Origin of the sequence: Paenibacillus sp. MER 99-2 (assembly GCF_023714095.1) — a bacterium.
In the GTDB taxonomy this organism is placed as follows: domain Bacteria; phylum Bacillota; class Bacilli; order Paenibacillales; family Paenibacillaceae; genus Paenibacillus.
Genome location: NZ_JAMAUZ010000006.1, coordinates 173,015 through 230,685, shown reverse-complemented (window position 1 = coordinate 230,685; position 57,671 = coordinate 173,015). Strand labels below are relative to the sequence as shown.

Here is a 57,671-nt window from a genome sequence, read left to right as displayed (position 1 = left end):
CCCTCGGAGGTAAACAGATCATGAAGCAACTGTTCCCGCTTTTCTTGTGGGAGTTGGTTCATGAGATGTGCGGACGATCCTGTCATGGCTGCCCCGAACCCATCCATCGTTTGATAGGTCTTCTCAGGATTAATGCTTATAGTGTCTTCCCATGAGGATGAGCTAGTTCTTTCACTTTGAAGTAAAGGAATGGGCTGCTGCGGGGCGAGCAAGTGTTGCTGATCCCCTGTAGTCAACCACGCCTCCACCTCGGCTTGCGTCTGATCTACAGAGGGTGGAACGGGTTCTTCTCTGAGGTTACGTAATACAAGCCATACCAGCAATAATATAATGCATATGGCGAATATGATAATAAGTTTTATCCCACCTCCCAGCTTGTTCCGCGGAAGCACTCTTCTCATCTTTTTCACACTCCTTATCCTGTCTACTCGGAATTCTCCAATCATATTGCAGTCAGGATTGTCAGATCTTATTGTAGAAAAAGCCGCGGCCCTAAGGCCACGACTGATATTTCTGTTACCTGTTATTTACCTGAAGGACTTCCGATATTCACACTGCCTGTCAGACGGACATCATCCGAAGCGCTACCGACATAGATAGATACTTTACCCTTAGGCATAATCCATTCATTCGACTTCTCATCCCAATAAGACAAGGCACTGCGATCCAGCTTAATGTTTACACGTTGCTGTTTACCTGCTTTGAGATCTACCTTAGCCCAACCAGCAAGCTGTTTGTCTGGTGTCTCTACTTTTGTTGGCAGATTGCCTACATATACTTGAACCACTTCGGCACCCGAACGTTTGCCTGTATTGCGCAGGTTGAGAGACACTTCTACCTTTGCGTTATCTCCCTTGCCATTGCTCTTCACATGCAGATTGCGGTAATCAAAGCTTGTATATGACAGACCATGACCAAACGCAAATGCGGGTGTCAGTCCCTGCTTTTCATATCCTTTGTACCCTACAAAGATTCCCTCCGAATAGTTTCCTACTCCATTTACACCAGGGAACTGCGCTGCAGTTGATACTGGCGTTTGTTGGTCATCTGCTGGGAACGTTACAGGTAGCTTACCTGAAGGATTCACATCCCCGAACAATACCCTAGCAACAGCATTTCCTTGTTCCTGACCAGCATACCAAGCTTGTACAATGGATGGCACTTCTTTTTGCCAAGAATCCATCTCGACAGCTCGCCCACTCATCTGTACTACAATTGTCTTCGGATTGGCTGCCGCAACCTTGCGGATCAACTGCTCCTGGTTGTTAGGCAGTTCTAGATCGGAACGGTCTACATAACCTTCACTGTCATACGTACGTGTTACAACAACCGCCACGTCTGACTTTTTAGCCAGTTCAACAGCTTTTTGCATCTTGGCATCCACTGCATCATCTGGTGCTTCCCAGCCAAAACGAACCTGCGCTCCCATATCATGATTCGACTGTACCGGGAAATCCGTGCGATATTCAATGCGAATATTATGGGACTCTCCTTCTTGCAAAGTGATGCCTTTCTTCGTTGTGCTTAGAGTAGCACCCTGGTTATCCACAAGAAGCTGATCATCCACATACAATTTTGCAGAGCCTAAGCTCGTTAGAGATAGCTGATATTCACCCGTCTTCGGTGCTGTAATTGCACCTGTCCAACGCGCAGACATTTTGCTGTTAAACTTGGTCGGTGTCACTGGAAGTTTAGAAGACTGTGCATTGAAGCCTTCATAGTTGTAAAACCCAAGATTCATGTTGACCTGATTGTCTGTGCGAACAAGTTCAGGGTCACCTTCCATGTCTTTATTCGTCCAGTATTCTGCATGCAGGCCGAATTCTGCTTGATCTGTCCCGTAGTTCTGCTCACTCTTCTGAGCATTAGCTGGAGACAAAATGGTAGACGGTACCGCAGATGGACCATTAAATGCATCCCCTGCCGAAACAGGGTCTGTTCCCGCTGCATACTTCACATCAACGCCTTTTCCGGCACGTTTACGAATGCCTTCCAATGGACTCACGGTATACGTTGGGTTAACCAAACTACTTCCGCCTCCAGCTGCAGATGCTGTATCTGCATCCGGACCGATTACAGCAATGGAGTTCAGCTTGTTATCGGAGAGTGGCAGCATATCATCATTATTTTGCAGCAGAACCATACTCTCTTCTGCAAACTGACGAGCTTTTGCCCCATCTGCCTTCGCATTGATTCTTGTATTCGTTACAGGCTTATCGAACAGCCCTTTATCGAACATTTGAAGCAGAATACGTCTAACCTTTTCATCAATGGTTTGTTCGCTGACCTCGCCTTTGTTCACGGCTTCCAGCAGCTTACTTCCCCATTTACCGTACGGCTCACCTGGTGTTTCCAGATCGAGTCCGGCATTAGCAGATTCAACCGTACTGAAGTTGGCACCATAATCACTCATCACGAAGCCTTTGAAGCCAATCTGATCCTTCAGTATGTTCGTCAGCAGCTCTTGGTTCTCACAAGCATATGTACCATTCACCTGGTTAAATGAACACATGGCTGATCCTAGATCGGCTTGTTCTACCACAGCCTTGAACGGTCGTGCATACACCTCTTGTATCGCACGCTCGCTTGCTGTTGCATTGGTGGTAAATCGCTCTGTCTCCTGATTGTTCAGAAGGTAATGTTTCGCTGTCGCGATCACAGGATTGCTCTGAATTCCGTTCACATACGCTGCTCCCATACCAGAAGCGAGCAACGGATCCTCACCCAGTGATTCAAAGTTACGGGATCCCCACGGTGTACGTGCAATATCCAGTCCAGGGCCAAGCACTACATTATGTGTAGTATCATGAGCTTCTTGTCCGATCAGATCACCGTATTTCTTGGCTAGATCCGTATCCCAGGATGCTGCCAGAGCAATTGGCGCAGGCAATGCCGTGGACTTTTTGTCCTGAACATCCGGGTTTGCCACCCGCACACCTGCTGGCCCATCAGCCATCTGTAGTGCAGGAATACCCAGACGCTCCAGACCATCATTATAGAAACCATAATAGTTATTCACTTTACCTGTCACAAAACCAACCTTCTCTTCCAGCGTCATCGCTTGAAGTAGCAGTTCGGTACGTTCTTCCGCAGTCAAGGATGGGTTCATCCATGGGCGATCTGCCCCAGATTTTGCGGCGAAGGCGTGCAACGGCATAGCCGCAACCGCCACGATGATTAACACCATAAACCATCGTTTGAGGAAAATTAGATTGAGTCTTCTGTTCATGTTGCGCTCTCCTTCTCTCTTGATCATTTGTCTTGTCTACACGCTTGAATACATGTATACAAGGGAATGCAAACTGGGGTGTGCCCAGCTCTTCAAGCATTCAGGTAAGCCTTGCATCTTACGTTGAGCAACCATCGCTTACAAGCCAGCGAGCGATTTCGCTTTCTTACGATAGCTGACCCACGACGAGATTGCATCCCCTTAAATATGGAAATCGGCTGGATAAACGACTACTAGTTCTTATGAATCACATGATTTAAAATGCATTTAACAGCATAAGAAAACGAATTAATTACATTTCCGTAACAATTTTTGTACAAAATATTCACTTTTAAAAACAGTCTTATAGGCCCACTTGCATTCTCCTAGTTTATACAATTAATTATCAATATCAGGAAGGAGTTGTGGTGACCCTGGGTCCAAAGTCATTTTGAAACCGGATACACCACATAGACTTCATAAATAAGAACATAGAGAAGTAGCCGAAGTCCCCTTTAACAGGTACTCCGGCTATGGATTTTTATACTACGTCAGCCTATATAGATTGAACTAAACCTTTTACACGGGAACGGAGAGGACGGTAACACTCTTCGTTTTATCTATATATCATTCTAATTCTGCAATTGGGCAAGGATCTGAGGATCCTTAATTTTCTTATCTTCGGCCAGCAGCATAATCTTGGATAGAATTTCCGCAGTTCTTGGATCTTCATCCAAGAAAGGCAAGAAGATACGTCCACGGTGCTGACTATGCACCGGTATAATGTGAAGCGCTCCTGTCGCTTGTTTGAACACATTACCGCTACCTAGGTGAACAGCATACTCTCCCAGCTCACCATCAATACGCGCATAATTCCCGTCCAAACGAACATTGTCTATTTTCAGCAAACGCAGAGATTCATTGACGATTACATGACGCATCTCAATTGTTGTCAAGCTTGCTTCTGGATCTACTCCGCCCACGTGTGCAACACTCACAACCAGATCAATATCACGCATAACCTCAGAGAAGAAGATCGGTGGAACATCTTGTAATGCTACAGGCTTATACGTCTTGCGATCATAGAATTGAACCGTCTCCAGCGTAGGTGACTCCGTATCAGCCGGGGAGAACCAGTCTGCCATCGCATACAGATTGGCAATCAGGTTATGCTCATAACTCACCTTCTGTAGACCTTCTTCATAGCTTACTGTCCACTGGCGTCCTTTGAGCAGAGCCACAGTCTTTTGGGTTTGAATCTGATATCCAGCATAGCGCCGGGATACAGTACCATTCGCCAGTTCATCCTCATTAGGCAGATACAACTCTCGGAATACCTGCTTGAATGGCTGCCGCTCCTGACGGGTGAATAGATCACGTTGGAACGTACTCCATTGACCACTGTTGTACAGATGTAACGCATGTGCAATCAACAGCTCATCTTGATCTGTCAGCGGGTGGATAGAGCCTTCCTGATCCACGCTAATCAGGCCACCTGTCAATGAATCGAATCGACCTACATATTCACCATTCTTGAATATAAGGTTGCTCACTAAAGGTCGAAGAATTGGATTTTGGAACAGACTCGTAATCTCTTCACGGGTAAAAGCAGTCTCTGATGTCATGGAGCGCTCAAGCTCCTGTCTAGCTCTGCGATACTGCTGCACCAGGTCTGATTTTAACTCCTTCAATTCAGTGATATATCCATCCTTCTTAAACCTTGCAGGTACAGACTTGAGTGTTTTCCCTTTACTGATCAAGACGAGATCAGGCTGTCCTTCCTCATCAATAACCAATTGCGCTGTCGTTGTCTCATCCAGTTCATGGGGCTCAAAATAAGACTTCATCTCATCCAGCTTGCGTGCTTCCATATCCCAGATCAGACGTGTGATATCGGCGTAGCCTGCATTTCGAGCTAGATTACCCAACGCAATCTGGGATGCAGCTCCCTCGCTAGCCCGTCGCTGTGCTCCAAATTGTTTACTCTGCATTAGAAACTTCTGAATGAAGTCATACCGTTCCCGTAGGTCTTGCTCCCGTTCCTCAGCAAGTGGAATCAGACTGTATGTCAACAAATGATCCTTGTTACGCTTCTCTTCAACAGACTTCCGCATATCCTCAAGGCGTAATCTCCCTAGAGCAGCATCTGCGAACAATTGTGATCTGCGATGATTGGCTCCACCTGATATATACTTGGCACAATCATATAACAGGTTGAAACGTTCCTCACCCACTGCCGCGTACGCTTCCTCAAACCAAGCAATATCGAATGCACCATCATTGAACTCTTGTGGTGAGATTGGAGAATAATGCGCCACAATCGTTTCTTTTTCTGCCGTAAAGCTCTCGTTAATGTGGGCATGGAAGTACCATGCTGCGCTACGCAGCCCTTCCCAGCCTAGATATTTCGCCACAATTTCCATCCACTGCGGTGCGTACATCGCTGCCTCAAGTAATTTCTTCTCCTTAATTGGATACCGTTCAAGCAGCTCACGCAGAAGTTCCTCATTCTCACCAGCTCTTGGATGACATTTCTGAATCAGATAGCTGAATGTTTCTTTACGTGTTGTGTTATTCCCGTAACCATAAATATAACCACGAACGAAGGTGTCCTGATCCATTGCGGAGACAAGATGCACCCAGTGCTCCATGCCTTCAATTCGATCAAGCTTCATCGCAAGGGTGCTAACTTCTGTAGATAGCTCACCCCGCGTTAATTCAATCTCTACAATACGGTTAACAACGGTATCCCGTATATGAACCAGTGTTGGATCATCCGCAACACCCTCGGTACGGCTATACGTTAAATCTCGGATAAAGCCATGGCGATCTGCACCCGTCAACAACTGTTGATAAATCTCCTGATCGTCAATTAACTCAAGTTTGTAAGCACGTAAGAAGTCTTCCAGAGATAACAAGTTTAACGGATGTGTATCTTTGACCAGGTGCTTCAATTGATAGGCTGTCTGGAAATAACGCTTGAAGCTATTGTCATCATGGATTCTACCACGTACGAGATAATTCCATGGACCAGTTAAGATATGGAGCATACCCGTTTCCTTCTCCAGCTGTTCCTCCGGCATACTCGCTATAATAAATGCCCACGCCTTCTCAGCTATCTCGAACGTATCCGCCTTGTTGCTATCCTCAAAAGCAGCTGTAACAATCGCTTCCACTTGCTCGGAATACGTCAATTTCTTAAACAGTTCCTTCAATTCTTTTAAATAAGCTAAAGGGTAGATCTGCTCTGCAAACTCCTTGCGCCAACCCTCCAGCAACGGAATCTTCCGCAGCTCATCATATTCATATGCCTGACTGTAATAGCTGTAATGGTCGTCCAAATTTTTATTCAAATCGTGGAACCGCATGCTGAAAACGAGTTGTAGCAATTCCTGGTGATCTAGTCCGTTATGCTGAATGAAATTCCCCCACACCTCATGTAACGGGAATTGCTCCATTAAAGGCATTTCATTACGTTGCGTATAAGGAACCGTCGCGCGCAGGTTAGCACCAACCAGAAGTGTTTCTTTGTAGCCTGCGTAATACTCCACTTCATATTCCACATCTCTATGTTCATGCACCAACGCATCAAGCGCACCAAGGAATTGTTCCGCCTTTTCCAAGGAAAGGCGGAACATCTCCTTCACATTAAAGCTCCCAAAATCACGCTGCTCCTCAAGCAAAGGCTGCTCCCGTGAAGGGTCGAACAAACCAAATCCATTCGCAGCGGTATACTGACTATTCTGCTCGTTCAGCTTATCCAGCAATTTCTGCTCCTTGGCTGACGGCGCTGTAATTAGCTCTGCTAATGGCTGCAATTGGTTTTGTTGTGATGTTCGCTCCGGATCGGATGCAATCTCTGTCAACAACTCAAGCGCACCTAGTCGCTGCAATTCACCTTTGGCAGTCAGAAGCCGTTTCAATGCACTCTCAAGCTCATCAACAGGTTGAAGCAGCAGCACCTGTATAACCTTCTGGCGTAGTGAACCAGTCTTCAGTTTGAGCAAAGCCTCAAGTTGCTTCATTTCGTCTGTCGTCAAGGTAAGCTTCTTCAGCTTCACTAGCGCACTTTCACGGTTCGTCATACTTTTATCTGATAAACTATCTAGAATAAACTGGCGTTGAACCTCCTGATTCGGATCTTGTAAAAATAAAGTTAGAAGCTCCCCTCTCAGATCGGGGCTGAGCTTGTCTTTTAACGCAACCACTTCGCTAATCCATTCCGAATCCATATCGTAGGCTGCTAAATAGAGCATCTTCTTCACAACATCATCCACATCAATGCGATACTGAACAAATTCAAGAACACCTGACGGCCCTCCGGCTCCTGCCTGAGGAATGAATTCTAACATCTGCTTGAATATGTCAAAATCCCGTCGCCGTACAGCTTTATCTGAAAATACAGGAAGTGGCCAGACATGCACCCTACGCTGTTGGTCTCCATCGTCAAAACGACCCCAATCATAGGTGTACATCGCATCGTAATTTTGAACAATCCAGTGCATGAGTTCCGTGTCATGTCCGCCAAGATACTGACGCGCCAGAATCAATCGAAGCTCTCGGTTCTGGCTGTTCGCAAGCACATATTGAGCCACAATTTGTTGATATAATTGGCCTTGATCCATGATCTGGATCACCTTGGCTCCCAGTTCATTCTCTTCAATTACTGCGGTAGCCCAGAGACTAATAAACAGCTTATTTGCGTTATCTTCCAGTTGCCATGCTGCGCGTACTTCAGAATCAACAAGAGCCTCGTAAGCCTGTGTTATGAGTTGGGTCGCAACGCGCTGATTCGCCGCCTCTATACCAATACCTGTCCAGACAGCAAGTGCACGCACCACCGAGCTGAACCGGATCAGATTGTTGTCGATGATAATTTTTAATATGTATATATAAGCCTCAATCGTACCTTCATCCATACGCTCAACGATACTCTGCCGCAGTCCCTCCTGCAGTCTTGCAGCAACCAGTAGTTCACCCACCATCTGATACGCTTCGGCCTGGTTACTCAGTACAATGCCTTTGATCATCTCGCCGCTTAACAGTACGTTCTGGTTGTCTCCATAGATGATGTCATGTAATGCCTGCTTCATCTCGCCGTGATCATGATCCAGCTCATAAGCAATACAATCGGGGAGCACCCATCGGATTTCGTATTGATAATCGAACTTGTACTCACGAAGCGACACATATTCGGTCAGAGAGAATGCGCGAAGCTCCATACGGAACAGCCCGACTAGCTTGCGTAATACTTGACCCATATGCAGTACAGGATCAGCTGTACGGAACGGTCTGCGTTCATAGTTACTGCTGTATGGATACTTCGGCGCTTGCTCCGCAATATAACGGAACCGTGCACATAGTTGCTCACTTGCCACATGCTCCAGTATGTCTAGAATAGGCTGGAACAATGGACGACCAGTGTCTGCCGCCAGTTGTAGTAATGTATGTCGCATATTTAAATAGAGCTTTTCGTCTTCACGCAAATAACCCAACCCAGCCAGTTCTACAACATAAGTTGCTAGCTCATGCTGTTCTTCTGGCAAAGATGCTGCCTTTTCCCGTAACCCATTCAGATATACCTGTTCCTGCTCTTGCTGATTCATGCAATTCTCCTCCTTTAGATACGTCCTACCACAAACGACCTACTAACATGGTAAAGCGGATAAAGACCAGTTCATCACCCTCACGCAGCGTTAACGGTTCATCCAACTGATGTACTTCTTCTTCATTAACAAACACTTTATATAAACCATCTTCATGTGCTAACACGGCCGTTTCGATCGCCTGCTGCAGCTCAGGAACCCCTTCATGATTAACCGCTCCAAAGCCCACTTTCCCCGCGGCTCCCTGGGATTCAATCTCTTCAGGCATGAGGTATGCGAGCCATTCTACTTGGCTTTTCTTATCCTCAAGCGCCTGTATTTGCAGCGTAACCATATTGCTAATAAGTTGTCTCAGCGTGCCCGTTGTTTCCGGAAGTTCGGTAGCTTGTTTGGCGAGAGCAGGCTTTCGTTTGCCCAGACTCTTGACCGTGACCCATACATTCACTCCGTCTCCCCCTTCCTATAAATGAACTATAAATATTTACACTGACCACTCCGATGACAGAATAACCCTTCGATCGCTGTTATCCCCAGATTTTTCTGATTCCCTTTCCAATGGGGAAAATCCGGGGATAAAGGCGAACGCTACGCTTCTTCACGTTATTTCTGTCCTCTCCGTTCTTGTGTAAATTGCTAGTTCAATTTATCTATTAAATATATCCATTATCTCATTGATCGGCCCTTGAGTGCCAATTACAGAGCTAGATTACGAGACTCCCTTATCAAAATCAAAAAAATACGTACATATGTGCCCCTATTTAGTATGATAACCAAATCTTTCTTCACATACATGAGTCATTTCTCATGTTTTATATGAAACCTATGAACTAGCTCACAAGCATAGCAAAAATAAAGAAGGTCCCCTCTTTACGAGGAAACCTCCACTTCATTTACACAAAAGTGTATATCATACCAAACGCAAAGGACGAATCGTAACCGCTGCCGTCTTGAAGCCAGGCATCCGACAATACGGATCCAGCTCAGGTCTTGTAGCTCTGTTCACATTCTGAATACCGCCCCAGTGCATCGGTACAAACAACGTATCTTCACGGATATGCTCCTTCACCCTGCTTCGTACCGAGAAACTGCCATACACGGATTGAACCTCCACCCATTCACCATCCCGAATACGATGACGGGCAGCCGTAACCGGATGAAGCTCAACAAAGTTCTCCAGCTCGCGAGCTTCAAGCGTCGGGCTTCGATGCGTCTGTACGCCGGTAAGATAATGCGGAAGCACACGTCCATTCGTAAGAATTAGTGGGAATTCTCGGGATACTTCATCCCAACCCGGACTCGCTTCAGCGGTAAAGGAAGCTCTGCCGTCGGCGTGAGCAAAGCGTTCAGCAAATACTAATCCTTCGCCTGTGGTCTCCAGTGACGGACAAGGCCAGTAGATTCCTTTTTCGTGACGTAGACGTTCATACGTGATTCCATAATAATCAGCAATTCCTCCCCGGCTGGCTTCTCGCAGTTCATTGAAGATCTCCTCGGCAGACTGGAATTGAAAATACGAAGCCTTGCCCATCTCCGCAGCGATGCGACATAAGATGTCCCAATCATGAAGCGCCTCACCTGGTGCCGGTACCCCCTGCTCACGAAGCAGAACACGGCCTTCCAGATTCGTTAAAGTCCCCTCGTTCTCCAGATACGCTGTAACGGGTAGCACCACATCAGCCATCCGTGCTGTATCGGAGAGAAACATATCTGCCACGACTAGAAAATCCAGCTTACGCAGACCTTCTTCCACCAAGCGTACATTCGGATTGGATACAACTGGATTCGACCCCATGACGAATAGACCACGAATTTTCTGATCATGAACCAGTTCCATCATTTCATAAGCAGAGACCCCTTTTCCCGGCAAACTCGCTGGGTCCACACCCCACACGGATGCAACATAGGTACGATCTTGTTCATTTTCAATCGAACGATAACCTGGCAACTGATCGGCTTTCTGACCATGCTCCCGACCACCTTGACCGTTACCCTGACCAGTGATTGCGCCATAACCACAGCCAGGTTTACCAATATTGCCTGTCGCCAGCACCAGATTCAGAAAATGGCGAACCGCCATATGTCCATCGGTCTGTTGTTCAACCCCACGGGCAGTCATAACCATTGCGGTATCCGCCTGACCATAAGCAAGTGCAGCCTGACGAATCTGTTCAAGCTCAATGCCGCACTTGGCGGCGGCCTGCTCCAGATCCATCTCCGCCAGTTCCTGCTGTAACTGTTCAAACCCGTGAGTTCGATCCCCTATAAAATGATGATCTACATCGCCTGCATCTATAATTAGTTTCATCATGATATCTGCCAACAACGCATCCATTCCCGGTTTAACTTGTAAATGGAGGTCGGCGATCCCTGCAGTTGTAGTCTTGCGTGGATCAATCACGATAATAAATGCCCCATTCTCTTTTGCCTCATTAAAGTAAGGAAGGAGTGTGGGCTGACATTCGGCAATATTCGTACCGGCCAGCACAATACAACGTGCGAGCGGAATGTCCGATAAACGAAACGTTAGTCCCCGATCCATGCCAAACACCTTACTGCCAGCCGAAGCCGCTGCCGACATACAGAACCGTCCGTTATAGTCGATGTACTTCGTTCCTAAACCAATCCTCGCGAATTTGCCGAGTAAATAAGCCGTCTCATTGGTAAGAGAGCCCCCACCATACACACCAAGTGTGTCTGCTCCATAACTCTCTTGCAGATGGCTGAACCGTTCCGAAATGAACTCTATTACCTCGCTCCATGAACTGATTACAAGTTCACCATCCCGACGGATTAGTGGATGCAACAAACGTTCTTTGCTGAGCGCGTGTTGATGTGCATTCATGCCTTTGACGCACAGCCGTCCTTGTGAAGCCTTATTCGGAACCCCTTCGACGATGTATTCCGCTCGACGTTCACCTGTAACCGACCTAGCCACTTCACGCACTGTCATCTTACATTGCACACTGCAATAGGGACACTGCGTTTCCTGTACCTGGAGCATTGAAGCTGTCTTCTCCGCATTCATAGATGGTGTCATCCTCATCCCGCCATTCCACTAAAATGATAGTTCACATCATTTCTGACCTTGCACAGCCGTCCTTCCATCTGATAAAACTACGTCCCGAGCATATGAGGCACTCGCCATCTCGGCGTTCTTTCTGTTCACCAGCTCGCCCTGCAACTGATAATCCAGCAGCGTCTCTCGGATCGACATGAATCCTAGCCGCTCCGACCACGCCCACATCGGTTCGTCAAACTGTGCTGTCTGACGATACCACTGGAGACACGCCGAGCCCAGTCTCACCGCATCCTCCACCGATTCCGCAAGCCCCAACAACCCACCTTGCTTCACCGGATGCTCTGCATGCCCGCCAACATATACCTCCCAACCAGCCGGAGAAGCTTGCAGACCTAGATCTTGAACAACAGGACTAAGAGGTGACCCCATCCTTGCAGCTACTGCAATCCTAACTGGAGCAGGCATCGCCATACCTCTCCATGCCAGGCGAAGTCGATCCGTCAAGAGTCCACTCGCATCAGACCCCGAAAGAGCATCATACATAATGTCATCACTGTACACCGTAGTTCCATGAGCTTGCTCTGCCCCGTAAACACCCCATTCAGGTTTAAAGTCCATGCCCGTAACTCCGCGTGTTAGTACTTGTGCATAATAACGAAGTACTGGTTCGCAAACCTCACATCCCGATGCTGTTTCCCAGCTCAGTTTTTGCAGCAACCCATTCTTCTCTGACTCCCAATCGATTGCACGTTGAGTATCCAATATCAACCCAACTGAAGAAAATTGATCACGGAATATCTCTTCCATCGCGCTCTTGAGTCCATCATGTCCCAGTGTTGTACAACCACATACCGCTAGCTCCGCCTGAGCCTCTTGGGTATCCACAGCAGTACTCGCACCTTTACCGTTCTTCTGGAGATTATGTGTGTGCTTCACCAGAGCTACGACCATCGGACGACATCCACCACATGAGCCTGATGCTTTCGTTCGCTCCTTAACCTGATCGGCATTCTGTAACCCATGCTCTTGAATTGCCTGCATAATCGCCGATTTGCTAACATTGTTGCAAGCACATACCGTGTCTTGTGCAGGTAATGCTGCAGCCGCTTTTTCCGCCGGATCAGGTTCTCCATCACGTGGTCGCAACTCAGCTACGTCAGCCCCCCGTTGAACAAGACTGAGTAATCCCGTTCCTTCCGTCGTATCCCCGAACAAAATAGCGCCTCGAACCTTGCCTGCTTGCATAAGCACCTTCTTATAGGTTCCCTGAACACCATCCAGCATCTGCACGGCTGTCTGCATGCCTTCACCGCTAATGTCACCTGCGGAGAAGACATCCACACCGGATACTTTCAGTTGTGAATACGGGATTGAGCCTGCATACGCTCCTGTTTCCTGCTGGCATAACGTACGAGCTAGAACCTTCCCTTGTTCAAATAATGGAGCCACAAGTCCATAACTGATCCCCCGATGCTCCGCACATTCACCCACCGCGTATACATCTTGAACACTGGTACGCATAAAGTCATCAACAACAATGGCACGATTGGTATATATTCCACTCCGTCTAGCTAATTCAACATTAGGGCGAATACCTACAGCCACGATCACCACATCCGCGTCTAGCCTCGAACCATCCGTAAAAGCCAGACCTTGAGCCTGCGATCTGCCCACAATTTTCTGCGTATTCTTCGATAGAAGGAACTTCATTCCTTGACTCTCCAGTTCCCGCTGTAACATATCCGCGGCTTGAGCATCCAATTGACGGTTCATAATATACGGTGCGTTATGAACAACAACCGCATCCATGCCAAGGTGCAGAAGCCCTCGAGCAGCCTCTAGTCCAAGCAAGCCACCACCAATAACAGCGGCCTTGCCGTATTGTTTCGAGTATTGAGCCATGCGCGTACAGTCATCCACTGTTCGAAATGACATCACTCTCTCTTTATCTACACCTGGAATCGGTGGGATGAATGGAGATGAACCTGTTGCTAGGATCAGGATGTCATAAGATTCCGTCATTCCAGATGCCGTCTCTACATCTTTCGTCTGCGTGTTGATTCTAGTAACCGTCTCGCCTGTATGAAGCCGGATCCCATGCTGTTCATACCAACTCCAATCGTTAAGTATGATATCCTGCACCGTATGCTCACCTTGCAGAACTTTGGACAGCATAATCCGGTTATAGTTAGGCCTTGGCTCATTACCATAAATCACAATGTCATACGTATCCGGAGCAATGGCGATGATCTCCTCGATACACTTCACGCCAGCCATACCATTTCCGATGACCACCAGCTTCTTTTTATCCATGAGCTACCCCCTACTCGTTCACACGCTGATAAAAAAACAGAAAAATCCCTTCTCCATCATTCGGAAAAGGGCACCGTTGCCTCCGGAATTTCACACGCCATTGTGTGAATTCATATTAGATTCAGATTAAGTTAAAATTTAAATGATGTCAACATAATTAACATAAAAAGAAGATAAAGCATTGAAAATTAGGTTATTTTAAATCTCATGTAATTTTTGTTGACATACTCAAAATACTTTTTTATAATTTGAATCAAAATCACAGTGCTGTGATCCTATCGGGTGCGGAAACACAATGACGTGTTACGCCAGTCGGCAAAGAGGCCGCAAATCGTTCAATGATCTGGACGATTTGTGGCCTTTTTCTATTGGATTACACACCACGTGTAAGAAATATTTTCAAATGGATGAGGAGCGATGATGGATGATGGAGAGCAAAAGTTTTTGGAAAAGCGGGCATAAACCTACCCTCTTTGGTGCATTTTTGTATTTTGATATCAGCTTTATGATCTGGGGTATGCTTGGCCCACTGGCCGTTGTCATTGCCTTGGATTATCCGATGACTCCCCTAGAGAAGGCTAATCTCGTGGCACTCCCTATTCTGGGCGGCTCAATTCTTCGACTTGTACTCGGATTTATGTCCGATTATATTGGCCCGAAACGAACGGCTCAGATTGGTATGATTGTCACTATTATTCCCTTATTATTAGGCTGGTTATGGGTAGAATCACTAAGCCAGTTATATGTAGTCGCACTTCTGCTCGGTGTTGCAGGTGCTTCATTCGCAGCAGCCTTGCCACTTGCAGGACAGTGGTATCCGAAGGAACATCAAGGACTTGCCATGGGGATCGCAGGAGCAGGGAATAGCGGAACCGTTCTCGCTACATTGTTCGCTAACCGGTTAGCTACGCACTTTGGCAGTTGGGAAGTCGTATTTGGTCTAGCGATTATCCCCATCGTGATTGTATTTATCCTCTTTTCCATCTTCGCCCGTAACAGTCCGAACCGTCCTGAACCGAAGAAATTATCTCAATACGGAAGCTTGTTGAAGCAAAGAGATGCCTGGGTGTTCTGCGCATTCTACTGTGTAACCTTTGGTGGTTTCGTTGGATTATGCAACTACCTGACTATCTTTTTCAATACTCAATACGGACTGTCACCTGTTCGTGCAGCAGATATCACTACCTTTTGCGTTATTGCAGGCAGCTTCTTCCGACCTGTCGGCGGTTATCTGGCAGATAAACTCGGCGGGACACGCATGTTAACCTTCCTCTATACAGGAGCGTGTATCATGCTGGTAGGTGTCTCCTTTATCCCTCCACTTCCTGTGGTTGTCGTAATGTTATTCCTAGGTATGATGTGTCTTGGTGCCGGAAATGGTTCGGTGTTCCAACTGGTTCCTCAACGGTTTGGCAATGAAATTGGACTCATGACCGGAATTGTTGGTGCAGCCGGTGGACTTGGCGGATATGCGCTGCCTCTCATTCTTGGCCAACTGTATAGCTCGTACCAATCGTATACGCCAGGCTTTGTCATCCTCAGTTTGATCGCTGCGGCATCCATGCTGTTAGTGCTGGTTATGCAATCCAAATGGCGTGCTCACTGGTTGAAAGGTTCCGTTACGAAACAAGCAGATGCTCCCTCCATGTCCTCCTGATGACACCCGAAAATGGATTGCGGTATGGCATGGGTTGAAAATTTTGCATACAAAAAAACAGCGACTGCCTTGTGTGGCAACGCTGTTTTTTTCATTTAATTACTTGAATGTTACTTCTAATTGCCCGAATGTTACTTCGTCTCGTAGTTTCGTTATCTCGTCAGTTGGTTGAAGAAATTCAACAACTCAAGCCTCAACCTTTTGAAACACTAATACCGCGTTATGTCCACCAAAACCAAACGAATTGGACATCCCGATCTTCACATCGGCCTCTCTGGCCTCATTAGGAACATAATCCAAGTCACATTCAGGGTCTGGCTCTACCTGGTTAATCGTTGGTGGAATAACCCCATGTCTCAACGTCTGAATGAGAGAGATCGCTTCCGCACCACCAGCCGCACCGAGCATATGTCCAGTCATCGATTTATTCGCAGTCACTGGGATCCGATAAGCTGCTTCGCCAAACAGCTTCTTGATCGCCCGGGTCTCGGAAAGATCACCTGCTTCTGTGCTGGTCGCATGTGCATTAATGACATCCACATCCTCAGGTTCGAGATGAGCGTCCTTTAATGCAGCCCTCATTGCCAAAAACGCTCCTCTTCCTTCCGGATGGGTGGCAACCATGTGGTATGCGTCTGAACTCGCGCCATAACCAACAATTTCAGCCAGAATATGAGCACCTCTAGCAAGCGCATGAGACAACGATTCTACCACGACAATGCCAGCACCCTCAGCCATCACGAAGCCATCTCGACCTGCATCAAACGGACGACTCGCTGCCTTCACCTCTTCATTACGCGTAGATAATGCCGTTGCGTTAGCAAAACTCGCCAATGCAACTTCAGTCACAGCAGCCTCTGTACCTCCTGCAAAAATGACGTCAGCTCCGCCATGTCGAATTAACCGAAAAGCTTCTCCAATCGCTGTATTACCGATAGAGCAAGCGGTCACTGGCGAGAGCGTTGGCCCCCAACATCCAAATCTCATGCTGATCATCGATGCCGCCATGTTCGAGATCATCATCGGTACGAGGGTAGGACTGACTCTTCCCGGACCTCGCTCCGTGAGCAGGTTGCTTTGTTCAACCAAGGTCTGGATTCCTCCAATGCCGGAACCAACATATACACCTACTCGCTCTCGTTCTAGCTTCTCCAGATCCAGACCCGATTGCGTTAAGGCCTGTTCTGCTGCTGCAACGGCAAATTGGGTGAAGCGATCCATACGGCGAGCCTCTTTACGTCCGAATAGCTGCTCCCCATTAAAGTCTCGAACCACACCTGCCATTTTAGATTTATATTGTGTCATGTCATACGTATCAATAAGTGAAATTCCTGATTTGCCCTCAACAAGGCTATTCCAAAATGGTTCCACTTCATTCCCCAAAGGAGAGATAATTCCCATTCCTGTAATTACAACACGCTCCATCTTCTTTCCCTCCAGCATGTATACAAAATTAAGTTCGATTTAATATTGTCATGGGTGTTATCCTATTACAAGTTGTTGTTTATCCTAGTATAATGACCACTAGGATAATGGATTAGATGGAGGGTGAACTCGTGAATCATGACGCTAGGCTTCAAGCTCTATCTTCATTTATGAAAACCCAGCGTGCCAAAATATCGCCAGAATCCGTCGGTCTGCCTATGGGCACTCGGCGAAGAACACCTGGTTTACGGCGGGAAGAAGTAGCTCAACTAGCCGGAGTAAGCACCACTTGGTACACCTGGCTGGAACAGGGACGGGATATTCAGGTATCTCATTCCGTGTTGGATAATATCTCGACGGCTCTCAGGTTAACACCAGATGAACGCAAATATTTGTTTTCGCTAGCATTGGAGCATCAGGCAGCAGCACATATTGCAGAGGAAGAACCACTGCAGATCAGTCCACCATTGCAACGGATTCTCCGTGATCTGGAGCATTGCCCAAGCATCATCTCTGATCGGCGATGTTACATTGTTGGATGGAACGATGCAGCGAGACATGTATTTATTGATTTTGACCTCATTCCACTTGAACAACGCAATATGATTCGACTGTTATTTGAACGTAAGGAGTTCCGTAGACTTGCTGTGAACTGGGAGCATTTTGTTAGCGGGTTTCTGGCGATTTTCCGCGCCTATTATGGTCAGTATGTAGAGGATGAATGGTATAATTTGTTTTTGGACGAGATGATGGATCAATATCCAGACTTCCGGACACTGTGGACACAGAGTAGTGTCAGCAGTGCCCCTGACGTTCTCATTGAGTTTAGACATTCTAAGGCAGGCAAGATGTTATTTGACCTTACCTCCTTACAAATTCATGGCAGTTCTGATCTACGCTGTAGCATCTATACACCTGCAGCGGATACAGCTACTGAACAGAAGCTCATGCATCTCATGGAGCGTGATCCGAGAATCCTCGGAGACTCATTATAACCAGACTTGATGCTACTCTCACACCAGCGTGGCTCTAATTAATATTAAAATCAACTAGAATGAAAACTACATTTCGGATAGCGTCCATCCCATCCTTGACATCATCCCCTCGTAAGTATAGATTATCAGGTAGATTAAGGTGCATTTAGGACAGTTAGCCCACTTCCACATCGTGGATTTTAGAAAGGAACATCATGACCAAAGTGCTTATAATAGAAGACGACAATATGTTAGGTGACACATTATCCCTGTATCTCCAAGGGGAAGGATATGACGTAATTCGTGTCGATAACGCAAGAGATGGTCTTCTACAGCTTCAAGCGCTGCCTGATATCATTCTTCTTGATTTAATGCTCCCCGACTTGGGAGGTAAGAACCCTTGTCTGCTCATTCGAGAGCATACAACTACACCTATGATTGTCATCTCATCGTTAACCGATATCTCTGAACGAATTCGTTCCTTATCCGATGGAGCCGATGACTATGTATGTAAACCCTTTAGTATGCAAGAGCTCAAGGCACGCATAGAAGCTGTGCTACGACGAACGGCTATACATCACAACTCCATCATGTCTAAGGAGCAGACGGGAATCTCTCTTGATTTGGAACGCAGAACGATTCTGCTCAATCATCGGAAGATTGAAACTACGTTCTCTGAATTTGAAATTATGAAGCTCTTTGTCCTTAATCCAGGCAGAGTATACAGTCGCTATGCCTTAATTGAAGCCATCCGTGGTTTGGATGCTTATATTAATGATCGTACCATCGATGTTCACATTGCCAAATTACGCAAAAAAATCGAAATCAACCCAAAAAACCCCCAATATATTCACACGATCTGGGGGGTGGGATATAAGTTCACACCATAATATTAACTATTCGCTATAGCTGCTTCACCATGGTAAAGACGCAATGATCATATCAATCTCTTGTTGCACCCGCTCTAGCTGTGCAGCCACATCGGCTCTAGGTGACAGATTAACTAAACATGTCTCCAGTTCAAGAACATGGTTCAATAACTTTTCGGCATGCAGGTTCGCAGCAACGCCTTTGAGTGAATGAACATTGCGAATCGCATCATCCAGCCGATGGTATTGAAGCTGCATCTCCACCTTTTTCTGAAATAAACTATACTCCGCCTTGAACTTCGTAAGCGCATATTGTAAGATATGCGGCTTCTCGCCCATCTGGTTAATGGCCTGCTCTACATGCATACCTCTAATCTCTTTCAACCCTTTCAGATTGATCCATATTGTTAATTTTTCTGTGATTTGTTGCTCATTAATGGGTTTAAGTAAGATGCTATTCATTCCCACTTCAAGACATTTCTCATAATCGCTTTTTAACCCATTTGCCGTTAGCGCAAGGATCGGCGTATGATCATACTGCCTAATCTGACGAATTTTCCGTGCCGTATCGAACCCATTCATTTCAGGCATATACAGATCCAGCATAATGAGTTTCCATTTCTGTTCATCCAGCCTCTTCATGACTTCTTGTCCATCGGCTGCCAAAGTGACTTCAAACCCCATATGTTCAAGTGTTGCGCGTATGGCAAGTTGGTTAATTTCATGATCTTCTGCAACTAAAATATGTCCTTTATGATGTATAGGCGAATCACCTAGATCATTGTCCATTCGTTCTTGCTCCGACGCCCCATTTCCTTGAAGCGTAAGCAATGCTTCAAATAAGCCTAAACGTGTGAGTGGTTTGAAAAGCATGATATCTAGACGGCTTAAATCGCCCTCTTCCCACATATCATGCTCGCTGAACGGATGGGTATATCCGAGCACCTTGACTTTTGTCCGATCAATGTTTGCAATAAAGCGGTTCCAATCCCTCTCGTTGCCCCTCTCTATGATGTCCATATCAATCATGAATAGCGCATATGTTCCATCCTGATTAGAAGTAAACTCACGACTTGCTGCTATTTCAGGTAGTTCAGGATATGACACGGCATGAACACCAAAGGAATGCATCATCTGAATCAAGCTTTCACCTAGTCGTTGATTATCTTCAATGATCGCCGCACCCATCATAGGCTGCAGTTGAGGATACATGCGAAGGAAGAAATTCTCTTCCGTATCCGCCAAATCCAGTACCAACTCGAAGGAAAAACGACTATATTCTCCCTGTACACTGTCTACTTGCAAAGTTCCTCCCAATGAGCTCACGAGATGATAACAGATGGTTAACCCTAGACCCGAACCTCCATATTTTCGGTACGTTGATGGATCTCCCTGTGTGAAGGGTACAAATAACCGCTCCATGTGCTCCGGTGCTATACCGATGCCCGTATCCTCTACAACAAACCGAACAAGCGCTTGCTCTGTATCCAGCGATATGAGCTCAGCCTGGACAAGAACATGACCATGCTCTGTGAATTTGATTGCATTGCTGAGTAAATTCAACAGAATCTGTTCGAGCCGCACCGGATCACCCAACACACGCAATGGCAGATCTGGATCTGTATTGAAGATGACATCTATATTTTTGTACCCCACTGCCGCACCGGCTTGATCAGCAATGCCTTTGAAGAAGGTTTCCAGAAAAAAGGGAACCCTCTCAATGGTCAGCATGCCTGCTTCAATTTTGGAAAAATCCAGAATATCATTCACCAGGGTAAGCAGGGATTGGGAAGACGAATTAATTTTATTCAGATACTCCATCTGCATGGTGTTAAGACCTGTACGTTGAAGCAATAATGTAAAACTGATGATGCCGTTAAGCGGAGTACGAATCTCGTGGCTCATTAATGCGAGAAAATTGCTTTTTGCCTGACTGGCCTCGTCAGCCTTCAAGCGTTGAACCTGATCTGTGATATCATGAAACACACCCTTGATCCGCTCTGTAGAGTTCACCATCTGAACGGGATGTAAGTGCACCCGGTAATGTTGTAGCTGCCCTTCTCCGAGCCTCAGGCTAAGCTCCATCTCTTGAGAAGACTGATTATACAAGGATTGTTGCAAAAGTAACGACCAGTTCTCCAACTCTTCAATCGTAATCAAGTTCTCAAGTCGCTGTGCGAAGACCTGTTCCTTGCTGGTCTGAAGCGCATCGAGAAAACGTTGATTCACTGACACAATGCGTTTCTCCGCATCAAATCCGACAAACCAATCCTGTGAGACACGCTCCAACGTTCGATAACGCTCTTCACTCTCTTGAACTCTTCGTTTCACGGCATGATGTTCCGTAATATCAAGCCCGTGACCAATTATATATTTCACTTCGCCGTCTTCCAGTAGAGGCTGTATCTTCACAATCGCATAATGACCCCTATATTCAAACTCATAGAATAAGGACTCTCCTTGCCAAGCCCGCTCATATTGTGCAATCAGAAAATCCATTTTTTCCTTAGGTAGAAGGCTCGCTCCTCCACGTTTGTTCTTTTCCATTACACTTTTCATATCCAAGCCCATGCGGGAGAGCATCTCCCCTTCTAATACAACATATTCAAAATTAGCGTTTCGCTTCTGTATTTTAAAGGCAAAGCCAGTCTGCATACGCAGCATCTCTAGCATTTCCCGATCATTCTGAATAACAAGTAGGCGATAATTATGGTTCTGATTAAGATAATGCAAAAATAACGAAACTAATAAAATACACGCACTCTGAAATGACAAATGAATGCTCAAAATGGGCAGAGACAGTGACTGTATTTCACCTACAGTGAAGATATACACCGAGTTCAGCAGCACTGCTCCACATATCCATTTCAGCACAAAATGCCTAACATACTTGAAGATCAGACATATAACGATGACAAAGAGGATCTCAATAATTAAAAATTCCAAATTACCGAATTGAGGGGTAACACCAATAGCTAATCTGAGGCTTAACATTAACGCAAAAGTGACAAACGCAGAAAGACTTCCTCCAAAATAAGCGGCTAAAAAATAAACACTTGCTCTAAAGTTTAATAATGAACTATCACTGATCTGAATCGTAAAATAATACAAAGCCGTACCAAGAACACTATAAAGAACACCAACAACCATTCGATTAACAATGAAAGAAACACGCTTCGTACTCGTCTGGTTCGTATAATAATGTGTGAGAAAAACGAAGATCAGAATCAACGTAATATTCAGTACAAGATCGCGTAGCAATAGGTCACCGTCCATATCGCGGATTCTGGTATTTGCAAACGTGAACTTGACTGGATTCACGTTTGCAGCTTCCAATTAAACAAATCATATTATGCCAATCTCTCTTAATCAATTAAACTATTTTTAATCTTAACCTCTATATAACCACTTACTTACACAAGTCATTGAAAATAGTAATATAAAAGATAGAATCGTCTAAATAAACAGAGGTTATTGTGACTTCTGCTTCCCAAATCTCCTGGTTGGTTCTTGCAATTTGAGCAACACCAGACCATGTTTGATTCCCTCTCCAATGTGTATCAATTTCCAAGCGAGCAGGCTGCCCAACCATGTGCTCCCTGGTACAACCCGTTTTGGCTTCATAGATGGAGTTCACCTCCAGAATTACACCATGTTCATCAGTAATCATGACAGCATCCTCTAACAATAAAAAAGTTTTAAGTTCTAGTTGCATCGCAACTACCTCCCTTGATGTAACATGATGTAAATGAACTTATCCTGCGGAGAACACGCCAATATCCTATATGGATTTAATACTTAAATTTTTGAATGAGACCTTGTAAGTGCTCAGCCATAGACGTTAAGCTGCGTGCTGATGATGAAATCTCCTCCATCGCTGCTAGTTGCTCCTGTGACGAGGCCGCAACTTCTTCGGACGTTGCCGCATTAGCTGACGCAATGCCTGCCAACTCTCTAGAGATCGCTGCTACTTCCTGCACACCGGCTGTAATCTCCTGTGACGTTGCGGCAATTTCTTCAATCTGTGGTGTCGTATCTCTCATGCTACTCAAAATGTATTCAAACTTCTGAATGGCTTCTGTTGAGATGGTCATGCCATCACCCACCTCTGTTGTTACCTTTGCCATCATCCGAACTGAGGCAGCCATATCCTCCTGAACCGCATTGGTGAGGGCGGTGATCTCACTCACGGATTGTTGGGATTGTTCAGCCAACACGCGTACTTCACCCGCTACAACGGCAAAACCGTTACCATGCTCGCCTGCACGAGCAGCTTCAATTGATGCATTAAGAGCAAGCAGATTTGTCTGCTTCGCTATATTACCGATCAGTTCTGTAATCGCAGAAATCTGGTTAGAACGTTCATGTAATGCCTGAACCAGTTGATTCGTCTCTTCTACGGTGTTCTGAATGGAATGCATCTGGCTAACGGTCTGTTTGACCGCTTCTCCGCCTTCTTCCGCTTGAATCGTTGTATTCTTCGCTAAATCGGCGACTCGCATAGAGCTTTCTGAGATACGAGTAATGCCTACCGTCATTTCGTTCATCGCTCCATGATTATGTTCGATGCCACTGGTCTGTCTCTCTGCACCGCCCGCAATTTCCTGAATGGCTCGTGCAACCTGCTCACTGGCTGCACTGGTCGATTCTGCACTCTGTGTCATTTCCTCTGAGGAAGCAACAACCTCGCTTGCGCTTTTCTCGACATTTTGAATCAACAATCGTAGATTGCTCTGCATTTTTCCAAACGCATCGCTCAGCTCGCCGATCTCATCATGACTTGTACTAACAATCGTCTGGGTAAGGTCCCCCTCACTCACTTGGATCGCTTGGTCTTTCAGACGGCGAATCGGTCGAACGATAGAACGCATCACCAGCAAGATAATGACACAGCCCACGATAAGACAAGCTGAAATAATAATCATCATACGCTGCAAAATAGGGGCAGCCGCAGTATCGATTTCAGAGGAGTACATCGTTCCAGCCACTTTCCACTCTGTTGATGCATTGGTATCGAAATACATAATTTTCTCATCTTGACCAAAAGTATAGTTGAATTGCCCCGACTTATTCTCATACACTTGTGTCCACATATCTTCTGTGGCATCTGCTCCAGCAGACAGAGTTGGATGATAAATATACTTTTTACTGCTATCCAGCAAAATCATATATCCCTGTTCTCCCACCTTAATCCCGCTAACTAAACTACTAATGTCAGTCAAATCCAGATCCAACTCAACCACACCAGATCTGTCACGAAGCGCCTTTGCAATGGTGATGGTAACCTCATTTGTTTCAGCAGAAGTATACGGATCACTTACAATGACTTCATCCGGGTTTCCCATCGCTTCGATATACCATGGTCTTGTTCTTGGATCGTAGCCCTCTGGCATGTTCAGATCAGATGACTTTAGGAAGGCACCTTCCTCTGTCCCCAAGCCGATCATAATAATATCTTTATTCTGACCCGCATAGTCTTTCAATTCGTCAACCATCGATGTCTCAGCATCTTCTTGACCCTTCATTCCGGTAAGCTTATCTGCATAGAATTCAATGTGATTACGCTTCGCATTTATTACAATATCAATGGTCGAATTCGCCAAATTAACGTTCTCTGTAGCACTATGTAAAATTTGTTTTTCTATTTCGGCTCTTGCATTGTTATATGCTAATATTCCAACCAGAAACGAAGGTACGACCAAAAATGCAATTAATGATAACGCCAGCTTGGCCTTAAAGTTTTTATGAATTTTATGAAATGAAATCAACTTCCTCTTTATTTTCACCAAGTTTCTCTACCTCTTCCGACATTTATTTATTTTAAATCGTTTCATCCATTCGGATGTACCTTCTACTCCTTTCTTCTGGACATGACAGCACCCGTTCTACTAGACGTACTACATCCATAGAAAAAATAGGTCTAACAACTGCAAAACGACACTTTTCTCATCGAAAAATCTCTTGTTTTTCGCTTTTCCTAATGCTTAAGAACTATTTTTCCAAGCTAATTATAAGAAAAAGTTATTAAATAAAGTAAATTCGTGATATGACTAAAATGTTAAGTTTTTAAACACTTATTAACAAAAGTGTCTATCTTCTCAATGATCAAAAAAAGACCTGAGCATCAGCGCTCAGATCTTTAAGTCTGTTGTATTAAATTTATGTGTTCGGAGTCAACCCTTATTCAAATGCCGGAATTGCGATATCAGCATAGTTCTCTTCGAAGAACGCTTTTACCTCAGGGCCAGCCATACGTTTCGCCAATTTCTGAATGGCTTCAGAGTCTTTATTATCTTCACGAGCAACCAATGTGATGGCAAAATGAGAATCATCCTTCTCCGTGAAAAGTGCATCCTTCTTCGGCGTAAGCCCCAGTGGACTTGCATAAGCAGGTGTCATCGCAACCAGATCTGCATCATCTAACATACGAGCCAGCATCAACAGATCCACTTCCTTAAACTTGAAGTTCTTAGGATTTTCAATAATATCCGATGGTGTAGCATCGAAGCCTACGCCCTCTTTGAGCTTAATCAAACCATTCTGCTCCATCATGACCAAGGAACGTCCTATGTTCGAAGGATCATTGGCAATCGCAACCGTTGCTCCATCCGGCAGTTCATCCATTGACTTGTATGTTTTGGAATAAGCACCATAGATCGCATTGTAGATAGGTTGAACGCCTACCAGATTGGAGTTATGCGCTTCATTATATTGAGTCATATAGGGCAAATGCTGGAAAAAGTTGGCGTCCACCTCTTTGTTCGCTAGCGCTGTATTCGGCTGCACATTATCAGACAAAACTACAACTTCCAGATTCACACCATCTTCTTTCAACAAAGGTTTTACAATGTCCAACACATCCGTCATCGGCGGAATCAATGTAGCCACTTTCAATGTAACTTCCTGTGTTGCCCCGTTATCTGTGTTCGTTCCTTCCGCCGCAGGTGCTGCTTCCTTCTGACCGCAACCGGCTACTACAAGCATCACTGCAAGCAGTGTGAGCATTAATTTCGCTTTCATTTCATCATTAACCCCTTCATTATGTAGTCTGTGTGTGACATGTTCATTTCGACCTCATTATACGCTCAAGATCGACGATCAAGCCAGCGTGATAACCTGCTGCCTGCATATTGAATCGTCTGTACCAAGATAATCATAATGATAATCGTAAATACCATAATATCCGTTTCGTACCGCTGGTAACCATACCTAATCGCAAAATCACCAACACCGCCGCCTCCAACGATACCCATCACTGTGGAGTAGGAGATAAAACTGATGGTCGCCGTCGTAAGACCCAATACAAGGCTTGATCGAGCCTCTACATATAGAAATTTCACAACAAGCTGTAAGGTTGATGCTCCCATCGATGTTGCAGCTTCCACGACGCCTTTGGGTACATCGAGCAACGCCTGTTCAACGAGCCTAGCGTAATAAGCAATGGCAATGACCGATAGTGGAACAGATGCCGCAAGTGTACCGATAGACGTGCCCACCACAATCCGTGTGAACGGAATCATGAATACAACGAGCAGCAGGAAAGGAAACGAACGAATAATATTAACCAGGCTTCCGAGAATCGTAAACAACGGTTTATTTTCGTATCGCTGACCCCTTCTGAACAAATACAGCAACGTTCCCAGAGGCAACCCGATCAGAACAGCTGCCCCAATGGAGATGCCGACCATGACAAAGGTATCTCCGATCGCTTGCCATATCTCATCCTGATATTTGATCACGGATTCAGGTATCATGCTTACGTCCCCCTTGTTCCGTGTGACCTGAGACTGAGCCAGTCCACTCTGGCTTACTCTCCGCCTCATCATACAACAATAATGATGTCAGCATGTCGGGCTGAGGTTCTGGAATGCTCTCGACCTCTGCTTCAGATAATGTTCTGATGATACGCCCTTCTCTCATCACCGATATTTGATGGCAGAGCCTGCGTGCAACCTCCATCTCATGGGTAACCACAACAATCGTCACACCTAGTGTCTGGTTCACATGACGAAGTACATCCAGAATTCCATTCGTGGTCTGCGGGTCGAGTGAGGATGTAGGCTCATCGCAGAGCAGGACACTGGGACGACTAGCAAGCGCTCTGGCAATCGCCACACGTTGCTTCTGACCGCCGCTTAACTGTGCAGGATACTGCTTCGCTTTATCCTCAAGGCCGACAAATCTCAAGACCTCCATGCCCCGAGCAGTCCGCTCAGAACGGGATGACCCACCTGCCAGCTCCAAAGGCATACAGACATTACCAATCACAGAGCGATTGCTGACCAGATTAAAATGCTGAAAGATCATCCCGATGGATTGACGAGCTTGACGAAGATGTTGTTCGCTCATCCCCGTAAGATTCTGCCCATTCACAAGTACATCGCCTTCATCCGGTTTCTCCAGCCCATTAAGCAGCCTTAGCAGCGTAGATTTGCCCGCACCACTGGCACCGATAATGCCATGGATCTTGCCTTGTCCTATCTCAAGCGAGACAGAGCTTAACGCCTCGAACCCCTGATCTGCACGTTCGCCCCGCTCGTAATAACGTTTGCTTACTCCGTATAATGAAATCATGGAGATTCCTCCCGCGATTAATCGTGCATGGTTCTTCGCGAACACATGAAGAAAGCCCGCACAGCCGATAACCGGAGCGCGAGCAATCCTGTTTATTTATAATAAATCAACATCAACTGTGAGACAACCCTTAAGGCTATTCCTATTAATGAGAGTTCATAAGAGATAGTTATTGAACAACCTCTGTTAATAAGTCTTGTGATTTATATAAACTGAATCGCCCATTGGATGAGCCGATATAGACTTCATCTCCAATATGATTTATTGCTCCGTTCTTCGCTTGTCGTTCTCTGTGCTCCGGCTCTCCTGTTACAATATCATACACTCTGCCTAATAGTTCTCCATTCTGTGCGTTGAAGACGAGCAGATCTGCCCTCATGGGAAGCAATAATTGATCATCAATGAGCGTGTAACTCCCCTGATTGATAGGGTGCCGCACCGCTCCTAATGTCTCCTTAACGCTCCAGCGTAATTTCCCCGTCTTATAATCCAGTGCAGCAGGAGAGCCATTCATAATCACGTATACTTGTTCATTGTCTACAAGGCCACGTTCAATCTTAGCGTTCACACTCCAACGCTTCTGTCCACGCTGTGGATCATAGAGTGTTGTTGTGAAATCTTCGTATTCACCGTACTGACTCCCTTTTTTATTTTCACGAATCAACACCATCCCATCGTTCAATACCTCGATCTGTTGTTCGTGTTTAGCAGGGAAATGTTCCCGCTTTTTGCCTGTATTCAAATCCACCAGCGTCCACTGATCTGCGAGCAGCATCCAACGTTCAGGTCTTGGGCTCTGAAAAGGGTCTATACGATATATCCCATCAAAGTATGGATTGTTCTCTGGGTGATCTACCGTAGACTTCTTAGCTACGATATTCCAAACGACACGCCCTGTTAAGGGGTCAGCAGCCGTCAATTTCCCTTTATCCCAATAGAGCACATAAGGATCTTCTGCACGCTGGTTCAACAATTGGTAGTCCTTGTTAAGCTTACGTGTCCACAATAGCTTGCCATTCTTACTATGAAGTACGGATAGATGCCCACCATTGGAAGTTTCGCTCAAACGACTATCCACAACGACCACATTTTTCGCTGCCGTTATATAGTTCACTTCATATCCCTGCTTAGGATCGAACCCCCACATCACCTTACCATCATTCAGTCGGAGATGACGGACACGATCATTGTAGCTTTTCTTATCCGGATCATAATCTGTAAATATGGTAACATGCTCACGTTCAATATCCATCTGAGCCTGCTGTATACCATAACCGGCATTGACCTCCCATAGCTTCTCTCCAGAATGTCGATCCAGAGCATACATTGAACTTTCGTAATGGTTACCACTTAATCCACCATCGTCACCTTCCATTAAAAGCACATCCTCATTCGCCGCTTGAAGGAAGGTATAATTAATTCCGCCCTGGTTCGTCCAGATCGGCTTCCATGGCAGCGTCGCTGGCAGAACTTTGGCGTCTGTCTTGTTCGTGTATTCATACTCTTCACCGGTACTAAAATAATACTTATCCCAACTGTAAGTCTGTCCACCCTGTAGAATACTCCATTGTGTTCGAGCAATCTTACCCGCTTGGGTAAAGGTAACAAGAAACTGACGATCCTCACGTTCATAGCGCCAAGTCTCGCCAATACTCATCTTCTGGTATGTATCGGAGAGATTGCTTGAATGCTCTTTCCAATCCGGTTCACCAAGCCACTGCTTCACCTGCTTGGAAGTTGCTGCCTTATTGAACTTTAGAAAGGTTAGATGTCTGATCGCTGTAGTGGTCAACGCCGAATTCTGCTGGAGCCAACCATCCTTTATATGTTCATGCTGGTCAATATCCTCTGCCTTAACCCAGAGCAGTGGCGGAAGGTACTCCAAACTATTCTTCGTCCAGTTGCGCGGCGTTATTGAGACACCATACCATCCATTCCATTTTTTGATTAGAAATGCTTCTTCAGCACCGATTGGCCAGCTTGTTTTGCTCCCTGGAGATATATATAATTTACGGCCTGGATGCAGTTTGAAAGTCTGTGGAGTGACCGCTTCAATACTACGACTCTCTTTCGATGCATACCACGCCGGGAACCACACCGTTCCCCGATTCTCATCCTGAACCTTAATCCATTCCCCTTCTGCAGATCGTACCTTCCATTTCTCCATGTGGGTCGTGTACGATTGTAACTTCACGCTGTCCAGATCTTCACGGCGCTCTACTCTCTGGATGAACAAAGGTGTATTGGGCACAACCGTAACGGCTTCTCCCTGTTTATAACTAGCTTGGGTAGGCTTAGCTTGTGTTACTGTAATTGAGCTTGGTTCCCCTTCAACATCCGTGCGATTATCCAGTAACCCACAGCCTGTAACGAGCATGAGGGATACACCCATGACTGTAACCCATGGATACCTTGCTTTTACTCCGTTTGGCCCAATCTTCACGATGTTCACTCCACTCAAATAGAAGTTATTTCCATTAAAGACGTTTTGAACAAAGAAAAGTTACCCATTGAATCAAATTTAATTTCCCTGCTCACTTGCATTCTCGTGTTCTCGTACTATCTGACGTCCACCAGATTAGGATGGTAAGGGTACAGGATTCCCAAGGCAAAGGCGATGGATAACATGATGACATAATATAATGTGAACCATAGATCAGCACGCGAGTAACCAACCTGCACATAATAGGTGCGACTTTGCCCTTCTGTGAACCCTTTTGCCTCCATCGCAATCGCCATTCGTTGCGCGCGCCTTATGCTCTGAGCGAGCAGAGGAATCGCGTACCGTTTCAACGTGCCATATAGGTTCCAGCGAGAACTACGCTGCTTCGTGCCTCGAATACGAATCGCATAGCGTAACGTCTGAAATTCATCCAGCAGTATTGGCATCATACGCATCGCCGCAAGAAAGCTATACGCATACTTGGCTGGTAAACGCCATTGCTGCATTAATGAATAAAACAAACGAACAGGCTTGGTCGTAAGACCAAACAACAACCCTGCTGCTGCCATGCTTAAAGAACGGAACCCCAGATGCATCCCACGATAAAAGCTTTCTTCTGTAATATGAATGAGCCCCCAATGAAACCAAGTGCTTTCTCCCTTACCAAACATCATCATTCCGGTAGAGGTAGAGATAAACACCAGAATAAAGGGAGAGGCGTATAATAGTAGCCTGTACCACGGATGACCTGACCAGCATAATAATAGCAGCATAACGATTGCTACATTAGCCATGATATTCAGATTGTGTATGAGAATGACCATAATAAACATCAGCGTCAGAGTAATCATCTTGAGACCGGGGTTGACCGCATGAAGCCAGGTTTCACGGTGTGGAAACGAGATCTGCATCCGTTAACCTCCCCTGATCAATCGTCCAGACATGCGTGCAATACCTCTTTACGACTTCTCGGTCATGTGTGACCATAATAATCGCCGTTCCTTGGCGACGTAGACGCTCCAGCTGTGACAGCATCGCAAAAGTATTGCGGGCATCCTGACCAAATGTCGGTTCATCCAGCAACAGAATACGTTGCTCGCGTACTAGCGCAGAAGCAACACTTAACCGCCGTTTCTGTCCCATGGATAATTGATAAGGATGTCGATCCGTTAGATGCTGCAAGTTAAATTGCTCCAGCATGGCGTACGTCTGCTGATGTCGCTCTTCCGCAGAGAGCGTTCCATACAGAAGCGAAAATTCCACTTCATCCTTGACGGAATGAGCAACAAATTGAAATTCTGGATTCTGGAATACAAAAGCAATATGATCAGCCAATTTCTCCGTTTTCCCAGGTAATTGCCCTTCTACGCGATAATAACCAGTTGTTTTCAATATGTTCATGAGGGCTAATAACAAGGAGCTTTTGCCGGCACCATTGGCTCCAACGACCGCGATCCAATCCCCATGCCACACCTGTGCCTGTTCAATCTCAATAAACTTCGTTTTCCCTCGCCACCCGGTGAATTGCCGTAATTCAATTGCAGGCTTAGCATCTTGTGTACTCACTTTCACTGGATCAGTTAGGGAGCCTGTCTTGCCGGATTCCGTATCGGTCATCACTCGGTAATCCTCTGATGCTAATTTATTACTTGATCGATGCAACCATTGCTCTTGTTTCCGATTTTGCCCATGTTCTTGTTCTTGCTCATCCCACACACCTGGATACCAAATTCCATAATCTCGCAGCATTTCACGATGGTTCGCAAAAATATGCTCCGCACAGTCGTCCGCGACAATCTTTCCGTCTGGTGACAGCACGATGATTCGATCTACTAATTCCACAATCTCATTAATTTTGTGTTCCACAATAATTAGCGTTTTGTTCTGCATAATCAGCTTCACTGTATCCCACACTTGCGCTGTTCCTTCCTCATCAAGTAATGCTGTCGGTTCGTCTAGAAACAGCACATCAGGTTGCATCGCAAGCATGGAGGCCATAGCTAGGCGTTGCTTCATGCCCTGGGACATCGAATGGATTAATTGACGATTCCGTTCGAAGTTTAATCCCACTTGGTTCAGGTATTGGCTAATCTGCTCAGCCATATGTTCACGTGGTATATTCCGGTTCTCCAGCACAAACGCAATCTCTTCGTCCGTGTAGGACATACAAAACTGAGTATCTGGGTCTTGAAAAACAAACCCGGCTCGCTTCGGCACCTGAATATCATCACATTTCATCGGAATCTCTACCGAATTGGGAATAATGCCACTCAATATTTGTAATAACGTTGACTTGCCAGAACCACTCGGCCCAAGCAATAGTACCTTTTCCCCCTGGCGTACAGACAGAGACAAGCCTTGAAATAACAAGGCCTGCTCTCCAGGAAACTTACATCTAAGATTGGTTACTCCTACAATCTGCGGGCGCTCTTCTTCATGCATTTAGTCCAACGCCTCGTAATCCTGTTTCGATACAGGTCGAAGCGAACGTGTTACCCCAGTAAGCTCCAGCGCTTTGGCTAGATAATAAGCAAACACACCTGCAATGATAATACTTCCAAGGAAGCGGAAACCGATAAACAAGGTATAATTCCATGCCGACAATGAATCGATGTATCCATACTGGTAATCCAATATAAGCGAAGCCGCTGCTGCACCTACCGCTGCAAGGCAGGTTACCCACAGGTTTGTAAGACGATAGCGAAACGCTGCAAAAAAGACCTCGGCTCCTAGCCCCTGCAATAGTCCATAGACCAGCGTAGACATACCCCATTCACTTCCCAGAAAAGCACTAACTGTTGCTGCGGCAACCTCGGCTAAGATGGCTACACCGGGTTTGCGAATCACAACAAAGGCAAAGGTTCCTGCCATAAACCACATGCCATAGATCATCTGCTCGGCATGTATTCCGAAAGGCTTCATTAGATCATAAGTAGGCCCCCATATTTTGTAGATCACGCCAAACACAACCGCAATCACAATCGTTACTAAAATATCCGTCAACCTCAACTTATTACTGCGCACTGCATTTCCCATGTGAACAACTTCCTTCCCTTATCTCGTTAAATTGGTAGAACACAAAAAAAGCCTCCCCGGTTTCCAGGCAGACCTACGTATGATCATGATGATCAGCAGTAGACAATGTACCAAAAATATAATAAGTGCATTTCATTACGTGATCGGACTCACATCCGTCATTATATTTTGCATAAGTTTTCAGTGACCCTCTTAAACAGGATCGCAATATGTAAATCCATAGATGATTGCAAAATAACTAAGCTTCGAAATGGCACTCATTACGCTTTTCAACGTCTTGTTCACTGTGATTCTATGTTCTCTACGCTGGCATTACCCAGATCAGATATACGGTCAGCAGCATAAGGCCACCCTCTCAGCCCAACTTCATTGAGCACCCGGTTCACTTATTTCATTGCCTCTAATGTACACCATATGGGTAATTGTAGCAATGCTATGTTCACTAAAACTACCTTGGTACGCTTACTAATCTAGTGTCTGAATCCACCTGCGAGCATTGTTTCGCTATAGATACGTTAGGTTAATGACAGAATGTAATTTGCAAGAATATGAAACTTTTGGGATATCCAGCCGTCTGTAAACTAGAAAGGAGATTGATTATGATGAAAACAATTCACTCAGCTTGGCAGCAGAAAAAATGGAAGATGATTCTTGCCGCCTCGATTCTCACCGCAGGTACGGCACCTGCTCTGCTGTCCCCCCATGTCGTGGAAGCAGCTACTAATCACAAACCCACGGCGTACATTAATAACATTCCAGCTTCCTATGACGTCGTCATTCGGCAAGGTGTCACCTATGTAGCACTGACCGAACTTCAATTCTTGGGCAACTATACATTCGGCTATAACAACAAAACTAAAGAAATTAGCATCCAGACCGATCGCGACAAATACATTCTTGCGCCTAACACCAAAACGATAACGAAAAATGGTCAAACAGCGACACTTGCAGCAGCTCCTATTCTGGTCAATGGCAAAGCTATGCTCCCACTCCGAGCCATTGGCGATGCCTTTGGCGCCCAGGTTAGTTGGAATCAGGCCGCGAAGGAAGCTTACATCTATCAAACGGATACTGCCCTCGTTAAAGCATATAACGGCAACGATCTCGTGGCTGCGCGCGAGGCTGCAATTCATCTACCACGTTTCTCGAAGTTGGGACAACCTCGTCTGGAGCTACGTGAAGAGCGTGGTGATGTGGACTCCACCACAACCTATATATTTGAACAAGGAAAAAAAGATCGATTCTTCATTAACGAAAACAACGATCTAATCAGTTATTATGAGGTTAAAAACGGTCAGGCCTTACTCAAATGGCAAGCAAACATAGGTAACGGTTCCGGGACTCTTGGTGATCTATTCTTCGTCAAAACGAAGCCATATGCTGAAGCTGGAACACGCCCTTCATTAGCTGGTAAAACGATCGTGTCATTCCAGTACTCACTCATGGCCGAGGAAACCTCTTATACGGTCACTAACAAAGCCGGCTTGGTAGCTGAAGGGGCGGCTGTACCATCCAAAGGAAGTATCTTTGTTAACGTACCGGATGAAAAGTAGAAGTAGGAGCCTTATGGACATGCATGCTACCTCATCTAGCTGAAACTATAGGAAAAGGCATCCCACGGGATGCCTTTTATCTGTACGTTGCATTAATACTGCGTATTCCCTGATTGACTTGTATTGCCTGACGAGAACCCTTTGAATAACGTTGGCACCTTCGAATATCTGGTGTTCGTAATTTTCCCCTTCGTACTGCCGCTGTCTGTGCGCAAAATGGAATCCTTCACATTGGAAATGTTCGAATTATCTACATTCATGGTCACAGCATACGAGGTGCCTCCATTTTGACGAACAAGCTTGCCAATATCATCTGCTCTGAAATTTTTGATGTTAATGGTTCCGGATGCATTCATCTGAAATACTTTGTCATAGGCTTTGTAGGCTGCTCCACCCGTGATGTTCACCGTTCCTGATGATTTCAAGGTCAATGCATCCTCTCCAACATCCTTCCAAGTGACATTCTCAATGTTACAGCTACCATAACAGTGCACGCCATCAGCTGCTGGGGCTTCAATGACTACGTTCTTCAATGTGGCGCCTGCCTCAAGGCGAAAGATAGGCTTTTGATTTTCCTTTTGACTGCCATCACCAAGTGTATTCGGATCAGCAGCGACGCTTTTCCCTTTTCCATCATACGTCTTGCCCTTCTCTACAACGATGGTTGTCTTCACAATCTCGGGAGCAGCAGAAGCAGGTATTGCACCAAATACGGAAGCGACCAGACCAACCGACAATAACATCGTTAACAATTTTTTCATCGAAAACGTCCTCCTCTATTGATATGGATTGGTAGCGCATAAGCTTACGCTTGTCCTCACGGTTCCCCAGATGTGCACCTCTGCTTGGAACGTATCCTGATCCTACCAAATAAGGAATGTAACGAGAATAATCATTAGATGATATGTCTTGGCATTCGCCTTGGAGCCTTCCTTATCAGCACATTACGTACGCTGGCTTATCCGGGCAGTATGCTATTCTGAACTTCAAATATGCTCTATTTAGGGCAGATGAACACATGAATATTGTACAAAAACAGCAAAAAATCACGTCATCTGTAACCAGATAACGTGATCTTAAGTCTTTATTTGTGATGACTAACGATGCATACTATGCACCAAACCGCTGGCGATACCCGCACTTACGGCACAACTCTTCCACGGCCTGCCTCTTCGAGAATCCATAAAATAAGTTATTGGCCCGTTCCCCGTCAACGATCTCCGAGAATGACTTCTCATGTACGTTGCCTAAGTTAATTACACCTTCGCCATCCAGGCAACACGGTACAACCGTGCCATCCACCAATACGGCGGCCTGACTACGAAGTGCATGACAGAAGCCTTTACCGTCATCCTCTGGTGCATCCAAGCTTGGCCACTGGAATTCATGATCCTGATTGAGGTATACATTCGGAGCAATTTTGACTCCACTACCCGGTACGACCTTTTCTTCAATCCGAAAATCCAAGTCGAACTCCCGCTCTAACACCTCAAGCGTTTCGCGATTTCGGTTCATCTGGGCATTCGTAAAATTATCCTGTGTCAGGTTCCAGAGTCGGAACGAAATAATGACATTATGTTTCGCTGCTTCACGAGCAAAGGTCAATATGTTATTCAAATATCCTTCGCGGTCTGTCGAGCCTTCATGTCCGTCGAAGCTGTGCAAGGAGAAGTTCATCTGACGTAACGCTGGCTTGCCAAGAAGCTTATGCTGCGTCTTGGGCAGTAGCGTACCATTGGTCGTGATGTTGACCTTGAATCCTTTCTCATGTGCAGAATCCAGCAACAGATCGATTTTGGGATGCAGTAACGGCTCACCTTTGACGTGAAGATATATGTGTTTGGTATGTGGCTTAATCTGATCCAGTATATTGTTAAAGACGTCAGGGTCAATGAAATTTTTGGCACGCTTGGTCTGTGGACAGAAGCTGCACGCCAAGTTACAGATGCTTGTAATTTCGATGTAGACTTTCTTGAATGTTTTCAACTCGGATCCCCATTCTTCTCCGGAGGGAGAGCGTCCCACCTTCATTTCGTGATATAACGATAACACTTTCACCATTGCGTGATCTAAGTGTACTTTTGGAACAACCTCTATTATATCGGGTTGGGAAGTAGGGAACAACAACGTTTCGTATCAATTTCCTGTTGCTATGTCGAAGCATAAATTTGGATCATCCCTTCTTTACATCCGGCTTGCATGTGATATATGCTGGAGCTATAAATACCTGTTCAAAAACGGTTATAACTGAATATAGTTGAACAATTGCACTGGGGGAGCCTAACGGCTGAGACGAATGAACTTTCGGACCCTTTGAACCTGATCTGGATCATACCAGCGGAGGGAAGTGGAGCGGCCTTTCAATAAACTTCATGCGTTTCATCATGCAGAACATGTAAGATGAAATACACTTGCGAATTGAAACTACAGCCCCACTCATTTCTCCGGAAATGGGCGGGGCTTTTTGCATTTTTAAAGACAGACAACCTGCACTGGAACAGGTCTAAATGAAGCCAAGCTCAGGCTCCCAGCCTAGATGTAATACAAGGAGGAAAACAGATGTCTTACTTAGAACGCATACGCACTCAAAATCCGTTAGTACACAATATCACCAATATTGTGGTTGCTCCCTTTGTAGCCAATGGTTTGCTTGCACTTGGAGCATCGCCTTTTATGGCTTATGCACATGAGGAGGTTGCCGATGTTGCGAAAATGTCCGGCGCGGTTGTCCTTAATATTGGCACACTTAATAAAGATGTGGTGCAGTCCATCCTGCTCGCTGGTATATCTGCCAACGCCCATCAGGTTCCTGTCGTCCTCGACCCTGTTGGTGCTGGTGCCACTTCCTATCGCTCCGAGCAGGTTCAGATGCTCGTTCGTGAGCTACGTCTCACGATCCTGCGTGGCAATGTGGCAGAAGTCGCCAATGTTATTGGCGAGCATTGGAATAGCAAAGGTGTAGATGCTGGACAAGGTGAAGGAGATCGTATCGGAATAGCCGAGCGGGCAGCTCAGCAGTTAAACTGTATCGTTGTGATCACAGGCCGCGAAGATGTCATTACGAATGGTCATCAGACCTACCTTGTGAGTAACGGTCATGTCCTCTTAACTCAAGTTACCGGTGCGGGATGTCTGCTCAGTGCTGTCATTGGCGCATTTGCAGCTGTGGCGACTGATGACGATGAACGGCTGGATAGCGTTGTAGAAGCACTCACCTTCTACGGCGTTGTTGCTGAGATTGCTGCAGATCGTACGGAGAGCCAGGGCCCAGGCAGCTTTCAGGTCGAGCTATTGAATCAACTCGATCATGTATCTCCGTCGGTACTGAAACAGCGTGCTCTCATTCGTCATATCCATGGAGGTGGAGATACATCATGCGTATAGCTCAGGCTCTAACGATCGCCGGATCGGACAATGGCGGCGGCGCTGGGATTCAAGCCGATCTCAAAACCTTTCAGGAACTTAATGTATACGGCATGACCGTTATTACTGCCATTGCGGCGCAGAATACAACAGGAGTTCAGGGTGTATTTCCTATTTCGTATGAAGGCATAGCCCAACAGCTTGATTCAACCGGAGACGACTTCAAACCAAATGCGGTGAAAACAGGCATGCTCTACAGTACGGAGATTATCCAATTGGTTGCTGAGAAATGGCGCCATTATGAATGGTCTAATCTGGTCATTGATCCCGTTATGGTAGCCAAGGGCGGCGCACCGCTGCTTCAACAGCAGGCTATTCAGACACTGATTACGGAGCTGATCCCGCATGCACAGATTACCACGCCAAACATTCCTGAAGCTGAACTACTGACAGGTATGTCCATTCGAAATGTAAGTGAACGGGAAGAAGCAGCCCGACGCCTTGTGCAGATGGGCTCTACGTATGCCTTGATCAAAGGCGGCCATGATACGGGCGGCATGATTGTCGATGTACTCTATGATGGACAGTCCTTTCACTATCTGGAGAATATTCGTATAGTGACCCCTCATACTCACGGAACAGGCTGTACGTATTCTGCCGCCATTACGGCTGAACTGGCGAAGGGTTCGTCCGTTCTGGCTGCCGTCACGACTGCGCGAGCGTTCATTCAGGCAGCCATTGAAGATGAGCTTGGCATTGGCGCTGGGCATGGGCCGACGAATCATTTTGCGTATCAGCGCAGGCAGCGGGGTGAGCGGTGATGCCTAAGCTGCATGCAGACGCGGTGCGACGCGCAATGCAGGTGTATTTGGTGGTGGGTAGCGTGAATACCACGCAAGACCCTGTGGAGGTGCTGCGCCAGGCGATTGCTGGCGGCATCACGCTGTTCCAGTTCCGGGAAAAAGGAACTGATGCCCTGATTGGCGAAGCCCGCCTGGCTCTGGCATGGCGGCTTCGCGAGGTGTGCAGCCAGCACGGGATACCGTTCATCGTGAACGATGATGTGGAGCTGGCTGTAGCAGTGGAGGCCGACGGCGTGCATGTCGGCCAGGACGATGCGGACGCGGCGCTTGTACGCGCCCGCATTGGAGCTGGGCGGATGCTTGGCGTATCCGCCCACTCTGCGTCGGAAGCCCGCCGTGCGGTGCAGGCGGGCGCCGACTATCTTGGCGTCGGGCCAATGTACCCGACGCGCTCCAAAGCGGATGCCCATGCTGTGCTGGGCCCCGCAGGGATCTTGGAACTGCGCGCCGCAGGCATCGCAGTTCCGGTGGTGGGTATCGGCGGCATTACGCCCGATACCACGGCCGGCGTGATGGCGGCTGGAGCCGACGGCGTAGCCGTCATCTCCGCCATTGCGGGCGCGGCCGACGTGCGCGCAGCGGCTGCGCGGTTCGCTGCGGCGGTGCGTGGGATGCTGGCGTAGCCAAGCACCCCTGCACCGCCAACCCCGCCGGGCGCTTGGATTATGCGCCAGCTAGAGACCTCACTGCTTTTCTTATTACTTTGCCATATAGATTATTTTGATAGTGATATAGGAACTATTGATTGCTCGATGAATTGTGTAGAGACAAGCTCAATGATAGAATCGTTACATCTCAAAACAAAGTTAACAAATAAGAATAGTGTGTAATAAAAACTATACTAATTTCGCATATTTACCCTGGCTGAGCAGTAGCGACATGTACTATATGAATGATTCGGTACGGTCTACTCAGCGCATTCGGCCACCGCAGGCATCACGATGCCGCGTGTTCCTATGTGAATCTAACAACTTCCATTACAGCGAAACGAAGTATACCACTTACATAACTCAAGCCAGTAATCCCTGTTACAGTTTGCCAAATTGAATAAAGGAGTCTATTAACATGAATGTCATCGATCTGCACTGTGATGCCCTGTTTCGGATCTGGAGAGCTGGAGGTAAGCTAGCCTTCGATCACACCGACAGCCTAGAAGCAAGTAAACCACGACTCATTGCTGGTCAAGTGAAAGTTCAAGGTTTTGCTATTTTTGTTCCACCTAATCTCAAGGATTCTGCTAAATTTGAAGCGGCCTTAGATCAAGTGCATTATTTCTATACGGAAATTCTGGACAAAAATCCAGAGATCATTCACATTACTGACTGGTCACAGATTCGTAATCTACGTGATGGAGAAATTGGTGCATTTCTCACCCTAGAGGGTGTCGATCCGATTGGTAATGATCTTCACAAGCTAAACCTGTTATATCGGCTTGGTGTACGCTCCGTTGGACTAACATGGAACTACGCTAATCTCGCTGCAGACGGCGCATTGGAGCCCCGCGGGTCAGGGTTAACTCAATTTGGCAAACAGATCATTGAATTCAATAACGAGCATCGCCTTCTCTCGGATGTTAGCCACCTTAGTGAAGCTGGCTTCTGGGATGTGTTGCAGTTGGCGGACTACCCCATTGCCAGTCATTCCAATGCACAGGGCATTTATAACCATCCCCGCAATTTATCCGATGAACAAGCACAGGCTCTCTTCGCCAAAAATGCTACCGTGCACGTCTTATACCTCCCCGACTTTCTCAGATCCGATCAGGACGAAGCAGCATCTATTGATGATGTACTGCGACATGTGGAGCATTTTTGTTCCATTGGCGGTGTGAAGCACATCGGACTAGGATCGGATTTTGATGGTCTGATCCACTATGTGGAGGGATTAGAGCACGCAGGACATACTCAAAACTTAATCAATGCACTACTCAAACGCTATAGCGAACAAGAAGTGAAGGGATTCGCCTCAGAGAATTTCCTTAACAGTCTATCTGCTTATCAGCTCTAACGAGTAAATGCGAATATCTCTTCGCTCCAAGCGCTAACGAACCCACCACATCTTAACAGGCGGATCATCAACGTTTGCAAAATTTAACGAACCTCAGTAAAGCTATTCCGTCCTAATACGGTTTGAAAACGCGAATAATCGACTGAATTCGTGAAATAAAGCCTCTGTGATTCGTTAGATCTAAGATTCGGGAAAATGAGAGCGAATAGCGTGTGTCAGATTCATTACATCCAAATAACGCTCAAGGGGCAGTCCCCCGTCATATTGGGACTGTCCCTTCTCAACGTTCACTAGCTAACCACAATCAAGCCCCACCGTTCGTTCTTAAACGAATTGAGGGGCTTTTTATTATTCCACATCAATTTAGAGGAATCACGGCAGATTCAATAAGGCTGCACCGTTTTGATATAAAACCTTATCCAGAACACCTTCGTTCCACGACTGTTTACGGAAATGCTCCAATGCCCAATCATACGTTACATTCGGGAAGCAGCTTCCGTACAATATCCGGTCACCTAGCGTAAAGTTGGCGGCTTCAACATATAGACTGCTTCCAGGGAACCCCAGATACAGATCTGGAGAAAGGTAAACGTTAGGGCAGTATATCGCAGTCTGGATAGCTTCGGCAACGAACGGCCATGCGGCATGGGAGATAATGATTGGAACGTCAGCATATTTGCGTGCTGCTCTTACAAGCCTTGAAGGACGAGCATAGTCATAATCTGGTTCATCACCCAGAAGTCCAAGAATGCCGCTAAGGGTAATTGCAAGCGGTAAACCATACTTACGACATGCCTCGAAGATCGGATCTGCCGCCGGATCACCAATAGGGATTCTAGGTTGTTGTACCGCAGGATTGAGGGATACTCCACGAAATAATGGCGAACGTCCGTATTGCTCAATCAGCGCGACCGAGCCTTCAACTGTCTCGCTATCTGCACCAATAAAGCCAATGAAGCGCTGCGAATGATCCGCGAGGAAACTCGCTAATTCCTGATTGGATGAACCTCGTTCACCCCCTCGTCCCATAATGACTCCATAACGGATTCCGAGTTTGTCCATATCGGCCAATACCTGATCATACGTAATGGACTGCGTTGGTTCGATACCCTTTAGATTGAGCAGCTTGATTGCAGACTCTCTTCCTTGATTGTAATCCCCGTACTCCACCCACTCTGGGACAGGTGGCTTCATTCTAAAATCAATAATCATCAGGCACGCTCCTTCAGACTCCTATTGGATATCCCATTCATTCACGTTATTAAACATCCCGATATTGGATGGTTTACCTACAAGTACATTTTTGGCGACAGCTTGCAATCTTTTCTCAGAATATACGCTAATGGTTGGTAGTTCTTCATGTAAGATCTGCTGGAGCTGCTTGTAGATGTCATGGCGCTTCGTTTCATCCGCTTCGGCTACCCCCTCCTTGATCAGCGCGTCCACCTTCGAATTGTTATATCCCAAGAAATTGTTGGCGTTGTCGCTTGCGAACAAGGAGAAGTATAGGCTCGGCTCAATGTAATAGTCCCGGTTAAAGATCGTTAATTCGTATTCACTCTTAATGACCTTTTGGATCAACGTTCCAAAATCATATTTCTGCACTTCCACCTTGATGCCTACATCCTTCAAATTCTGAGTCAGAATATCTGCCGCCTGCTCCCGAATCTTATTGCCCACCGGAATCAGAAAGCGAACGACCTTATTGGAGTCCCAACCTGCCTCTGCGAGCAGTGCTTTGGCCTTCTCTGGATCGTAACTATAGATCGCTGCATCTTGGTCATAATATGGATTGTCGCTCGGCACACTTCCGTCGATTACCTCAGCCTGACCTTTGAGAAGCTGTTCCACAATCAGCTGACGGTTCAGTGCATAAGCAACGGCCTGTCGAACTTTAGGAGAATCAAACACCTTGTTGTTCAAGAACAACTCCGCTGGCTCTGAAGGGCCGCTGGAATCTAGATTGACGTTTGGCAATGCCTTAACCTTCTCATAATCGGTGATTGGAATAAGACCTACTGGAAGAGAATTCATCTGAATATCACCCGTCTGCAACTGGGCAACTAGATTCGTAGCCGGGAGCACTTTGATGAAGATCTTGTCCAATTTAGCGATAGGTCGATAATAATTTTCGTTTTTCACAACTTCCACATACTGATCCTTGGCAAAGGACTTGAATTGGAATGGGCCAACCGTTACTTCTGGCTTCTGGAAATAGGGATTAACTGCAAGCTGATCGAGCGGCACATCTTTCAAAATATGTTGGGGTAGGAAGTACAGCTTGGTCGCAAATGTTTCTTTAAAAATGTTTGGATCAATGGGGGTTTTGGTCTTGATCGTAAACGTATGGTCATCAATGATGCTGAGTCCCGTAATTTCATTCTGACCATCCTCTAGCTTACCCGCATCATTCAGTCCTTCAATGAAGCTAAGCCGTAATGAAGTCTCCACCTTTGGATTCAGAGCAGTGTTCAGCGTGAACAGCACATCGGCTGTGGTGAACGGCTGTCCATCATTCCATTTTGCATCCTTATTGAGCTTAATGGTGTAGAGCTGCTTATCCTCGGTGTCCACTGAATCCGCCAGTTTAGGCAAAAATTCAAATGATGAATTAATATCAAGCAGAGCATCGTTAATGAGAGCAAGTGCGTTTTTGGAAGCTGAGTCCCCCTGATCATTGATCTGATTTAACGTTAGAGGGGAGTTCACAATGCCAACCGTTACTATTTTTTCCTTAGCAGTTTCTTGGGTTTCCGGAGTACTCGCCCCAGCCTCTGCTGTCCCGCCTGTATTCGTAGAAGCAGCCGAGCCACATGCACTAAGCAGGAACAACGACAAGATAAGGATGACGGACAATCCGTTACGAACATTTTTTCTCACAACATATTCCCCCTGTTTTGGATATTTAGATGCTGAATACTTCAATGGCTTAATTCTTCAATATCAGTGAGTCTCTATTCCAGAAACGCTACAAGCAACAAGACTGGTGCACACGATGCTTCTTCATGAATTATCTGTTCTGTCCTCTCCTCATTCCTTGGGATCTAATGCATCACGCAAGCCATCCCCTACAAAATTAATAGATAACACCGTAATGAGCAGCATCAGCCCTGCCGGAACCCACAACCACAACTGATCGGTTAACACGGTAAAAGATTGAGCATCACTCAGCATATTGCCCCAGCTTGCCGTTGGTGGTTGTACACCCATCCCGAGAAAACTTAGCCCTGCTTCACTCAGAATGGCACTCGCCACGCCAAATGTAGCATTGACGATAATTGGCCCCAGCGTATTAGGTAAAATATGTCCAAGCAGAATTCGTCTGTTCCCCAGACCCAATGCCGTTCCGGCACGGACATAATCCTGTTGTTTGATCGTTAGCACACTGCTTCGTACTAATCGCGCCACCCCTGGCCACGAGAACAGTGCGAGCACACAAATGATCGTCTGAAGACTCGCTCCAAGAGCACTGACGATGACCAGAATCACCATCAGGAACGGAAAAGCCATGAACATATCGGTAATTCGCATGATCACCATGTCTAGCCAGCCACCGAAATAGCCTGATATCAAACCAATCAGCGTGCCCACCGTCACATATAAGGCAACCGTTGCGAAGCCCACCAGAAGGGATACCCTTGAGGCGACAATTAAGCGACTTAACACATCCCGTCCAACCTGATCTGTCCCAAGCAGGTGTTCTCCTGAAGGAGGTGCTGAGAAATACGCTGTTACCTGATCTGGCGAGTGAGGAGCAAGCTGCGTGGCAAACATTGCAATCAGAATTAACAAAACAATCACGATTAGTCCACCAACAGCGAATCGATTGCGTGCAAAACGACTGACTACAAGTCTGAAATGGCTGTTCTCCACTGACTTCCAGCCCTGTGATAATTCCGCCCCCGCGGTGGAACTCTCCTGTAAACGGAGGTCGGATGTTGTTCTCATACGCTCTTTCCCCCTGAATGAATGTAGTTTAATAAAATCGTTTAGTTATATTTAACTCGCGGATCTGCAACGGCATAGATCATATCAGTCAACAGATTCGTAGCCAGTACAATGATTGCGGCGACTAGATTTAATGCCATTAACGTAGGATAATCACGCGAAAGGATGGATTGCATCGTTAGCTGTCCGATTCCGGGCCACTGAAATATCTGTTCGATCAAGATGCTGCCTCCCAGTAGCAGTGGAATCTCTATCGCAAACACCGTGATAATCGGCAATAACGCGTTGCGAAGGGCGTGTCTGTTGGTCACCATAAACTCACCAACCCCTTTGGCTCTCGCGGTTCGAAGATAATCCTGATGGAGCACATCCAGCATGCTTGCCCGGACATAACGAATTTTTTTGCCTACAATTCCCACCGCTAGTACACTTGCAGGTAATATGAGATGCCATAACGTATCCAGCACACCACCACCGCCTCCAAGTACCCCCATGCCGCCCGAAGGTAGAAGATTTAGTTTCAGCGAGAACACATAAATGACCCCAAGTCCTAGAAAGAATTGTGGCATGGACGTGCCGATAAAGGATAAACCAGTCAGGATGTAGTCAACCTTTGTATTATGCTTAACTGCACTATAGATACCTGCTGGAATAGCTATTGCCAAACTGATCAGAAGCGAAGTGAAGGTTAGCAAAAGGGTAGGGCCAATTCGTTCTGCAATCAATTGAGATACCGGAGCGAATGAACTGAAGGAGTACCCCAAATTGCCTTGCATCAGGCTCATCATCCATTTGCCATATTGCACGATTGCAGGGCTATTCAAGCCGAGCATCTCTTTCTTCGCCTCAATTAACTCCTGGGATGTGTTGGGATCAATCATCATCTCCACAGGATTACCTGGAGCAAGATTAATGATGATAAAGTTGATAATTGTGATCCCTATCAATACGGGAAGTGCAATTAATAAACGGCGTATAATGTAAGGTACCATGGCGTCAAGATCCCTCCACAATTGGAAAGTGACAGGCCACCTGATGAGCAGGCATCCCCGTATCTGCGAGCTGCGGCTCTTCTTCCTGACACTTCGCCTGTGCATACGGGCAGCGAGAATGAAACCGACACCCTTGCGGTGGATTAGCTGGGCTAGGTACATCACCTTCCAAAACGAAGCGAGATTGCTCTCGCATACGCGGATGAGTGATCGGATTAGCCGTTAATAGACTACGTGTGTATGGATGCTTGGCGTCACTAAAGACATCTTCTTTTGCGCCAATTTCCACAATTTTGCCTAAATACATGACCGCAATCCGTGTACTAATATAGTTGACTGCACCCAATCCATGGGCAATGAATACATACGTCAGATTCAGCTCCTGCTGCAAATCGCGAAATAGATTCAGAATCTGTGCCTGTATGGATACATCGAGTGCAGATACCGGTTCATCACATACGATCAGCTTAGGCTTCAATGATAAAGCACGGGCAATGCCAATTCGCTGCCGTTGTCCACCTGAGAATTCATGGGGATGACGGGACATGGCTGACCGCGGCAACCCGACGAGATCAAGTAAACGAATAATCTCTGCTTCCGCCTCTTGTCGTGTAGCAAGCCGGTGTGCAAGGATCGGCTCGGAGATCAGATCTCCCACTCTTTTGCGGGGATTCAGTGATGAATACGGGTCTTGAAAAATGATCTGTAGTTTGGTTCGAACCTTCTTCATCCTGTGCTGAGATAGATTCGTAATATCCTGCCCTTCAAAAAAGATACGTCCCGAATGAGCAGGCTCCAGGCGCAGCATAGTTCGTCCAATTGAGGATTTACCACAGCCCGACTCTCCGACAAGACCTAATGTTTCACCTGCCGATATATCCAAATTAATGCCGTCCACAGCCTTGATATATCCTGAAGTGCGGCCTAACACCCCTTGTCGAATCGGATAGTATGTGCGTAATTCCTCCAGACGGAGCAAAGGAGATGCAGCTTCGTTTTCAGGGCTAACACGGTAATTGCTCATTGAGTCTAAACCTCCTGATGCATTCGATTGCAGTTATTGTTGAGGAAGCCAGCATCTCACCACATGCTTGGCACTGACTTGCCTCAGAGACGGCGCCTCCAGGCTACATTGTTCGACCGCATAGGGACACCTCGCCTGAAATCTACAACCTTGAGGTAGATCCGTAAGCGAAGGGACCGTGCCAGGAATCGGTACAAGTCGATCCTCTGCCCCACTCTGAATGGTAGGAACTGATCGCATCAGTCCTTGTGTATATGGATGCAAAGGCTCATCAAACAGGGAGAATACCTCTGCCTCTTCGACAATCTGACCCGCATACATGACAGCGACCCGATCCGCCATTTCGGCGACAATACTCAGGTCATGCGTGATCAGCAGTATCGCCGTCTCTCTTTCTTCACGCAGTTGCTTCATTAAATTCAGAATCTGTGCTTGAATCGTAACATCGAGTGCTGTTGTAGGCTCGTCCGCAATGAGTAATTTCGGCTCACATATGAGAGCAATAGCGATGACAATCCGTTGTCTCATGCCCCCAGACAGGGAGTGAGGATACTCTCTCATCACCGCTTCGGGTCGTGCAATGCCTACCTTCTGTAACATCTGAAGTACAGTATGCTCTGCCTGTCTTCGGTTAAGCTTCGTGTGAACCTGGATTACCTCAAGCAGCTGATTGCCAATCGTCATCACCGGATTGAGAGCTGTCATCGGTTCTTGGAAAACCATTGAAACCTGCTTGCCTCTAATTTTTCTTAACTGCGTCTGATTCAGTTCGGTCAGATCCGTGCCATTCAATCGGATATGTCCTTCAGCAATGCGTCCTTTCTCTCCCAGCAAACCTAGAATCGATAAGGAAGTGACACTCTTGCCACTACCTGATTCCCCGACTATGCATAATGTCTCACCCGGAGTTATCGCTAGATTAATGCCGTCTACTGGACTAACTTCACCTTTCGTTGTTGTGAATGTGACACGTAGCGCTTCAATTTCAAGAAGATTGTTCATAAGATCACCTGACTCACTTTTTTTCAACATCATATGTCTATATACAATAAATCTTATTGGAATTATAAGGATTAGTGTAGCATGATCTCTGAAATTGTTTTTATCAAAAATTTAAATACAGGTATAGAATATTCCAATACTATAGATGCTGAATTAATGCAGTTAACACCCAAACTAGTGCTTCAAAAACCAAAAAATCTAATCCAATGAACAGGGTTGACTCTCACGTAACGTGACACTGTACAATCGGTGATGTAAGGAGGTTGAAACCATGGCCATGAAGGTAAAAGAAGTTGCCGAGCTTGCCTCGATCAGTGTGCGCACACTGCATCATTATGATGAGATCGGTTTGTTAACTCCTAGTGAAGTCACTTCTGCAGGGTATCGACTCTATTCAGACGCCAATCTAGACATGCTGCAGCAGATATTATTTTTCAAAGAACTGGACTTCTCACTGAAAGATATCAAAGACATCATAAATAGCCCTTCCTTCAACCGGGAGGAAGCACTTCAGATGCATCGCCAGATCCTTCTGGAGAAAAGGGTACGCTTAGACCGGATGATTGCCGCCATCGATAAAAGTGTTATGCATATGAGAGGAGACATTGATATGACCACAAAGGAACAATTCGAAGGATTTAACTTCAAGGAGAACCCCTATGAACAGGAAGCGCGCCAGCGCTGGGGGAATAAAGCTGTAGATCAGGCGAATGAAAAATTACAAGGCAAATCACCCAATGAACAGAAGGCTCTATCGGATCAGATGAATGACATTTTCACTCAGTTGGCAACCCTTCGTGACACATCACCCGCATCGGCTGAATCCCAAGCGGTCATTGCGCAGTGGTACACCTATTTGAATCAGATGGGGCATTATTCACCCGAGGCTTTTCGAGGATTGGGTCAGATGTATGTGGATGATGAACGCTTCACACGTAACATTGACCAATTTGGCGAAGGATTAGCTGCCTTTATGAAAGAAGCCATGGCGATCTTTGCGGATCAGCAGCAAGCAGACTAAGGCGTGTCTGAATATTTCGAAGCACACAGATTTTCATTTTCCTGACAATAAGGCCAACTGAGTTCGTTAGAAATGTTGCGTGAATCTCAATTACATTTACCACACGCTGGATTCTCACCTATCTACAAGGTAAAATATCATCACCAAAAAAAGGGACGCACGCCTTCTGGCGTTACGTCCCTCTTGCTTGTTTCTCAGCCGCAATGTGAAGGAGCCTCTTCTCGGCACATTCACTCTGAGATTTTTTTTGGAATGAAGAATATAGGATTATGCTCGTGGAGCGTGGTCTGTTGATGAAGCTTTGGTTGCCATGCTGGTTTTCGCCATTCGACCAGGAATCTGCCATGCGGATACGATCGCAAGACCAATAAACAAGAGATCCATCGGTTCTCCGAAATAATCCGAGAACGTTTCGATAAATGCGTTAACGATCTCGCCGTCAAATACCAATTGCATGAAACCTTCATCAAACATCTCGGATGCAAAATAAACAACCGTCATGTATTTCCCAAGTACAATGCCGACAAGCGCAAAAATGACCGCAATCACTTTATGTACTGTTGCAATCCGTTTATTGGACAACAACACGACAGCATAACCTGTCAGTGCACCAATGAGAATTGCAATTAAACCTACCTCATACTCGGTCATTGCTGCGACTGCAGCCCATACAGCACCACCCACAATTGCCGCAATTAACCCGCCGATAATCGGCATCCCAATCTTGATTCCTTGCTTTTCTTCCACGATGTCTTTCCCTCCTGAGTCATGCTTAGGCTTATTTTCCAAAATTCACCTAACTAATAAAACCACATTTCATTCGTTAATTCAACCATTTTCTACGATGATGAAGTTGTAAGCGATACCCAAGCTAGCTCAATGGCGTGCATTTCATGACCCGCGTAAAATCGTGCATTTCCCGGGGGGACATCGTCAAACCTCAGCCAAACAAACAGAAAAAAACAAAAAAACTCCCCACTATTCAACATGACATAGGGAGAGTCCATTCCATACTATTTACACATGCTTTTCTTCTGCTAATTAAGCCTTAGAGCTTCAGCAAGCTGATATACTTAACGTTGTGCTTCCTTCGCTGGTGTAATTACAGACGCAATCTGCGCCAGGATCGCATCAACCGATGCCGAATCATGCACATCATATTCGTCAATGTTCAAGCGCAATACTGGACAAGCTGTGAATTGGTCAATCCATACAGAATAGCGCTCATGCATGTGTTCCCAATACGAGCGATCTGTCTGAATCTCCATCTCACGTCCACGCTCAGTAATCCGGTTCAGGATGGATGGCAAGCTGCCTTCCAGATAGATCAGTACGTCCGGGTGCGGGAAATATGGCGTCATAACCATCGCCTCGAACAAGCTGCTATAGGTTTCGAAATCCGTTGCAGACATTGTACCTTGATCCGCGTGCATCTGCGCAAAGATCCCCGTGTCTTCATAGATCGAACGATCCTGTACGAAGCCTCCGCCCATTTCGAAAATTTTCTTCTGTTCCTTAAAACGTTCTGCCAAGAAGTAAATCTGTAGATGGAAGCTCCACCGTTCAAAATCATGATAAAATTTCTCCAGGTACGGATTATGATCCACCTGTTCCAGAGAAGTTTTGAAATTCAAACGTTCCGCAAGCGCTGCTGTTAGCGTGGATTTGCCCACACCAACCGTACCTGCGACGGTAATTAATGCATTTGCTGGAATGCCATAGTTATTCATGTGATATACTCCTTTACCTGATTAACGATCTGCCTGAAATGTTCTGGATGCTCTACAAAATCGAGTGCTTCTGCATCCACTTTAATAATAATTGGAGGATTAGGGCCATCTGCCAAATAGGCCATGCCTGTTTTGTAATCAGCAATAAGCTGTTCCATATATCCTGGATCCATATCCTGCTCGAAGGATCTTCCTCGCTTGTTGATCCGATACATCAAGGTATCAAGCTCTGCTTCAATGTACAGCACCAAGTTAGGTTTTGGCAGGTCATCGGTTAACAAATGATAGATTTGACGGTACTTGTCCCGCTTCGTGCCCTTCAAGGTGCGTTCGGCAAAAATCATATTTTTGTAGATATGATAATCCGAAATGACGGGTGTATGCTGCTGCACATAGTGAGCTCCGGTATCTTCCAATTGCTTAAATCGATTACATAAGAAAAACATCTCAAGCTGGAAGCTCCACTCATCTATATCCTGATAGAAGGAAGCCAGAAATGGATTCTCTTCTACGATCTCCTTCACTAGCGGAAGATTCAACTCCTGAGAAAGCATCGTTGCGAGCGTTGTTTTCCCAGCACCAATTGGACCCTCCACAGCAATAAACGGGGCTGATTTCATCGTGTTCCTGTTCCTCCTCGTGCTTATGCGTGTTTCCGTTTCTCTATAGACCTCACCTATTGTATCACAGCTTCGTAGCATCGAAGGCCAGTATTTTATGTATAAATTGAATATTATGCGTATTCACGTAACAGAGCTAAACATTCATCGGATGAAAGACCTTATCCCCACTTTTGGAACTTTAAGTCTAAAGTTATATATTCAAATGATTTAATAAATGGTAAAATAACCCTCTTACTGTATAGATTGAATTAAAATAGTTACACTGACCACTCCGATGACAGAATAACCTTCCGATCGCTGTTGTCCCCAGATTTTTCTGATTCCCTGTTCCAAAGGAGAAAATCCGGGAATAGCTTATGATTATTTTTCAATCCACGTACAAGACTACCGAGCCTGTATATTACTACATATCATCATGCTCTAAGGAGAGAATTAGATTGCTGAACAATATTCACCAATTCATGAAAACAACGCTTTCACTTCCACGAACGATAACGATCGCCGCTGCCCTAACCCTTACGCTTACTGGTTGTGCTACCCAAGCCAGCACCTCCAGCCCAGCACCTGTAGCTACGGAAACAGAAACACAGACCGAAGAACAGAATCATGTTCTATCTTCTGCTCAGAATGAAGTCGAAATCACTGTCCCAATTGATTGGAATACTTTTCCACAATTAGGAACACCAAATTTATTGGCTGCCATGGATAAAGACGGCGAGAGCGCGATCATGATTGAACGAGTAAGCCGAGAAGATACAGCGGAAGCATCTCTTGAGGATCTTATAGACAAATGGGAAGATGAGTTCTCTTTCGCTGAGGGCAGTACATATGAATCGAAACGAACGGGAAGTATGACAATTGATTCAGAAGAAGCCTACCTTACTGAAGGAAAAATGACGTTGCCTACAGGGACAAGTTACATCATCAGTGCCTCGCTGGAGAAGGAGAATCACTTCTATCATCTTAACTTCACCCGCCAGCGTGAATTGAATGATACCGATCGGAAATTCTTCACCCAGCTTGCCCAATCCATGCGAATCCTGAACGATCAGCCTGCTGTTGTTGAAACCGAATCGACTTCTGGTTCTACCAAAGTTATTAAATCAGAGGACGGGAAGACCTCCATTCGTATCCCTTCAGATTGGGAAAGTGATTTTAGAATAATTATTGATGCCAAACTGGAAGCAACCTCCTTAAGCGGTGAGGAATATTTCATAAGTCTGCAAAGTCCCAAATCTTGGTCCGATCCAGGTACAACACTCGAAGAGTACGTTGATGACTACATCGAACGCCAGACTGAGTTCTCGGATGATGTCACTAAACCCGATAAAGTGGCTGTCGAAATTGATGGAAGACCAGGCTTCCAGTTTGAGATACTTTCTACGATGGACAACGTCAACCACATCTACATGTACACCATCCTTGATTATTCAGATCACTTTGCGATCATTAGTTTCTCGGCTACAGAAAATCTTTTTATGGAATCTAAGCAAACATACCTAGAATCGACGGAGAGCTACCGCGAGGAACAGTAATAGATTACTGTTCTCTAAATTTTAAACTAAAATAACCTTCTTATCGTATGACCTGACTTAGGTAATCGTAAGAAGGTTATTCTGTTTGCTTCATATTGTGTGGTTATGTTATATGCTTATTTTGGGACAATATCCTTCAGCCCTTTTAGAAACCGACTGGAGGCATAGCAGATTTGTCCATTAACCATTCGGATTTCCCGCTTAGCAATGTCAATTTCGGCGATATTATCTTTGTTCACCACATAAGAATTGTGGCAGCGATAGAAGCGATTATCCATCTCAGGTAACGCCTTTAACTTCCCATAGAATTCAACCTGACGATTGTGGGCATGCAGGATGATTTTATGAAGTTGGGAGGAGGTTTCAAAAAATAGAATGTCATTGTACTCAATGCTGATAACCTTATCCCCCATCTTGGTTTGAAACAATTTCCGATGATTATGCTTGTTTTGCATGTAGCGATGATACGCCGTATCAATGCAGTCAATAACCCGTTTCTGAATGTCGGTAAACTGATCCTTTGTGATATAGTCCATCGCTTCCACTTTATATGTAAATGTCAGATACGTTAATTCTGGATGTGTGGTTATGAATACGATCGCACCTTGCGTATCATATTGGCGAATCTCCGCGCCCAGCGCTATTCCACTTTTTTCTTCCTGTAGATCAACATCTAGAAAATATAAACCGGTTGTATCATTCTGCTGTAAATGATTAATAATGTCTTTGGAGTGTGCAGTAGAGATCACAACCTTCATGTCCAGATTCTCTATCATGATGTAATCGGACACATATTTGGTTAGACGTTTACGTTGCTCCTCATCGTCCTCGCAGATAAAAATCTCTAACATATGCCACATCTCCTCTGTGCTTTAATTCTCGAACACTTCCAAGAGCTGAATAAACGTGCTCTCTCTACGCTGGGTATCCAGCACTACCCCTTTATATTGTGCAACCATCTCTCTTAGATTGCTAAGCCCTAGACCACGATCACTACCTTTGGTTGAAAAACCCTTCTCAAACAGCTTGTACAACTCAGGTGTCTCTTCGCGGCAACTGTTGCTCACCACAATTAATGTCCCAAGTTCTTGGCGAATCAACGCCATATGCACAGTTGGCACCTCACAATGAATCGCCTCTTCGATGGCATTATCCAGTAGAATTCCTACACAACGGCATAATGGTACGGCATCCATATGGATACGTTCGATCGGCTCGGCAACCTCAATGATGGCATCGATGTTAAGCTCCTGTGCCTTAATCATCTTCGCAGAGATAATGCCTTTTAGTTCTTGTACTTTTAGATGATGTAAGGCTCCCAGTTTATATGTATTGGACTGCATCCCTTGACTGATTGGCATAATTTTGTGTTCAAAATAGGCCTGTAACTGATCCATATCCTTATGACGAATGTATTCAGACATACTAAGAAGAATATTAATATAATCGTGCCTAAACTTCTGCATATCGGTATATAAATGTTCCAGATTCTCTGTGTATTCTGTTAATTGCTCGTACTGCTCCCGCTGGTTCTGCATAGCCGCTTCCTTCCTGATCGTTCGCGACAATATTACAAACACTCCAATCAGTAGGGCAAAATAAAACAGAAACAAAATACTATTTGCTTGGATGTTATCATCCGAGAAGCCTTGCCGCTCTCCAATCCATATATTGATGTAAAAAATGATTAAGGTAAAGATACAGACTACGCTAAATAATACACTGTACCTCTTCAAGATCAGTTTGCCTCTAAATCGTTTAACGAAGTGAAGCCCGGTAAGTAGCATTGCCATGGATAACAATCCACTACCTATTAAATTTACAATGGTTATCATTAAACTCGAAGTGTTAGCATTCATTGAATGATGAAACATGTTTATTTTGAGGAGACCAAACAGATACTCACCTACTACTGATACGAGTACAGAAATAACAGGGTAAATGATACTCCACAACATATCTTTTGTTTTCCAATGTAAACATGCATAGAAATAGATTATGACCCCGAATATGGCGGATGCCCCAATCCAAGGAAACAACATCATTCCGATCGTAGTCCCGCCCACAAGAAGTAAACTACAAAAACGTATATTCATCGTTCGAACCGACATGAAAGACAGAAATAAGATAAGAAACAAGACTTGAACGATAATCCCTAGTAAAACTTCCATTGGCTGCTCTCCTTATCCAAACCCTAACCTACCATGCCCTCAGTTCCTCCCACCGAAGAATCGAATACTTCCAATAGCTGAATAAACGTTCCTTCTTTACGCTGGGTATCCAATATAACATGCTTGTATTGCGACACAATTTCTCTTAGATTGCTAAGCCCTAGACCACGATTACTACCTTTGGTTGAAAAACCCTTCTCAAACAATTTGTACAACTCAGGTGTCTCTTCGCGGCAACTGTTGCTGACCACAATTAATATACCAAGTTCTTGGCGAATCAACGCCATATGCACACTTGGCACCTCACAATGAATCGCTTCTTCGATAGCATTATCCAGTAGAATTCCTACACAGCGGCATAATGGTACGGCATCCATATGGATACGTTCGATTGGCTCGGCAACCTCAATGATGGCATCGATGTTAAGCTCTTGTGCCTTAATCATCTTCGCAGAGATAATGCCTTTTAGTTCTTGTACTTTTAGATGATGTAAGGCTCCCAGTTTATATGTATTAGACCGCATTCCTTGACTGATCGGCATAATTTTCTCATCAAAATACGTCTGTAACTGATCCATGTCTTTATGACGAATATATTCAGACATGCTAAGAAGAATATTAATATAATCGTGCCTAAATTTCTGCATATCGGTGTATAAATGTTCCAGATTCTCTGTGTACTCCGTTAATTGCTCGTACTGTTCCCGCTGGTTCTGCATCGCTGCTTCCTTCATAATCGTTCGGCTTAATATCACAAATACACCAATAAGTAGGGCAAAATAAAACAGAAACAAAATGCTATTCGCTTGAATGTTATCATCGGAGAAACCTTGGCTTTGGCCGATCCATATATTAATGTAGAAAATGACAACGGTGAAGAAGGTCAGAATCGTAAGAAATAGACCATATCTTCTAAAAAATGCATCGTGGTTCTTCAGCTTCGTAAGCAGTACTCTGACAAGTGCGCTCATTAGAAATGTGATGATCATGATGCCTGTTACATAGATGACCGTATAGAACATATTATTATGAATGGATGCACTCGAACCACCCAACACATTAATATTGATTATCCCGCACATATAATCACTGATGACCATGAAAATCAGCGTTATCGTTGGAAATAAAATACTGAGAAGAATCTTTCTCAGCTTAAAATATAAACTGATGACCAAGAAGAATAAGACGACAAAACTACTTGCTGAGCCCATAACTCCAAGCAGTGAGTACCCGATGATGATTGAGCCAACGACCATAAAAGCAATCGATTTCTGGCTAAGTTGATGCTTCAACATGATCGGGATGGACAGGCTAAATGTTGCCATCTGTATAATGGCGGCCAAAAACAATAACATGATCAAAATCCTTCTCTCAACGTTATACTGAATTTCTATATATGATAACCCCTATATGTGCGTGTTCAAAAAGGGCGGTTTTCAGTACCGAGAAGATGGGGTGAAGATAGAAATGGAGTAGCGGAGCGTAGGCAAAACTACGTGAGCAACGGACATTTCGGCTGAATCCCATATTCGACGCTGAGATGCCGCTCGCGCACCCTTCGTAATCAAAAGCGGACTTTTTGAACAACCTCTATATGGAACAATATAACATTTATCAATGAAACAGACTATCCTACCTTCATCAGTCTTTAACTGAGAATACGATAAGATAGCCTATTTAAGTGCGTGTTCAAAAAGGACGGTTTTCAGTACCGAGAAGATGGGATGAAGCTAGAAATGGAGTAGCGGAGCGTAGGCAGAACTACGTGAGCAACGGACATTTCGGCTGAATCCCATATTTGACGCTGAGATGCCATCAGGCATCCTTCGTAATCAAAAGCGAACTTTTTGAACAACCTCTTTAAGAGAATTCGAATCTATTATATATCTTCTGTCCTCACCCTTGTCAGCAATAAGAAAATTATCGCAGCGCAGACGAACAAACTGATGATATGCACAGCAACCATACTACTATTACCTGTAAAACCACTGAACATATCATTGTTCAGTTCAGTGATCCACTGGGTTGGCAGAAATCGTGCCAGCTTCTGCATCCCTTCAGGCATAATTGAACTTGGCCATAAGGTACCTCCCAGCATCGCCAGAGGTAGCGATACAACAGTAATAAGCAGCCGTCCCGTAGACATTTTGGATGTACGACTTATGAGTAGCAACCCAAGTCCTGCTGCAATCATGTTTAATAGTCCATAGGCTAGCACGAGTAACAGAAGTTCCCACACAGATAGGGAAAGATCTATTTGGAAAACGCCTGTCATCAAGGCAACCATAAGTATAAATTGTCCCACACCAATCACCGCAAACACACTAACGGTCTGTAGATAGTAACTTAATTTGCTACCTGCAGCCAGTAATAGGCGCTGGGTTGTGGTATGCACTTTATCACCTAGGAATAATAGTGTGTTCGTCATCGTAAGAAACATAATAATAAACACAATCATATTGAAGGAACTCGTCAAGACAACTGCATTAGGATTCCCTAAAATCTTCTGCTCCACTTGAATTGGAGCGCTCGCTGCAGCGGCTTCTTTCATACTTGTGGTTAATGATTGTTCGCTTGTCGCATTTTTGGCGAGTGTTTTCAACACAGAAAACACACTGTTCAGCTTAACCTGCAATGAATTCGAATTTACGCTTGGTTCATTCACATAGCTACTCACATTCAGTGTGTCCGGATCAGCAGTGATATCCGCAATTG

The 57,671-nt window shown here is 45.6% G+C and carries 42 protein-coding genes and 1 riboswitch (2 of these 43 running past the window's edge); of the genes, 10 read left to right on the top strand and 32 right to left on the bottom strand.

Annotated elements, in window-relative coordinates; all coding sequences use genetic code 11:
- From M3636_RS22455 to nirB, 6 genes are all read right to left on the bottom strand, one after another.
- Window positions 1-401 carry the 5' end (the start) of a glycoside hydrolase family 30 protein gene (locus M3636_RS22455; protein WP_251384084.1) on the bottom strand. Its footprint begins 1,126 nt before the window's first position, so the window shows 401 of its 1,527 coding nt (coding positions 1-401); the start codon lies at window positions 399-401; the stop codon falls past the left edge of the window.
- Between the two features lie 122 nt (window positions 402-523).
- Window positions 524-3,229 (bottom strand): beta-glucosidase, encoded by a 2,706-nt coding sequence (locus M3636_RS22450; RefSeq protein ID WP_251384083.1) that lies wholly within the window; start codon window positions 3,227-3,229, stop codon window positions 524-526.
- 611 nt (window positions 3,230-3,840) lie between these two features.
- Window positions 3,841-8,814 carry a DUF4132 domain-containing protein gene (locus M3636_RS22445; protein ID WP_251384082.1) on the bottom strand — a complete coding sequence of 1,658 codons (4,974 nt, stop codon included), beginning with the start codon at window positions 8,812-8,814 and terminating at the stop codon, window positions 3,841-3,843.
- Between the two features lie 25 nt (window positions 8,815-8,839).
- Window positions 8,840-9,259 (bottom strand): hypothetical protein, encoded by a 420-nt coding sequence (locus M3636_RS22440; protein ID WP_251384081.1) that lies wholly within the window; start codon window positions 9,257-9,259, stop codon window positions 8,840-8,842.
- A gap of 462 nt (window positions 9,260-9,721) precedes the next feature.
- Window positions 9,722-11,851, bottom strand: a complete 2,130-nt coding sequence (nasC, locus tag M3636_RS22435) for an assimilatory nitrate reductase catalytic subunit NasC (protein ID WP_251384080.1) — start codon at window positions 11,849-11,851, stop codon at window positions 9,722-9,724.
- A gap of 36 nt (window positions 11,852-11,887) precedes the next feature.
- On the bottom strand, window positions 11,888-14,146 hold the full coding sequence (nirB, locus tag M3636_RS22430) for a nitrite reductase large subunit NirB (protein ID WP_251384079.1): 2,259 nt from the start codon (window positions 14,144-14,146) through the stop codon (window positions 11,888-11,890).
- A 427-nt stretch (window positions 14,147-14,573) separates the two neighbouring features.
- On the opposite strand from nirB, the gene M3636_RS22425 reads away from it, so the two are divergent.
- Window positions 14,574-15,803: a nitrate/nitrite transporter gene (locus tag M3636_RS22425; protein ID WP_145049560.1), complete on the top strand. Its 1,230-nt coding sequence runs from the start codon at window positions 14,574-14,576 to the stop codon at window positions 15,801-15,803.
- A gap of 186 nt (window positions 15,804-15,989) precedes the next feature.
- Here M3636_RS22425 and fabF read toward each other — a convergent pair whose 3' ends face one another.
- Window positions 15,990-17,228: a beta-ketoacyl-ACP synthase II gene (fabF, locus tag M3636_RS22420; RefSeq protein ID WP_251384078.1), complete on the bottom strand. Its 1,239-nt coding sequence runs from the start codon at window positions 17,226-17,228 to the stop codon at window positions 15,990-15,992.
- 131 nt (window positions 17,229-17,359) lie between these two features.
- Here fabF and M3636_RS22415 point away from each other — a divergent pair, with 131 nt between their 5' ends.
- On the top strand, window positions 17,360-18,223 hold the full coding sequence (locus tag M3636_RS22415; protein WP_128100401.1) for a helix-turn-helix transcriptional regulator: 864 nt from the start codon (window positions 17,360-17,362) through the stop codon (window positions 18,221-18,223).
- Window positions 18,224-18,417: 194 nt separating this feature from the next.
- Complete coding sequence (locus M3636_RS22410; RefSeq protein ID WP_128100400.1) at window positions 18,418-19,092, top strand: response regulator transcription factor; 675 nt, start codon at window positions 18,418-18,420, stop codon at window positions 19,090-19,092.
- 24 nt (window positions 19,093-19,116) lie between these two features.
- Here M3636_RS22410 and M3636_RS22405 read toward each other — a convergent pair whose 3' ends face one another.
- The 10 genes from M3636_RS22405 to M3636_RS22360 form a co-directional block, all read right to left on the bottom strand.
- Entirely contained in the window at window positions 19,117-22,392 is a 3,276-nt protein-coding gene (locus tag M3636_RS22405; RefSeq protein ID WP_251384077.1) for a response regulator, read from the bottom strand.
- Between the two features lie 88 nt (window positions 22,393-22,480).
- Window positions 22,481-22,786, bottom strand: coding sequence for a PAS domain-containing protein (locus M3636_RS22400; protein WP_251384076.1), 306 nt, complete (start codon window positions 22,784-22,786; stop codon window positions 22,481-22,483).
- Between the two features lie 76 nt (window positions 22,787-22,862).
- Complete coding sequence (locus M3636_RS22395; protein ID WP_251384117.1) at window positions 22,863-24,857, bottom strand: methyl-accepting chemotaxis protein; 1,995 nt, start codon at window positions 24,855-24,857, stop codon at window positions 22,863-22,865.
- A 394-nt stretch (window positions 24,858-25,251) separates the two neighbouring features.
- Complete coding sequence (locus tag M3636_RS22390; RefSeq protein WP_128100395.1) at window positions 25,252-26,091, bottom strand: MetQ/NlpA family ABC transporter substrate-binding protein; 840 nt, start codon at window positions 26,089-26,091, stop codon at window positions 25,252-25,254.
- A gap of 65 nt (window positions 26,092-26,156) precedes the next feature.
- Complete coding sequence (locus M3636_RS22385; protein WP_251384075.1) at window positions 26,157-26,825, bottom strand: methionine ABC transporter permease; 669 nt, start codon at window positions 26,823-26,825, stop codon at window positions 26,157-26,159.
- The gene (locus M3636_RS22380) at window positions 26,815-27,645 is read right to left on the bottom strand and encodes a methionine ABC transporter ATP-binding protein (protein WP_251384074.1); all 831 of its coding nucleotides are present in this window, start codon (window positions 27,643-27,645) and stop codon (window positions 26,815-26,817) included. The genes M3636_RS22385 and M3636_RS22380 overlap by 11 nt, the downstream gene beginning before the upstream one ends.
- Before the next feature lie 169 nt (window positions 27,646-27,814).
- Entirely contained in the window at window positions 27,815-30,088 is a 2,274-nt protein-coding gene (locus tag M3636_RS29825) for an outer membrane protein assembly factor BamB family protein (protein ID WP_251384073.1), read from the bottom strand.
- A gap of 116 nt (window positions 30,089-30,204) precedes the next feature.
- Window positions 30,205-30,999, bottom strand: a complete 795-nt coding sequence (locus tag M3636_RS22370; protein ID WP_251384072.1) for an energy-coupling factor transporter transmembrane component T family protein — start codon at window positions 30,997-30,999, stop codon at window positions 30,205-30,207.
- On the bottom strand, window positions 30,974-32,530 hold the full coding sequence (locus M3636_RS22365) for an ABC transporter ATP-binding protein (RefSeq protein ID WP_251384071.1): 1,557 nt from the start codon (window positions 32,528-32,530) through the stop codon (window positions 30,974-30,976). The genes M3636_RS22370 and M3636_RS22365 overlap by 26 nt, the downstream gene beginning before the upstream one ends.
- The gene (locus M3636_RS22360) at window positions 32,531-33,124 is read right to left on the bottom strand and encodes an ECF transporter S component (protein ID WP_145409664.1); all 594 of its coding nucleotides are present in this window, start codon (window positions 33,122-33,124) and stop codon (window positions 32,531-32,533) included. It abuts the gene before it with no gap.
- Between the two features lie 599 nt (window positions 33,125-33,723).
- Here M3636_RS22360 and M3636_RS22355 point away from each other — a divergent pair.
- Entirely contained in the window at window positions 33,724-34,677 is a 954-nt protein-coding gene (locus M3636_RS22355) for a copper amine oxidase N-terminal domain-containing protein (protein ID WP_251384070.1), read from the top strand.
- Between the two features lie 92 nt (window positions 34,678-34,769).
- Here the strand turns inward: M3636_RS22355 and M3636_RS22350 are convergent, their stop codons facing one another.
- Window positions 34,770-35,438 (bottom strand): pectate lyase, encoded by a 669-nt coding sequence (locus tag M3636_RS22350; protein ID WP_251384069.1) that lies wholly within the window; start codon window positions 35,436-35,438, stop codon window positions 34,770-34,772.
- A gap of 349 nt (window positions 35,439-35,787) precedes the next feature.
- Complete coding sequence (locus tag M3636_RS22345) at window positions 35,788-36,663, bottom strand: radical SAM/SPASM domain-containing protein (protein WP_251384068.1); 876 nt, start codon at window positions 36,661-36,663, stop codon at window positions 35,788-35,790.
- Between the two features lie 276 nt (window positions 36,664-36,939).
- Window positions 36,940-37,040: riboswitch (TPP riboswitch) on the top strand.
- 196 nt (window positions 37,041-37,236) lie between these two features.
- Here M3636_RS22345 and thiM point away from each other — a divergent pair.
- The 4 genes from thiM (at window position 37,237) to M3636_RS22325 (ending at window position 40,910) form a co-directional block, all read left to right on the top strand.
- Window positions 37,237-38,061, top strand: coding sequence for a hydroxyethylthiazole kinase (gene thiM / locus M3636_RS22340; RefSeq protein WP_251384067.1), 825 nt, complete (start codon window positions 37,237-37,239; stop codon window positions 38,059-38,061).
- Entirely contained in the window at window positions 38,052-38,861 is an 810-nt protein-coding gene (gene thiD, locus M3636_RS22335; RefSeq protein WP_251384066.1) for a bifunctional hydroxymethylpyrimidine kinase/phosphomethylpyrimidine kinase, read from the top strand. Before thiM ends, thiD begins: the two co-directional genes overlap by 10 nt.
- Complete coding sequence (thiE, locus tag M3636_RS22330) at window positions 38,861-39,526, top strand: thiamine phosphate synthase (RefSeq protein WP_251384065.1); 666 nt, start codon at window positions 38,861-38,863, stop codon at window positions 39,524-39,526. The genes thiD and thiE overlap by 1 nt, the downstream gene beginning before the upstream one ends.
- A gap of 442 nt (window positions 39,527-39,968) precedes the next feature.
- On the top strand, window positions 39,969-40,910 hold the full coding sequence (locus M3636_RS22325; RefSeq protein ID WP_251384064.1) for a dipeptidase: 942 nt from the start codon (window positions 39,969-39,971) through the stop codon (window positions 40,908-40,910).
- 372 nt (window positions 40,911-41,282) lie between these two features.
- On the opposite strand, the gene M3636_RS22320 is transcribed toward M3636_RS22325, so the two are convergent.
- From M3636_RS22320 to M3636_RS22295, 6 genes are all read right to left on the bottom strand, one after another.
- The gene (locus tag M3636_RS22320; protein ID WP_251384063.1) at window positions 41,283-42,122 is read right to left on the bottom strand and encodes an amidohydrolase family protein; all 840 of its coding nucleotides are present in this window, start codon (window positions 42,120-42,122) and stop codon (window positions 41,283-41,285) included.
- Window positions 42,123-42,143: 21 nt separating this feature from the next.
- Window positions 42,144-43,790: an ABC transporter substrate-binding protein gene (locus tag M3636_RS22315; RefSeq protein ID WP_251384062.1), complete on the bottom strand. Its 1,647-nt coding sequence runs from the start codon at window positions 43,788-43,790 to the stop codon at window positions 42,144-42,146.
- Between the two features lie 150 nt (window positions 43,791-43,940).
- On the bottom strand, window positions 43,941-44,858 hold the full coding sequence (gene opp4C / locus M3636_RS22310) for an oligopeptide ABC transporter permease (protein ID WP_251384061.1): 918 nt from the start codon (window positions 44,856-44,858) through the stop codon (window positions 43,941-43,943).
- Between the two features lie 41 nt (window positions 44,859-44,899).
- Window positions 44,900-45,850, bottom strand: a complete 951-nt coding sequence (locus M3636_RS22305) for an ABC transporter permease (protein WP_251384060.1) — start codon at window positions 45,848-45,850, stop codon at window positions 44,900-44,902.
- A gap of 4 nt (window positions 45,851-45,854) precedes the next feature.
- Window positions 45,855-46,874, bottom strand: a complete 1,020-nt coding sequence (locus tag M3636_RS22300; RefSeq protein WP_251384059.1) for an ABC transporter ATP-binding protein — start codon at window positions 46,872-46,874, stop codon at window positions 45,855-45,857.
- Window positions 46,875-46,907: 33 nt separating this feature from the next.
- Entirely contained in the window at window positions 46,908-47,876 is a 969-nt protein-coding gene (locus M3636_RS22295) for an ABC transporter ATP-binding protein (protein ID WP_251384058.1), read from the bottom strand.
- Between the two features lie 271 nt (window positions 47,877-48,147).
- Here M3636_RS22295 and M3636_RS22290 point away from each other — a divergent pair, with 271 nt between their 5' ends.
- A complete protein-coding gene (locus M3636_RS22290; protein WP_251384057.1) occupies window positions 48,148-48,897 on the top strand; it encodes a MerR family transcriptional regulator in 750 nt (249 codons plus the stop codon).
- Between the two features lie 267 nt (window positions 48,898-49,164).
- Here M3636_RS22290 and M3636_RS22285 read toward each other — a convergent pair whose 3' ends face one another.
- From M3636_RS22285 to M3636_RS22275, 3 genes are all read right to left on the bottom strand, one after another.
- On the bottom strand, window positions 49,165-49,644 hold the full coding sequence (locus M3636_RS22285; RefSeq protein WP_251384056.1) for a hypothetical protein: 480 nt from the start codon (window positions 49,642-49,644) through the stop codon (window positions 49,165-49,167).
- A 326-nt stretch (window positions 49,645-49,970) separates the two neighbouring features.
- Window positions 49,971-50,627 (bottom strand): deoxynucleoside kinase, encoded by a 657-nt coding sequence (locus M3636_RS22280; protein ID WP_128100379.1) that lies wholly within the window; start codon window positions 50,625-50,627, stop codon window positions 49,971-49,973.
- Window positions 50,624-51,247, bottom strand: coding sequence for a deoxynucleoside kinase (locus M3636_RS22275; RefSeq protein WP_128100378.1), 624 nt, complete (start codon window positions 51,245-51,247; stop codon window positions 50,624-50,626). The genes M3636_RS22280 and M3636_RS22275 overlap by 4 nt, the downstream gene beginning before the upstream one ends.
- Before the next feature lie 440 nt (window positions 51,248-51,687).
- Between M3636_RS22275 and M3636_RS22270 the strand changes: the two genes are divergently transcribed.
- On the top strand, window positions 51,688-52,785 hold the full coding sequence (locus tag M3636_RS22270; RefSeq protein ID WP_251384055.1) for a hypothetical protein: 1,098 nt from the start codon (window positions 51,688-51,690) through the stop codon (window positions 52,783-52,785).
- A gap of 116 nt (window positions 52,786-52,901) precedes the next feature.
- Here the strand turns inward: M3636_RS22270 and M3636_RS22265 are convergent, their stop codons facing one another.
- From M3636_RS22265 to M3636_RS22250, 4 genes are all read right to left on the bottom strand, one after another.
- Window positions 52,902-53,636 carry a LytR/AlgR family response regulator transcription factor gene (locus M3636_RS22265; protein ID WP_145409654.1) on the bottom strand — a complete coding sequence of 245 codons (735 nt, stop codon included), beginning with the start codon at window positions 53,634-53,636 and terminating at the stop codon, window positions 52,902-52,904.
- 21 nt (window positions 53,637-53,657) lie between these two features.
- The gene (locus M3636_RS22260; RefSeq protein ID WP_251384054.1) at window positions 53,658-54,578 is read right to left on the bottom strand and encodes a sensor histidine kinase; all 921 of its coding nucleotides are present in this window, start codon (window positions 54,576-54,578) and stop codon (window positions 53,658-53,660) included.
- A gap of 401 nt (window positions 54,579-54,979) precedes the next feature.
- Window positions 54,980-56,311 carry a sensor histidine kinase gene (locus M3636_RS22255; protein WP_251384053.1) on the bottom strand — a complete coding sequence of 444 codons (1,332 nt, stop codon included), beginning with the start codon at window positions 56,309-56,311 and terminating at the stop codon, window positions 54,980-54,982.
- Window positions 56,312-56,835: 524 nt separating this feature from the next.
- Window positions 56,836-57,671: the 3' portion of an ABC transporter permease gene (locus M3636_RS22250; protein WP_251384052.1), read on the bottom strand. Its footprint extends 271 nt past the window's final position; 836 of the gene's 1,107 nt are visible here — the last part of the coding sequence; its start codon lies beyond the right edge, outside the window; the stop codon is at window positions 56,836-56,838.

Coding starts and splice junctions, on each gene's coding strand:
- M3636_RS22355 (WP_251384070.1), top strand. CDS start 33,724: ATGATGAAAACAATTCACTCAGCTTGGCAGCAGAAAAAATGGAAGATG.
- M3636_RS22325 (WP_251384064.1), top strand. CDS start 39,969: ATGAATGTCATCGATCTGCACTGTGATGCCCTGTTTCGGATCTGGAGA.
- M3636_RS22305 (WP_251384060.1), bottom strand. CDS start 45,850: ATGGTACCTTACATTATACGCCGTTTATTAATTGCACTTCCCGTATTG.
- M3636_RS22370 (WP_251384072.1), bottom strand. CDS start 30,999: ATGCAGATCTCGTTTCCACACCGTGAAACCTGGCTTCATGCGGTCAAC.
- fabF (WP_251384078.1), bottom strand. CDS start 17,228: ATGGAGCGTGTTGTAATTACAGGAATGGGAATTATCTCTCCTTTGGGG.
- M3636_RS22450 (WP_251384083.1), bottom strand. CDS start 3,229: ATGAACAGAAGACTCAATCTAATTTTCCTCAAACGATGGTTTATGGTG.
- M3636_RS22300 (WP_251384059.1), bottom strand. CDS start 46,874: ATGAGCAATTACCGTGTTAGCCCTGAAAACGAAGCTGCATCTCCTTTG.
- M3636_RS22365 (WP_251384071.1), bottom strand. CDS start 32,530: ATGCATGAAGAAGAGCGCCCGCAGATTGTAGGAGTAACCAATCTTAGA.
- opp4C (WP_251384061.1), bottom strand. CDS start 44,858: ATGAGAACAACATCCGACCTCCGTTTACAGGAGAGTTCCACCGCGGGG.
- M3636_RS22400 (WP_251384076.1), bottom strand. CDS start 22,786: ATGCAACTAGAACTTAAAACTTTTTTATTGTTAGAGGATGCTGTCATG.
- M3636_RS22445 (WP_251384082.1), bottom strand. CDS start 8,814: ATGAATCAGCAAGAGCAGGAACAGGTATATCTGAATGGGTTACGGGAA.
- M3636_RS22255 (WP_251384053.1), bottom strand. CDS start 56,311: ATGTTATTGTTTTTGGCCGCCATTATACAGATGGCAACATTTAGCCTG.
- M3636_RS22360 (WP_145409664.1), bottom strand. CDS start 33,124: ATGGGAAATGCAGTGCGCAGTAATAAGTTGAGGTTGACGGATATTTTA.
- M3636_RS22260 (WP_251384054.1), bottom strand. CDS start 54,578: ATGGCAATGCTACTTACCGGGCTTCACTTCGTTAAACGATTTAGAGGC.
- nirB (WP_251384079.1), bottom strand. CDS start 14,146: ATGGATAAAAAGAAGCTGGTGGTCATCGGAAATGGTATGGCTGGCGTG.
- M3636_RS22350 (WP_251384069.1), bottom strand. CDS start 35,438: ATGAAAAAATTGTTAACGATGTTATTGTCGGTTGGTCTGGTCGCTTCC.
- M3636_RS22295 (WP_251384058.1), bottom strand. CDS start 47,876: ATGAACAATCTTCTTGAAATTGAAGCGCTACGTGTCACATTCACAACA.
- M3636_RS22385 (WP_251384075.1), bottom strand. CDS start 26,825: ATGATACCTGAATCCGTGATCAAATATCAGGATGAGATATGGCAAGCG.
- M3636_RS22380 (WP_251384074.1), bottom strand. CDS start 27,645: ATGATTTCATTATACGGAGTAAGCAAACGTTATTACGAGCGGGGCGAA.
- thiD (WP_251384066.1), top strand. CDS start 38,052: ATGCGTATAGCTCAGGCTCTAACGATCGCCGGATCGGACAATGGCGGC.
- nasC (WP_251384080.1), bottom strand. CDS start 11,851: ATGACACCATCTATGAATGCGGAGAAGACAGCTTCAATGCTCCAGGTA.
- M3636_RS22410 (WP_128100400.1), top strand. CDS start 18,418: ATGACCAAAGTGCTTATAATAGAAGACGACAATATGTTAGGTGACACA.
- M3636_RS22320 (WP_251384063.1), bottom strand. CDS start 42,122: ATGATTATTGATTTTAGAATGAAGCCACCTGTCCCAGAGTGGGTGGAG.
- M3636_RS22425 (WP_145049560.1), top strand. CDS start 14,574: ATGGAGAGCAAAAGTTTTTGGAAAAGCGGGCATAAACCTACCCTCTTT.
- M3636_RS22275 (WP_128100378.1), bottom strand. CDS start 51,247: ATGAAATCAGCCCCGTTTATTGCTGTGGAGGGTCCAATTGGTGCTGGG.
- thiE (WP_251384065.1), top strand. CDS start 38,861: ATGCCTAAGCTGCATGCAGACGCGGTGCGACGCGCAATGCAGGTGTAT.
- M3636_RS22390 (WP_128100395.1), bottom strand. CDS start 26,091: ATGAAAGCGAAATTAATGCTCACACTGCTTGCAGTGATGCTTGTAGTA.
- M3636_RS22290 (WP_251384057.1), top strand. CDS start 48,148: ATGGCCATGAAGGTAAAAGAAGTTGCCGAGCTTGCCTCGATCAGTGTG.
- M3636_RS22280 (WP_128100379.1), bottom strand. CDS start 50,627: ATGAATAACTATGGCATTCCAGCAAATGCATTAATTACCGTCGCAGGT.
- M3636_RS22265 (WP_145409654.1), bottom strand. CDS start 53,636: ATGTTAGAGATTTTTATCTGCGAGGACGATGAGGAGCAACGTAAACGT.
- thiM (WP_251384067.1), top strand. CDS start 37,237: ATGTCTTACTTAGAACGCATACGCACTCAAAATCCGTTAGTACACAAT.